The sequence below is a fragment of the Traorella massiliensis genome, assembly GCF_900104665.1.
Taxonomy (GTDB): Bacteria; Bacillota_I; Bacilli_A; order Erysipelotrichales; family Erysipelotrichaceae; genus Traorella; species Traorella massiliensis.
In genome coordinates, this window is record NZ_LT629966.1 from 1 (window position 1) to 57,671 (window position 57,671).

At 36.1% G+C, this 57,671-nt stretch carries 59 protein-coding genes and 1 other annotated feature (1 of these 60 running past the window's edge); of the genes, 14 read left to right on the forward strand and 45 right to left on the reverse strand.

Going from position 1 to position 57,671, the window contains the following annotated elements:
• The coding region (locus BQ5367_RS00215) for an IS1634 family transposase (protein ID WP_143052322.1) at positions 1-510 on the forward strand (510 nt) is incomplete at its 5' end.
• 295 nt (positions 511-805) lie between these two features.
• Here the strand turns inward: BQ5367_RS00215 and yihA are convergent.
• From yihA to BQ5367_RS00270, 12 genes are all read right to left on the reverse strand, one after another.
• The gene (yihA, locus tag BQ5367_RS00220) at positions 806-1,396 is read right to left on the reverse strand and encodes a ribosome biogenesis GTP-binding protein YihA/YsxC (RefSeq protein ID WP_071440591.1); all 591 of its coding nucleotides are present in this window, start codon (positions 1,394-1,396) and stop codon (positions 806-808) included.
• Positions 1,396-3,711: an endopeptidase La gene (lon, locus tag BQ5367_RS00225; RefSeq protein ID WP_071440592.1), complete on the reverse strand. Its 2,316-nt coding sequence runs from the start codon at positions 3,709-3,711 to the stop codon at positions 1,396-1,398. Before lon ends, yihA begins: the two co-directional genes overlap by 1 nt.
• A gap of 44 nt (positions 3,712-3,755) precedes the next feature.
• Positions 3,756-5,048, reverse strand: coding sequence for a trigger factor (tig, locus tag BQ5367_RS00230; protein ID WP_071440593.1), 1,293 nt, complete (start codon positions 5,046-5,048; stop codon positions 3,756-3,758).
• A 24-nt stretch (positions 5,049-5,072) separates the two neighbouring features.
• A complete protein-coding gene (locus BQ5367_RS00235) occupies positions 5,073-5,789 on the reverse strand; it encodes a hypothetical protein (RefSeq protein WP_071440594.1) in 717 nt (238 codons plus the stop codon).
• A gap of 60 nt (positions 5,790-5,849) precedes the next feature.
• Entirely contained in the window at positions 5,850-6,314 is a 465-nt protein-coding gene (locus tag BQ5367_RS00240; RefSeq protein ID WP_071440595.1) for a metallophosphoesterase family protein, read from the reverse strand.
• 33 nt (positions 6,315-6,347) lie between these two features.
• On the reverse strand, positions 6,348-7,271 hold the full coding sequence (locus BQ5367_RS00245; protein WP_071440596.1) for a GerMN domain-containing protein: 924 nt from the start codon (positions 7,269-7,271) through the stop codon (positions 6,348-6,350).
• A gap of 56 nt (positions 7,272-7,327) precedes the next feature.
• On the reverse strand, positions 7,328-8,074 hold the full coding sequence (locus tag BQ5367_RS00250) for a glutamate racemase (protein ID WP_071440597.1): 747 nt from the start codon (positions 8,072-8,074) through the stop codon (positions 7,328-7,330).
• Positions 8,071-9,042 (reverse strand): D-alanyl-D-alanine carboxypeptidase family protein, encoded by a 972-nt coding sequence (locus tag BQ5367_RS00255; RefSeq protein ID WP_071440598.1) that lies wholly within the window; start codon positions 9,040-9,042, stop codon positions 8,071-8,073. Before BQ5367_RS00255 ends, BQ5367_RS00250 begins: the two co-directional genes overlap by 4 nt.
• A 74-nt stretch (positions 9,043-9,116) precedes the next feature.
• Positions 9,117-9,317 carry a helix-turn-helix domain-containing protein gene (locus BQ5367_RS12935; protein ID WP_074021982.1) on the reverse strand — a complete coding sequence of 67 codons (201 nt, stop codon included), beginning with the start codon at positions 9,315-9,317 and terminating at the stop codon, positions 9,117-9,119.
• A 42-nt stretch (positions 9,318-9,359) separates the two neighbouring features.
• Positions 9,360-11,129: an excinuclease ABC subunit UvrC gene (gene uvrC / locus BQ5367_RS00260; RefSeq protein WP_071440599.1), complete on the reverse strand. Its 1,770-nt coding sequence runs from the start codon at positions 11,127-11,129 to the stop codon at positions 9,360-9,362.
• On the reverse strand, positions 11,119-13,419 hold the full coding sequence (locus BQ5367_RS00265; protein ID WP_071440600.1) for an endonuclease MutS2: 2,301 nt from the start codon (positions 13,417-13,419) through the stop codon (positions 11,119-11,121). The genes uvrC and BQ5367_RS00265 overlap by 11 nt, the downstream gene beginning before the upstream one ends.
• Positions 13,412-14,080 (reverse strand): CvpA family protein, encoded by a 669-nt coding sequence (locus BQ5367_RS00270; RefSeq protein WP_071440601.1) that lies wholly within the window; start codon positions 14,078-14,080, stop codon positions 13,412-13,414. Before BQ5367_RS00270 ends, BQ5367_RS00265 begins: the two co-directional genes overlap by 8 nt.
• Positions 14,081-14,146: 66 nt before the next feature.
• Here BQ5367_RS00270 and rnhC point away from each other — a divergent pair, with 66 nt between their 5' ends.
• Positions 14,147-14,980 carry a ribonuclease HIII gene (gene rnhC, locus BQ5367_RS00275; protein ID WP_071440602.1) on the forward strand — a complete coding sequence of 278 codons (834 nt, stop codon included), beginning with the start codon at positions 14,147-14,149 and terminating at the stop codon, positions 14,978-14,980.
• 39 nt (positions 14,981-15,019) lie between these two features.
• Here the strand turns inward: rnhC and BQ5367_RS00280 are convergent, their stop codons facing one another.
• The 15 genes from BQ5367_RS00280 to BQ5367_RS00350 all read right to left on the reverse strand — a co-directional run bounded on the left by BQ5367_RS00280 (position 15,020) and on the right by BQ5367_RS00350 (position 29,831).
• A complete protein-coding gene (locus BQ5367_RS00280; protein ID WP_071440603.1) occupies positions 15,020-15,496 on the reverse strand; it encodes a deoxycytidylate deaminase in 477 nt (158 codons plus the stop codon).
• Positions 15,493-16,788, reverse strand: a complete 1,296-nt coding sequence (locus BQ5367_RS00285; RefSeq protein WP_071440604.1) for a rhomboid family intramembrane serine protease — start codon at positions 16,786-16,788, stop codon at positions 15,493-15,495. The genes BQ5367_RS00280 and BQ5367_RS00285 overlap by 4 nt, the downstream gene beginning before the upstream one ends.
• A 1-nt stretch (position 16,789) precedes the next feature.
• Positions 16,790-17,704 (reverse strand): RluA family pseudouridine synthase, encoded by a 915-nt coding sequence (locus tag BQ5367_RS00290; protein WP_071440605.1) that lies wholly within the window; start codon positions 17,702-17,704, stop codon positions 16,790-16,792.
• Positions 17,694-18,161: a signal peptidase II gene (gene lspA, locus BQ5367_RS00295; RefSeq protein ID WP_071440753.1), complete on the reverse strand. Its 468-nt coding sequence runs from the start codon at positions 18,159-18,161 to the stop codon at positions 17,694-17,696. The genes BQ5367_RS00290 and lspA overlap by 11 nt, the downstream gene beginning before the upstream one ends.
• Before the next feature lie 288 nt (positions 18,162-18,449).
• The gene (locus tag BQ5367_RS00300) at positions 18,450-18,704 is read right to left on the reverse strand and encodes a TIGR03905 family TSCPD domain-containing protein (protein WP_071440606.1); all 255 of its coding nucleotides are present in this window, start codon (positions 18,702-18,704) and stop codon (positions 18,450-18,452) included.
• A gap of 8 nt (positions 18,705-18,712) precedes the next feature.
• Positions 18,713-19,204 carry a Gx transporter family protein gene (locus BQ5367_RS00305; protein WP_071440607.1) on the reverse strand — a complete coding sequence of 164 codons (492 nt, stop codon included), beginning with the start codon at positions 19,202-19,204 and terminating at the stop codon, positions 18,713-18,715.
• A gap of 66 nt (positions 19,205-19,270) precedes the next feature.
• Positions 19,271-19,696, reverse strand: coding sequence for a hypothetical protein (locus tag BQ5367_RS00310; RefSeq protein WP_071440608.1), 426 nt, complete (start codon positions 19,694-19,696; stop codon positions 19,271-19,273).
• An 89-nt stretch (positions 19,697-19,785) separates the two neighbouring features.
• Complete coding sequence (gene glpK, locus BQ5367_RS00315; RefSeq protein ID WP_071440754.1) at positions 19,786-21,279, reverse strand: glycerol kinase GlpK; 1,494 nt, start codon at positions 21,277-21,279, stop codon at positions 19,786-19,788.
• Between the two features lie 65 nt (positions 21,280-21,344).
• Positions 21,345-22,151 (reverse strand): GNAT family N-acetyltransferase, encoded by an 807-nt coding sequence (locus BQ5367_RS00320; RefSeq protein ID WP_071440609.1) that lies wholly within the window; start codon positions 22,149-22,151, stop codon positions 21,345-21,347.
• Position 22,152: 1 nt separating this feature from the next.
• Complete coding sequence (locus tag BQ5367_RS00325; protein ID WP_071440610.1) at positions 22,153-23,196, reverse strand: zinc-binding metallopeptidase family protein; 1,044 nt, start codon at positions 23,194-23,196, stop codon at positions 22,153-22,155.
• A 9-nt stretch (positions 23,197-23,205) separates the two neighbouring features.
• Positions 23,206-24,465 (reverse strand): L-cysteine desulfidase family protein, encoded by a 1,260-nt coding sequence (locus tag BQ5367_RS00330; RefSeq protein WP_071440611.1) that lies wholly within the window; start codon positions 24,463-24,465, stop codon positions 23,206-23,208.
• Positions 24,466-24,538: 73 nt separating this feature from the next.
• A complete protein-coding gene (locus BQ5367_RS00335; RefSeq protein ID WP_071440612.1) occupies positions 24,539-27,154 on the reverse strand; it encodes a valine--tRNA ligase in 2,616 nt (871 codons plus the stop codon).
• Entirely contained in the window at positions 27,132-27,659 is a 528-nt protein-coding gene (locus tag BQ5367_RS00340) for a GNAT family N-acetyltransferase (RefSeq protein ID WP_071440613.1), read from the reverse strand. Before BQ5367_RS00340 ends, BQ5367_RS00335 begins: the two co-directional genes overlap by 23 nt.
• Before the next feature lie 30 nt (positions 27,660-27,689).
• Positions 27,690-27,884: a binding site (T-box leader), on the reverse strand.
• 28 nt (positions 27,885-27,912) lie between these two features.
• Positions 27,913-28,458, reverse strand: coding sequence for a LysM peptidoglycan-binding domain-containing protein (locus BQ5367_RS00345; RefSeq protein WP_071440614.1), 546 nt, complete (start codon positions 28,456-28,458; stop codon positions 27,913-27,915).
• 74 nt (positions 28,459-28,532) lie between these two features.
• Complete coding sequence (locus BQ5367_RS00350; protein ID WP_071440615.1) at positions 28,533-29,831, reverse strand: polysaccharide deacetylase family protein; 1,299 nt, start codon at positions 29,829-29,831, stop codon at positions 28,533-28,535.
• 190 nt (positions 29,832-30,021) lie between these two features.
• Here BQ5367_RS00350 and BQ5367_RS00355 point away from each other — a divergent pair, with 190 nt between their 5' ends.
• From BQ5367_RS00355 to BQ5367_RS00375, 5 genes are all read left to right on the forward strand, one after another.
• Complete coding sequence (locus BQ5367_RS00355; RefSeq protein WP_071440616.1) at positions 30,022-31,305, forward strand: IS30 family transposase; 1,284 nt, start codon at positions 30,022-30,024, stop codon at positions 31,303-31,305.
• Between the two features lie 361 nt (positions 31,306-31,666).
• Complete coding sequence (gene typA / locus BQ5367_RS00360) at positions 31,667-33,502, forward strand: translational GTPase TypA (RefSeq protein ID WP_071440617.1); 1,836 nt, start codon at positions 31,667-31,669, stop codon at positions 33,500-33,502.
• Positions 33,503-33,685: 183 nt separating this feature from the next.
• Entirely contained in the window at positions 33,686-33,880 is a 195-nt protein-coding gene (locus BQ5367_RS00365) for a hypothetical protein (protein ID WP_071440618.1), read from the forward strand.
• 15 nt (positions 33,881-33,895) lie between these two features.
• The gene (locus tag BQ5367_RS00370; protein ID WP_071440619.1) at positions 33,896-35,299 is read left to right on the forward strand and encodes an IS4 family transposase; all 1,404 of its coding nucleotides are present in this window, start codon (positions 33,896-33,898) and stop codon (positions 35,297-35,299) included.
• A 248-nt stretch (positions 35,300-35,547) separates the two neighbouring features.
• Positions 35,548-36,273: a TrmH family RNA methyltransferase gene (locus BQ5367_RS00375; RefSeq protein ID WP_071440755.1), complete on the forward strand. Its 726-nt coding sequence runs from the start codon at positions 35,548-35,550 to the stop codon at positions 36,271-36,273.
• Positions 36,274-36,353: 80 nt separating this feature from the next.
• Here the strand turns inward: BQ5367_RS00375 and BQ5367_RS00380 are convergent, their stop codons facing one another.
• The 5 genes from BQ5367_RS00380 to BQ5367_RS00400 all read right to left on the reverse strand — a co-directional run bounded on the left by BQ5367_RS00380 (position 36,354) and on the right by BQ5367_RS00400 (position 40,076).
• Positions 36,354-37,355: a hypothetical protein gene (locus tag BQ5367_RS00380; RefSeq protein WP_071440620.1), complete on the reverse strand. Its 1,002-nt coding sequence runs from the start codon at positions 37,353-37,355 to the stop codon at positions 36,354-36,356.
• A 111-nt stretch (positions 37,356-37,466) separates the two neighbouring features.
• The gene (locus tag BQ5367_RS00385) at positions 37,467-38,810 is read right to left on the reverse strand and encodes a hemolysin family protein (protein WP_071440621.1); all 1,344 of its coding nucleotides are present in this window, start codon (positions 38,808-38,810) and stop codon (positions 37,467-37,469) included.
• Between the two features lie 112 nt (positions 38,811-38,922).
• Positions 38,923-39,291 carry a hypothetical protein gene (locus BQ5367_RS00390; RefSeq protein WP_071440622.1) on the reverse strand — a complete coding sequence of 123 codons (369 nt, stop codon included), beginning with the start codon at positions 39,289-39,291 and terminating at the stop codon, positions 38,923-38,925.
• A gap of 3 nt (positions 39,292-39,294) precedes the next feature.
• Positions 39,295-39,642, reverse strand: coding sequence for a hypothetical protein (locus tag BQ5367_RS00395; protein ID WP_071440623.1), 348 nt, complete (start codon positions 39,640-39,642; stop codon positions 39,295-39,297).
• A 2-nt stretch (positions 39,643-39,644) separates the two neighbouring features.
• Positions 39,645-40,076 carry a peptidylprolyl isomerase gene (locus tag BQ5367_RS00400; RefSeq protein WP_071440624.1) on the reverse strand — a complete coding sequence of 144 codons (432 nt, stop codon included), beginning with the start codon at positions 40,074-40,076 and terminating at the stop codon, positions 39,645-39,647.
• A gap of 104 nt (positions 40,077-40,180) precedes the next feature.
• Between BQ5367_RS00400 and BQ5367_RS00405 the strand changes: the two genes are divergently transcribed.
• The 3 genes from BQ5367_RS00405 (at position 40,181) to BQ5367_RS00415 (ending at position 42,618) form a co-directional block, all read left to right on the forward strand.
• Positions 40,181-40,978 carry a glycosyltransferase family 2 protein gene (locus tag BQ5367_RS00405; protein ID WP_071440625.1) on the forward strand — a complete coding sequence of 266 codons (798 nt, stop codon included), beginning with the start codon at positions 40,181-40,183 and terminating at the stop codon, positions 40,976-40,978.
• Positions 40,979-41,058: 80 nt separating this feature from the next.
• Positions 41,059-41,853, forward strand: a complete 795-nt coding sequence (locus BQ5367_RS00410; protein WP_071440626.1) for a glycosyltransferase family 2 protein — start codon at positions 41,059-41,061, stop codon at positions 41,851-41,853.
• A 6-nt stretch (positions 41,854-41,859) separates the two neighbouring features.
• Entirely contained in the window at positions 41,860-42,618 is a 759-nt protein-coding gene (locus BQ5367_RS00415) for a DeoR/GlpR family DNA-binding transcription regulator (RefSeq protein ID WP_083383109.1), read from the forward strand.
• A 10-nt stretch (positions 42,619-42,628) separates the two neighbouring features.
• Here BQ5367_RS00415 and BQ5367_RS00420 read toward each other — a convergent pair whose 3' ends face one another.
• The 5 genes from BQ5367_RS00420 to BQ5367_RS00440 all read right to left on the reverse strand — a co-directional run bounded on the left by BQ5367_RS00420 (position 42,629) and on the right by BQ5367_RS00440 (position 48,934).
• The gene (locus tag BQ5367_RS00420; protein ID WP_071440627.1) at positions 42,629-43,360 is read right to left on the reverse strand and encodes an N-acetylmuramoyl-L-alanine amidase; all 732 of its coding nucleotides are present in this window, start codon (positions 43,358-43,360) and stop codon (positions 42,629-42,631) included.
• 69 nt (positions 43,361-43,429) lie between these two features.
• On the reverse strand, positions 43,430-45,124 hold the full coding sequence (locus BQ5367_RS00425) for a phosphoenolpyruvate carboxykinase (ATP) (protein ID WP_071440628.1): 1,695 nt from the start codon (positions 45,122-45,124) through the stop codon (positions 43,430-43,432).
• Between the two features lie 9 nt (positions 45,125-45,133).
• A complete protein-coding gene (locus BQ5367_RS00430) occupies positions 45,134-46,819 on the reverse strand; it encodes a proline--tRNA ligase (RefSeq protein WP_071440629.1) in 1,686 nt (561 codons plus the stop codon).
• Positions 46,820-46,829: 10 nt separating this feature from the next.
• Positions 46,830-48,050, reverse strand: coding sequence for a peptidase U32 family protein (locus BQ5367_RS00435; protein WP_071440630.1), 1,221 nt, complete (start codon positions 48,048-48,050; stop codon positions 46,830-46,832).
• Positions 48,047-48,934 carry a peptidase U32 family protein gene (locus BQ5367_RS00440; protein ID WP_071440631.1) on the reverse strand — a complete coding sequence of 296 codons (888 nt, stop codon included), beginning with the start codon at positions 48,932-48,934 and terminating at the stop codon, positions 48,047-48,049. The genes BQ5367_RS00435 and BQ5367_RS00440 overlap by 4 nt, the downstream gene beginning before the upstream one ends.
• Positions 48,935-49,035: 101 nt before the next feature.
• Here BQ5367_RS00440 and BQ5367_RS00445 point away from each other — a divergent pair, with 101 nt between their 5' ends.
• The 3 genes from BQ5367_RS00445 (at position 49,036) to BQ5367_RS00455 (ending at position 50,730) form a co-directional block, all read left to right on the forward strand.
• Positions 49,036-49,239, forward strand: coding sequence for a hypothetical protein (locus BQ5367_RS00445; RefSeq protein ID WP_071440632.1), 204 nt, complete (start codon positions 49,036-49,038; stop codon positions 49,237-49,239).
• Positions 49,239-49,502, forward strand: coding sequence for a class I SAM-dependent methyltransferase (locus BQ5367_RS00450; RefSeq protein ID WP_071440633.1), 264 nt, complete (start codon positions 49,239-49,241; stop codon positions 49,500-49,502). The genes BQ5367_RS00445 and BQ5367_RS00450 overlap by 1 nt, the downstream gene beginning before the upstream one ends.
• A gap of 475 nt (positions 49,503-49,977) precedes the next feature.
• Complete coding sequence (locus BQ5367_RS00455; RefSeq protein WP_071440634.1) at positions 49,978-50,730, forward strand: class I SAM-dependent methyltransferase; 753 nt, start codon at positions 49,978-49,980, stop codon at positions 50,728-50,730.
• Between the two features lie 27 nt (positions 50,731-50,757).
• Here the strand turns inward: BQ5367_RS00455 and BQ5367_RS00460 are convergent, their stop codons facing one another.
• Genes BQ5367_RS00460 through BQ5367_RS00470 form a run of 3 tightly spaced genes read right to left on the reverse strand, consistent with a single transcriptional unit; the run spans position 50,758 to position 52,933 of the window.
• Positions 50,758-51,297 carry a peptidylprolyl isomerase gene (locus tag BQ5367_RS00460; protein WP_071440635.1) on the reverse strand — a complete coding sequence of 180 codons (540 nt, stop codon included), beginning with the start codon at positions 51,295-51,297 and terminating at the stop codon, positions 50,758-50,760.
• Complete coding sequence (locus tag BQ5367_RS00465) at positions 51,297-52,655, reverse strand: PFL family protein (protein WP_071440636.1); 1,359 nt, start codon at positions 52,653-52,655, stop codon at positions 51,297-51,299. Before BQ5367_RS00465 ends, BQ5367_RS00460 begins: the two co-directional genes overlap by 1 nt.
• Before the next feature lie 8 nt (positions 52,656-52,663).
• On the reverse strand, positions 52,664-52,933 hold the full coding sequence (locus tag BQ5367_RS00470) for an ACT domain-containing protein (RefSeq protein ID WP_071440637.1): 270 nt from the start codon (positions 52,931-52,933) through the stop codon (positions 52,664-52,666).
• Between the two features lie 89 nt (positions 52,934-53,022).
• Here BQ5367_RS00470 and BQ5367_RS00475 point away from each other — a divergent pair, with 89 nt between their 5' ends.
• Positions 53,023-53,667: an HAD family hydrolase gene (locus tag BQ5367_RS00475; protein WP_071440638.1), complete on the forward strand. Its 645-nt coding sequence runs from the start codon at positions 53,023-53,025 to the stop codon at positions 53,665-53,667.
• Positions 53,668-53,694: 27 nt separating this feature from the next.
• On the opposite strand, the gene hemW is transcribed toward BQ5367_RS00475, so the two are convergent.
• The 5 genes from hemW to lepA all read right to left on the reverse strand — a co-directional run.
• Positions 53,695-54,780 (reverse strand): radical SAM family heme chaperone HemW, encoded by a 1,086-nt coding sequence (gene hemW, locus BQ5367_RS00480; RefSeq protein WP_071440639.1) that lies wholly within the window; start codon positions 54,778-54,780, stop codon positions 53,695-53,697.
• Entirely contained in the window at positions 54,773-55,417 is a 645-nt protein-coding gene (locus BQ5367_RS00485; protein WP_071440640.1) for a sporulation initiation factor Spo0A C-terminal domain-containing protein, read from the reverse strand. The genes hemW and BQ5367_RS00485 overlap by 8 nt, the downstream gene beginning before the upstream one ends.
• Positions 55,414-56,037 (reverse strand): hypothetical protein, encoded by a 624-nt coding sequence (locus BQ5367_RS00490; RefSeq protein WP_071440641.1) that lies wholly within the window; start codon positions 56,035-56,037, stop codon positions 55,414-55,416. The genes BQ5367_RS00485 and BQ5367_RS00490 overlap by 4 nt, the downstream gene beginning before the upstream one ends.
• A complete protein-coding gene (locus tag BQ5367_RS13760; RefSeq protein ID WP_071440642.1) occupies positions 56,034-56,648 on the reverse strand; it encodes a hypothetical protein in 615 nt (204 codons plus the stop codon). The genes BQ5367_RS00490 and BQ5367_RS13760 overlap by 4 nt, the downstream gene beginning before the upstream one ends.
• Positions 56,649-56,950: 302 nt before the next feature.
• Positions 56,951-57,671, reverse strand: the 3' portion of a protein-coding gene (lepA, locus tag BQ5367_RS00500; protein WP_071440643.1) for a translation elongation factor 4. The gene runs 1,082 nt beyond the window's last position; the window shows 721 of its 1,803 coding nt (coding positions 1,083-1,803); its start codon lies off the right edge, out of view; it ends in the stop codon at positions 56,951-56,953.

Consider the following 57,671-nt stretch of genomic DNA (forward strand, 5'->3'; position numbering starts at 1 on the left):
AAGACATCAGTTACGGAATATGGCGAGGTAGCAGATAAAGAAATATATGAACTCGATAAAGACATGATAGACAAAGAAACTATGTATGATGGTTTCTATGCAGTGGTAACCGATATAGAAGGAGATGCAGCACAGATCATAAACATTAATAAGCGCAGATGGCAGATTGAAGAATGTTTCAGGATCATGAAAACAGAATTCGATGCAAGACCTGTATATTTGCGTAGAGAAGACAGAATCAAAGCACACTTTCTGATCTGTTTCATTGCACTGATGATCTTTCGATTACTGGAGATCAGGCTGGAAAAAGAATATACAGCCGAACAGATCATCAGCACACTGAAGAAGATGGAAGTATGTAGGCTAGAAGAATATGGATATATTCCGACATACACAAGAACAGAATTAACGGATAAATTACACGAAGTATTCGGATTCAGAACTGATACAGAGATCATCAAGAAATCAAAGATGAGAAGCATCATTAAAAAAAGTAAGGAAAAGCAATAAAATACTACATATCTTTACAAAACCAAAACCTCAGGAATAACCCTTAATCTCGGTGTTTTCTTGAGGTTTCTTACTTTTTAACTGTCAAAGATGGGATATTATATCGATAAAAGTGTCTATTTACATGATGAAAAAATATTTACTGTAATGATTATAGTGGTGATAACCCTTATTCAGAAATACTTTTCATAAAAAGGAATCATTATTTGCTTTTACATCCTGAAATTGAATGGAATGATGAAACTCCAAACAAATTCGTGCAAACAATTCACTGGCAATAAAAAAGGACAGGTTATTACCTGTCCTCTAACATTTCATCAATCATTTGCCATACTCGGTCAATACCTTGTTTCTTTTCACTTGAAAAAGCAATCAAAGGTTCTTCATCAGTTAACTCGAATGTCGTTTTGATTTTTTCAAGGCATTTTTTAATCTCATTTTTTTTAAGCTTATCTACCTTTGTCGCAATGATTGCAAGTTTCATATGATGATATCTTGCATATTCAATCATTGTCAAATCATCTTCACTTGGTTTATGACGAGCATCTACAATGATCAGCAAACCTTTTTTTTGCTTTCGCTCACCAAAGTATTCTTCCATCATCTCACCAAATTGAATCAACATTTTTTTTGATGCATTAGCATATCCATAACCTGGTACATCTACTAACATGAAACGATCATCAATATTAAAGAAATTCAAAAGTCTTGTCTTTCCAGGAGTATTTCCTACATAAGCTAGATTTTTTCTTCGTGTAATCGTATTGATCAATGAACTTTTCCCTACATTGCTTCTTCCTGCCATTACAATTTCAGGAAGCTCACTGTCCGGCCAGCTTTTAGAATCTGGCGCAGAGATAACTAAATAAGGATTTTTTACTTCCATTATTTGACCAAAGCATAATCAATGACCTGCGATACATGCTCAACAGGAATGATCTTCATGCTTTCCTTTACTGAATCTGGAATTTCATCGATATCTTTCATATTTGCTTTTGGCACGATGATCGTATGGATACCACAGCGATGAGCAGCTAATGACTTTTCTTTTAAGCCGCCTATTGGAAGGACATTTCCACGAAGAGTCACTTCTCCTGTCATCGCTAGATCTGATTTAACTGGAATATTTGTCAATGATGAAACAATAGCAGTTGTTAGTGTTACACCTGCACTTGGTCCATCCTTTGGTACGGCACCTTCAGGTACATGGATATGAATATCTTCCTGTTCAAACAATTTAGGTTCGATTTTGTACTTCTTCGCATTAGCTCTCACATAGTCATATGCAATCGAAGCACTTTCTTTCATGACATCTCCCAATTTTCCAGTCAGGACAAATTTACCTTTTCCTTCAAAATGAGTGACTTCGACCTGAAGCACGTCTCCGCCAAATGAAGTATAAGCAAGACCCGTAACGGTTCCTACCTGATCTTTCTTTTCTTTACGGCCATAATCAAAGATTTCATGACCTAACCATTCATTGACAAGCTTCTTTGTTACCGTAATAGATTTTTTCTTATCTTTCAAGATAGCTAATACAGCTTTTCTAGCACAAGTGCCAATAACTCTTTCAAGCTGACGTACACCTGCTTCACGAGTGTAATACTGAATGAGATAAAGCAATACTTCATCTTTGATCTTAAACTGATTTGATTTTAAGCCATTCATTTCTACCTGTTTTGGTACCAAATGTTTTTTCGCAATCTGAATTTTCTCAACCTCTGTATAGCTGCTGATCTGAATAATTTCTAAACGATCCTGCAGAGCGCTTGGAATATTTTCCAAATAATTGGCAGTTGCGATAAATAATACCTGACTTAAATCGTAAGGCTCTTCAATATAGTGATCACTGAAAAGGGCATTCTGCTCAGGATCCAGCACTTCTAGCATTGCACTTGAAGGATCTCCCTTGTAATCACTAGCCATCTTATCAATTTCATCTATCAAAAATACTGGATTGATCGTTCCGGCTTTTTTCATGCCTTGAATGATCCTTCCTGGCATACTGCCTAAATATGTTCTACGATGTCCACGAATCTCAGCTTCATCACGAACACCACCTAATGAAATTTTCACAAATTTGCGTCCCAGAGCACGAGCAACAGATTTTGCCAGCGATGTCTTACCAACACCTGGAGGACCTACCAAGCAAAGAATCGGAGATTTTAGAGAATTTGTCATCTGCTTAACAGCAAGATATTCCATGATTCTCTCTTTTACCTTTTCAAGTCCATAATGGTCTTCATCCAAGATCTGCTGTGCAAGCTGTAAATCTTCATTATCCTCACTTTGCTGCCAGTAAGGCAATTTCATCAGCCAGTCGATATAACTCTTGATGACACCGCTCTCCCCAGCACTTGCCGGAAGCATTTCATAACGAGAAAGTTCTTCTAAAACTTTCGCCTTGATATTTTCCGGATATGGATTTTTTTCTAACTGCTCACGAATCGAATCGGCATCGTCGCTTGTTTCTGGAACATCACCTAATTCTTCTTTGATCGCACGCAGTCTTTCTCTTAAAAAGTATTCTTTCTGACTTTCTTCAACACGTGTTCTTACTTTCTGATTAATTTCATTATCAATCACTAAAAGCTGTTTTTCTCTTTCAATTGCTTCTAGCAATCTTAACAAGCGAGTATTTACATCTAGGGTTTCTAAAAGCTGCTGACGCTGGTTTAATGTAAAAGGAAAAATCTGAGCAATATGATCAGCTAGACGATTGGCTGAAACTCCTTTGGCAAAACTTTTAGCCATTCCTGGAGAAATCAAACTTGCTAATGTATCAAAGCTTTCCATTTCTTTACTGATCTTTCTAACAAGGATCAATTCCTCATTAGCATCTCCCATGATATCTTCTAACACTTCAACACTTGCAAATTTCGTGTTACGCATTTCTTTGATATCTAAAATTCTGGCACGTGAAATACCCTTAAAAACAGTTCTGATAAAGGCGTCTTTTTTATGAGTGGCAACGATGCGGCAAATCGTACCTACCTGATATAAATCATTGGTATCTGGCTGATCTACCGATGGATCGATCTGGCTAACTACCAGAACTTCAGAATTAAAGCTTTCATTGGCTCTTCTCAAAGCATTTAAGCTTATTTCACGACCCACTTCAATAGCTACTTCTTCATTTGGAAATATGACAACATCTCTTGTGCAAATGACAGGAAATTGTCTTGTATTCATTTCTTCCATCAAATTACTCCTTCCTATTTAGTCAAAAAGACGCTTAGCGTCTTTTATTCTTTTTCAGTTTTTTTCGCAGGCTTATTTTTCTTAACGATTTCGATGGCTTCTCTCAACTTCAGATCATAAGAGATGCTATCAGGAGAAATCAGTTCTTTGACCTTATCGCTTTCCATACCATAAGCATCTGCAATACGCTTATATTCTGCTTCAATGCTCTCTTCGCTGATTTCAACATTTTCTTTTTTCGCAACTGCTTCAAGTACAAGACGAACCTTTACTTTATTTTCTGCATCGATCGCCATACCTGAACGAATATCACTTTCCTGCTGACCAGTCATCTGAGTAAACTGCTCCATATTGAATCCTTGCTGAGCAAGACGCTGTTTAAACTCATCAACCATACGATCCGTTTCCTCATCAATCATGATCTGAGGAAGTTCTACTTCAGCATTCTCAACTACCTTTGTTAGACAGTCGTTTGTATATTTGTTTTCAGCATCATTTTCTTTACGTTTTTTCAGATCATCTTTTAAATAATCTTCATATTCCTTTGTTGTAGTAACATTTTCAATGTTTGCCTGCTTTACTAACTCATCATCAAACTCAGGCAATACCTTTGTTTTGATTTCATGTAGCGTTACTTTGAAAACAACAGGCTGTCCTGCAAGGCTAGGCTCCTGATAATTTTCAGGGAAAGTAACATTGATATCTTTTGTTTCTTCTGGTTTCATACCCACTAACTGTTCTTCAAATCCTGGAATAAAAGATCCTGATCCAATTACTAATGGATAGTTTTCCCCTTTTCCGCCATCAAATGCAACACCATCTTTAAATCCTTCAAAATCAATCACAGCGGTGTCTCCATTTTCAACGCTTCCCTCTTCTTTTAATTCAAGTTCCGCATATCTTTCCTGAAGACGGCTGATCTGTTCTTCGATATCTTTCTTTAAAACACGTGTGCTGTCTTTTTTGATGCCTAAATCTGTATAGTCGCCTAGCTTCACTTCCGGCTTCACCTGAATATCATAAACAAGCGTTACAGACTTTTCATCAATGGCTTCAATATCAAGAGATGGACGAGCGATCATCTGAATATCGTGTTCGCTGATTCCCTGTACCAATGCATCTGTAGCTACTTCATCTACCGCATTGATTAAAATTTCTTGTACTGATACATGTTTTTTCGCAATTGCTGCCGGCACCTTTCCTGCACGGAATCCTGGCAGCGATAATTTTGAAACGATCTTTTTAAATGCTTTATCCTGTGCTTTTGACCACTGATCACCTTCGATTGTAGCTTTTAAAACACCTGTTGATTTTTCTTTTAATTCCCAAGTAGACATGTTTTTCCTCCTAAAATTCAATCATCAAATTGTATTGCTATATAATAATAATTCAAAACCGCCTTTTTGTGAAGCTTTTTTTTCAGAAAGCAATTTTTTCATCTCATTTTCGCATCCCATCATTGATGAAACATACATAACAATCTCATAAGCACATGCTTCACTTTCATCTTCATCGATTTCAAAAGGTAAATGAAGATAAGCTTCTTTATAAAGACACTGGATGCATAAATTTAGAAGTGAAGGATTTTCATTTTCCAGCCAGCTATGCATAAATTCAATACTTGTTTCAACACCTTCACTGTCGCTCGGATTGACACAAGCTGCCGGAATAAAAGTAATATCCATACCATCTTTTACGATATGAAATTCTTCATTCAGCTGCTGGCCGATACAAGCTTCGATCAAGGAAATGGTTACAAAAACACTTTTCGCATGATCAAATCCTTTTTGTATCAAGTCAGGATATTCTCGCATATTGCTTTCACGCAATGCCTTAACCGCAAATAACTGATGACTTTCATCCATTTCCAGATAAGTATCGATCTCATCATCACTCAGCTTTTTCTGGGCTTCAAACATCAATAATTGCTTTTCATATACCAAAAGTTTTTCTTCAAAATCTTTAGGAATATATGGCATGCTTAATTCTTCTTTAACTTTAATAGAAGCACTTTCATAATCACCAGTATTCATCATATTTTCAATTTCTTCAATACATTCTTTATAATAATTGCTCATAACTCACCTGACTTTTCATAATATATCATAAAACTATATTTCAGGCAAATAAAAGACACCTCATTCAAAAGGTGCGAATTTAAATTCAACATGCATATCAGTATCTACAATAATTATACAATATGAAATAGGCCGTCCATCACGTGAATAATACAAGCTGCCTGGATTAATAAGCCGAATGCCATTTACAACTTTATCACAAGCTACATGCGTATGTCCAAAAAATACGGTGTCACAGCCCTCTTCTTTGGCCATCTTGCTCAAATAAGTCAAACGATCTCTTGCATAGCATAAATGCGAATGAAGCATCAATACCCGAAAAGGACCCATCTTTAACTTCATCTTTTCTGGAAAATCAGCATAGTAATCATTGTTGCCACGGACAATGCGCATATTCGGATAGACATACTCGTCACATTCGATATCTCCGCAATGCAAAAAAGCATCCGCATCCTTATGTTTTTCCATGATCTCATCAATTAAATGATTTCGGCCATGAGAATCACTCATTAATATTATTTTCATATCATCACCAAAAATACTTTAACATAATCTTTCTCATTCTTCAAATATATTTAAATTTAAATCATCAAATGTCAAAACATTTTGAAAACTGCCTTCCATCCACACTTTTTCATCATTAATATAGAGTGAAAACTGATTGCCGATCTGATTCATCTTCAAGGTATATAAAAGTGGCAGAATAGTATCCGCATTTACAAGATTTTCTTCTTCAAGAAAAGCTTCATTCAGATATAGCATCACATGATCCCCATCATTTTCTATTTTTTGACACTCTAAGCTCAAAGAGGTTTGATCAAGCACCTCATTCACAAAATCTAAAGTGCTCTGTGAAGAAGGGTAACGACGTGTCATCACCATATAATAATGACTTGTTTCATTCTCATGTAATTCAATGACAGAACGTGAGATGCTTTGATGGAGCTGAGAACTATCAAGATTAAAATTATTTACACCTAGCGTATAATCAAAAGGCTGCATTGGAAGTGCACTTAAAGGCATTTTTTCAATTGGTTTTTGATTAACGAGAAATTCAACCTGATAATTTTCATTAAATTGAACTACACTGCTGACAATCGCTTCAATGACCCGTAATTCAATATGAGAGCTCATTGTAAAAAAAGCTTCATTAAAGCTTATTTGAACAAGCTCATTTTGAATATCAACATCCAGACATTGAATCGAAACAGGAATCAGAGCTTTTAAATCATATATCCCTATTTCATGTTTCATAAGTTGAAAAAGCTGTAAGATATTTTCTTCATCGGATTCACTTTTCTGATAATTCAACGTAACAGGCACCAATTGATGATCGTCATTGATCATATAAATAAGAATCTTGTCTTCCATATCACCCGTTGTACTCTTAAAAACCTCAATTTGTTGCTTTGGAAGAAAAAGTGTTGTCATAACACAGATAAAAGCAATTGCATAGGTGCATACAAGTTTGATCTTTTTCATACTTCACCTCAATGCATCTTATGATGAAACACTCAAAAAAAGAAGAAAAAAATCACTCATGAATCCAGAGTGATTGCTTTCACATCATAATCGCATCCCAAAAGAGTCCGAATGCTTTCTTTCATTCTAGCTGGATCTTTGGTCGTATAGATTTCCATTTTTCCTTCACCAGTGATCTGCTCATCTCTAAAAAGATCGACCACGGCCTGATTGGAATCAAATAATTCTCCCTTACCATCAAGAAAAGGACGTATGAGCGGGAAGTGAGTACAGCCTAATACCCATGCATCGGCTTTCTCAGATACATAACTCTCTACTGCTTTCCTCAATATATCAGAATCACAGCCGTTTTCGATGATAGGCACCAGCTTTGCAGCTGGAATTTCGTGAATCTCGGTTTCCGGGCAAAAAGCTTTTAATGTATTCAGATAAGCATGTTTTTCAACCGTCTTAGGTGTTGCAAGTACATTGATTTTTTGAAAATGATGTCCTGCTAACTGTCTGCAGGTAGGTTCAATAATGTTATAAATGTGGAGATCTTCATATTCTTCTTGAATATCGCCAATCACATTAGCACATAGGGTATTGCAGGCAACTACCACTTCATGAATGTCCATCATTCTAAATTTATCTAGAAAAGCATGGGCATACTTTCTTAATTCCTCCACACTTTTTTCACCATATGGAACATTGCTCTGATCGGCAATATATACAATATTTAAATTTGGATATGCCTCTTTCAGTGCTTTCACAACCTGCATACCGCCTAACCCCGAATCACAGCAGCCTATGGTTGTAATCATTGCGTTTCATCTCCTTCTTCATTATTCTGTTTTAGATCTTCATGATACTGGAGAATAAATTCCTCCAATGGCTGAGCAGGATCATTCACAAACTCAAAACCATACTCATGTGCATGCTCAATTAGCCATAATTGCTGTGGTGAAAGTTCCATTTCTTTCAGATTTGTCGTTTCCACTGAAGCAACAACTAATCGCACCACATTTCCTAATTGATAGATCGATTGTCCCGGATAAGCTACATGATTGAAGACATCATCAATTCCATAAGTCAATACCGCTTCTTCATATAACTGTTCCTGGGTATCAAACGATATATAACCAGTCGTAACTACCATATTGCCACAAGTTTTCTCATTAATCTCAAATGCAGCATTACACATATTGACTAATTCTTCAGCGGCTCCTTGTGAAAGCTGTATCGTCTCTTCTCCTTGGATCTGATTCACGATAGGAATGCCGCTAACCTCTACCAGATCTTTTGGCGTATAGGTAAACAATGTCGTATTCTCTTCTATTTTTCCTGTTACAGAAGACGGATCGCTGATCAGTGTCTGTTCATGGACAAAAGCATTTTCTTCTGTATAAAAACTCTTTAGCTGAGCTAATGAATAATTACTGCAATAAACTTTAAAAGTTGAAAAGCTCATCTGATCTTTCATGACATCTACAAGCTCTAAAATAGATGCAGCATCCATCTCACCAACATTTTTAGCGTAATTATACCAGTCAACATAGCGGATATTAAAATTAGACATTCCTAAATATTCCATAAACTCTTCAGGTTTATATTGCCGGTCGATCAAATAATTGATATCTTCTGTTGTCATATATTCCAGTATGATCTTTCGATTTTCATCATTTGCATACTGATATCGAGAAAGTTCATCATAATGTTGATTCATGATATGAAAACAACATAAAAATAATGCAAGAAGTGCACCGATAAAAAGTCCTCTTTTCATTTTCATGAAAGTCACCTCTTGTTAGATTATAACAAGTTCACCTTTAAAAGTAAATAAAAGAAAAGGGGAATGATGATCCCCTATTCATCTAACTCAATTTGATGACATCTCAAAAGCTCTAGAACAGCCTGTGTGCGTGAACTCACATTCAGCTTTAATATGACATTTGAAATATGATTACGTACTGTTTTATCGCTAATACTCATTTTATAAGCTATTTCTTTTGTAGAATAATTTTTCAAAAGATAACGAAAAACTTCACTTTCACGTGGAGTGCAAATTTTTTGCGTAAGATTCCTCCTTTAAACCATAGTATGCACGAATCAATGATTGTCTAAGGTTTTTTGCCCAACTAGCTCCAAGACATTTTCCGCAACATTGGCAGGAAGGAACTCTTTTAGCTCTTCTAAAGTAGCGTTACGAAGATTTTTGATCGTCTTGTATTTTTTCCAAATCTGTTTTTTACGTACTTCTCCAACACCTTCGATGTCATCTAAAATACTTTTGTTCATGGCTTTGCTGCGTAGCTTCCGATGGTATGTAATCGCATAGCGGTGTACTTCATCTTGCAGGGTTGTCAGGAAAAAGAAAAGCGGACTGTCTTTTTCAATTTCAATCACTTCCCCATTTTTATCTAATAAACGGCTAGTACGATGCTTATCATCCTTGACAAGACCTGCTATCAAAATGTCGATTCCTAAAGAATCCAATACTTCTTTTGCCGCTTCAATCTGCTGCCACCCGCCATCAACGATCAACAAATCACTCATTGGCTGTTTTTCCATCAGTTTTCGATAATAGCGACGGTATAGTACCTCCTTCATCGAATCCATATCACTGCGATATTCATCTAAGCGATACAATCGATAATCGGCCTTGGAAGGTTCACCGTCTTTAAAAACGACGACCCCGCTGCAATTAAAGGCTCCTGAAATATGCGAATTATCGATCATTTCAATCGTATGAATTTCTCTATTAAAAAAGCTAGAAAGATCTTTCATTGCCTGTGATTTACGATTTTCATCTCGCTGAAGCGTTTCAATCTGTTCATGAAGCGTCTTTTTCGCATTTTCTACCACCATATCAACCAGCTGTTTTTTATTTCCCTGCTTTGGCTGAATAATTTTCGCATCTAATACTTCTTCAATACCTTCAACATTGATATCAAAAGGTAATAAGATCTCATCAGGTAAAATATTTTTTTCGTAGTATTGAACAAGAAAACTCATAAAAGTTGTCTGTGGATCCTCCACAAGCGGCTGAACAGAAAAAGAACGATTTAAGATCTTCCCATCATGAAGAATAAAATTCTGGATCGAAATATACCCATATTCTTCATAATAAGCAAATACATCACGATTCTTACGATCTTTAAATTGTACCTTTTGCTGCTGGGTAACATGTTTGATCGCTTCGATCAATTCATGTTTTTCCTTTGCTTTTTCAAAATTAAGAGACTCACTCGCTTCATTCATTTCAGCTGTTAACTGATGAAGGATATCTGCAGTGTCTCCCTTAAGAAAACGTCTGACCTTTTTTATCATTTCTTCTTTTACATCATCTTCTATCTTTTTTTCACAATATCCCAGACATTCATGAATGTGATAATACAAACAGACTTTTTTAGGTAAATGCTGACACTTTCTCAAAGGAAATAAACGATTTAAAAGATCTTTTGTCTGATAAGCCGCTGAAGAATCCGGAAATGGTCCAAAATACTCCGCTTTTTTATCTTTGATATTGCGTACCACGCTCAATGCAGGAGCATGATCTTTTGTCAACTTTAAATAAGGATAGCTTTTATCATCCATGAACATGATGTTAAAGCGGGGACGATATTGCTTAATAAGGTTAAATTCAAGAAGCAGCGCTTCTTTTTCACTGGATGTAACGATTGTTTCAAAATCATCAATTTGTGAAACGAGCTTTGTTGTCTTATAGTTATGAGAACCTACAAAATAAGAATGAACACGATTTTTTAACTTAATCGCTTTCCCAACATAGATAATCTCGCCCTCTTTGTTCTTCATCAGATAACAGCCAGGTTTTAAGGGCAAGAGTTCTAATTTCTGTCTAATCTTTTCACTTGCCATGTCGACCACCCTTTAAAGTTACAACGGTTGCTCCTGTGCCGCCTTCACCTTCACCACCGATACGCCAGCTCTCAACATATTTATTTTTCTTCAGATAATCCCAGATAGCACTTCTCAATGCTCCACTGCCCACTCCATGAATGATCCTGACAGATGAAAGTGAATTGGCAAGAGCTGTATCCAGGAATTTATCAACGATTGAAATCGCATCAATGACCCTTTCACCGATCACATTACATTCCATAGAAGCACGAGTATGCGTTCTGGAAGAAACGGCAGCCTTCTTTTTAACACTTTTCTCTTTCTTTTTCTGGGTATGGGTACAATCCGATGGATCAAGCTTCATCTTCATACCATTTGCAAACACAAGAAGATACTTAGGTTTTACTTCCAAGACCTCACCATAATAATTATATCGTTTGATCATGACTGAATCACCGACATGGAATACCTCATCACTGGGACCTTTTTCTTCCTCTTCCACCAGATCATTTAATTGAGAGCGAATTTCCAGGAGTTCATGTACCTTTGCATCTGCTTTAGAACGCATTTCTGATAGAATCTCATCACTTCTTTCTTTCGCTTCTTCAACAATTTCCTGTGCCTCAAGCTGGGCAGATTCCATCATCTTTTCACGTTCTTCTTCAAATCTTTTTTCCTTTTCTAAAAGATTCTTCTCTTTTTCTTTTAAGCTTTCACTTTGAAGCTCAAGCTTTTCTTTCATCTGCAAATTTTCATTCATTAAATCATTGAGCCGAACGATCAGCTTTTCATCTTCAGTCTCATTTTCTTCTTTGATCTTACGAGCTTCTTCAATAATATGTGGATCAAGACCAAAATGAGCTGCAATAGAAAGAGCATTTGACTGTCCGCTCATCCCTTCGATATAACGATAAGTTGGCCGCATCTTTTCCATATCAAATTCAACGCTGCTACATAAGACCTCGGGCCATTTCCCAGAAACTGATTTTAACTTTGAATAATGAGTCGTAGCTAAAACCATACATCTTTTCTTTCTTAAATCATCTAAAACGGCAATTGCCAGCGCTTCGCCCTCTTTAGGATCCGTACCGCTTCCAAGCTCATCAAGGATAACAAGCGAATGTTCACTTACTTTATGAGTGATCATTGCTAATTTTGAAATATGGGCACTGAATGTTGACAAGGACTGTTCAATAGATTGTTCATCACCAATATCAATAAAAATATCATCAAATTTAGGTATCGTTATTTCATCGGCACTTACTGGAAAACCACAGTAACTCATCAATACAAAAAGGCCGATCGTCTTTAAAGTAACACTTTTTCCTCCCGTATTACTACCCGTAATCAAAAGAATCGTATGATCTTTCATTTCATACGTATTCGCAACTACTTTTTTTGGATTGATCAAAGGATGGCGAGCTTTTTTCATATAAATATGTCGCTCATCATTTAAAGTGGCAACACACCCCTGTATCTCATGAGCATAATGAGCTTTCGCAAAGATACAATCCAAAAGTGCCAGCGTTTCACAATTGGCAATCAAAGCATCTCCGTGCTTTTTAACCTCTTGTGACAACTCAAACAAGATTCGCTTCATTTCTTCTTCTTCACTGCTTTTCAAGGCTTGCAAACGATTATTGAGCTGTAAAAGAACCTCCGGCTCAATATAAGCTGTAGCACCAGATGCACTCTCACCGTGAATAAAACCACGAATACTATTCTTTTCAGAATTTTTCACCAAAACACAAACACGATCATTCCGTGTCGTGGTAATCGTATCCGTCAGCTTGGATGCATTAGCCTGAATAAATTTAGCTGTCTGAGCTGCAATATCACCTGTAACTGCCGCAATGGAACGACGAATACTTTTTAATTTCACTGATGCGTGATCATATAATTCATAACTGTTTGAAATACAAGATTCGATCTTTTCACTCAGTTTCAAATCGATCATCAATGACTCACCTAATTCATCCAGCACAGAAGCATTGCTTTCATGAAGATAACGTCGCATATTCTGACATCCTCTCATAAGTGCAGCACACTGCATCAATTCACGACAGTTGCATAACGCATCCTTCATTGCTACATCAACTGCCTCACGGACATCATAAACACCCCCAAAAGGAGGGTTTTCATTGACACGTAATATTTCAATAGCTTCCGCTGTTCTTGCAAGCTCAGTCTTGATTTTTAATCTCTCAAAACTTGGCTCTGTCTTCATTACCATGAAAGCCCCTAATGAAAATTGTGCATATTCAGCAATCTTCTTTTTAATTGTTTCTAATTCTAATACATCATTCATGTGAATACCCTAACTTTTCTATAAAATCCTGAATTTCCTCATCACTATAACCATGTTCACTTAACAAATCTTTCAATTCCTGTAAATTTACCTGATCTAAAAGTGAATCAGACATAATATCAAAGTCATTTAAGACCTCACTGCCATACGTAAATACTCTTTCCTGAAGCATTTCAATATGTTGAAAAAAAGTATTTTCAATCACTTCGCTGCCATTTTGAATGATAGGCGTATGAAGCACAAACAGCAATACAAAACAAAGCAAAAACATCTCCACGACACCAAACAATGCTCCCAGAAGAGAATTAGCAAAAGAAATAACTGGCAATTCTTTAAACAATAAAGCTATTGGCTTCAATAAAAAAATAACTAAAGAAGCTACGATAACGATCAATACAAAAATTAAAATTTGATTTGCATAATTATAAAAGAAATCAGCTAATGGTGTATCCTGATAAGGAGCATAGCTTTGAGGAAGAATATGAAATACTTTTGAAAAAGCAGGTGCCAGATTCCATCCTATGATAACGATGACCACAAAAGAAAAACAACTTAACAGCTTGGAAAGAAAACCTTTTCTATATCCTAAAAACACTAACAGTACAAATAAAATAAGCAGCAGTGGGTTAATCAATTGAATCATAAAATCTGAAATAACCATGAAATCACCTCGTTTCTATTTTAAAGCATCTATCCATCGAATGCAAATATGTGTTAAAATAACTTTATGGAAACTTATACAGAAAAACTTAACGATAACCAGATACAACTTTTAAAAAAGAAATACTATAACTATATTTCAGATAAAAAAATTCCTTACGCCCTTTTTCAAATCAAGCTTGAAGATTGTACCATCACTGTCTACACTTCAAAAAAAGCAGTATATCAAGGAGAAAAAGCTTCTTTATATCTCACCCAGCCTCTTGAAGAAGATGAAGCTGGAAGTGATGAAGTGGGCACAGGTGACTATTTTGGTCCGGTAACAGTCTGCGCTGTTTTAGTTAAAAAGGAAGATATCGCATTTCTAAAAGAACTCAAAGTAAATGACAGCAAGCAGATCAACGATGATCAAATTCGTCAAAAAGCTCCACTGCTTATAAAAAGACTGACTCATTCACTGCTTATTTTAGATAACATCAAGTATAACCAGATTCATACTACTAATAATATGAACCAGATAAAAGCTAAATTACACAATCAGGCCTATCTTCATCTTCAAAAGAAAGCTGGATCCTTACCTGAAAGATGTATCGTTGATCAATTTGCACCCAAAGATTTGTATTATCGTTATCTTCAAAATGAACCGCATATCATCAACAACCTTACCTTTGAAACCAAAGCTGAAAGCAAATATCTCAGCGTTGCCTGTGCAAGCATGATTGCCCGTTATGCATTTTTATGCGCCTGGGATAAGATGGAAGAACATTATCAATGTACCATCCCTAAAGGAGCTGGTGCAGAAGTCGATCGCTTTGCAGCTGCTTTTGTTAATAAGTATGGTTATGAAGAATTATCAAAAATTGCCAAGATGCATTTTAAAAATACAGCTAAATTAAAGTAAAACGCCAAAAGGTTCAAACACTCTTGGCGTTTTTATGATTTATTTTATTTTTACATTAATTTCAACGGAATGATCCAATTGAACAAGTTCAACTCCGGCAGCTGCCAGCATCTTCTTGCTTGCAATGACATTATCCGTATTTGCATACTTATCAGATTCATATACGATTTTAGTAATTCCACTCTGGATAATAGCCTTTGCACATTCATTACATGGAAAAAGTGATACATATAACGTACAGCCACGACAGCTTTGTGAGCAATTAAGAATCGCATTTAATTCTGCATGAACGACATAAGGATATTTCGTATCATTACTTTTTCCTTCTCTTGCCCATGGAAAAACATCATCATCACAGCCAAATGGAAAACCATTGTAACCAATACCGATCACTCGGTGCTGTGAATTTACGATTGCTGCCCCTACCTGTGTAGAAGGATCTTTTGAACGCATGGCCGATAAATGTGCCAGTCCCATAAAATAATCGTCCCATGATAATACATTGCTACGTTTCATTTTTTCTCCTGCCTTTCCTGAATGACAAGTTGAGTCAATAGTTCTTTATATCCATTTTCACCTTGAGAAGCCATCTGAGCATCATAACGGTCTAATAAATAATCGGCATAGAAATCAAGATGCAGCTGCTCTGCTGAATAAATGATTTTCGCATCTGTACCCCCATAAATAGGTGTAATACGAGATACAAACGGGATACATGCACAGCAACCAATTAATACAGCCCCAAAAGCGATATACACATGACGTTTAAATGATTTTAATTTAGCCTGATTAGAGAAGCAGATACCCAGTGCCAGGCCACTGATAAAACCTCCAAGATGTCCAAGCATTGAAATATTTGGCATCATAGAAATAAATAAGTTAATCACTAAAGTTGAAATATAACTGCTCAAAATACGTGGATTTTTATAACCGCCTTCACTAAAAAGAAGCACACTATAAACACCTAATAGTCCAAATAATCCTCCACTGATACCTACAGTTACGATATTCCCGTCACCAATCAAGACAAAAAGATTCCCTACGATTATCGATACCAGCATCGTAATGATATACTGGCTTCTTTTTAACCTTCTCTCAATAACAACCCCAAGATTCATCAAGGCAATCATATTCATCAGTAAATGCCACATATCAATATGAATAAATCCTGAAGTTAATAATCGCCAATATTCAAAAGCACTAATGACATTCATCTTGTAATAAGCACCCGCCATGATTGCCGCTGTAATTTCATCACCTGGAATAAAGACCAAGAACTTTACGATCAAAAACATGACAACACATATAACCATAAAAGTAAAAGTTACCTTTGGTAACATATTTCTTTCTCTTAAAGAAGAGTAATACTGACTCCGTGCTTTCTGCTGTAGAACTTTGGTTAAATGCCGTTTTTCCTGTGAAACATTTTTTACCTTCCTGACTACATGATCAATTCCTTCAAATGTTTCAAGCAAAAAACTATCTACCGGCATATCTTCAATAATCGGTATCTGAATCAGCTGTTGATATTCAAAACGGCTGCTTTGACGATTCGTATTCAAGATCAGGCACTTCACAGCCATTGTAAAAGTAGATAAGATTGCCCGATAAACCTGTCCAAATACGCTTTCATTGATATTTGCCTGTGTATAAAGCTCATTTGTAATACAGATGAGCGGATATTTCTGTTTTAGGTTTACCAGCCAATAATCCTGGGTTGGCAATCCCTTGATATTTACGATCTGATAATCATATTTGTTGACTAAAAATGTCAGCAGCTGAAGACCATAAACCTGTTTTTCTTCCATGCTAGTCCTCCTTACTTCTCAGTTCATCCAATATATTTGAAAACTGTTCAGGTAAAGGTGCTTCGACAACCACCTTTTCATGCGTAGAAGGATGAACAAAGGTCAGCTGATGCGCATGAAGCATCTGTCCGCCACAATCTCTTGTTTTCCGATAAGAATATTTCGGATCTCCCATAACTGGATGACCGATATATTGCATATGTACACGAATCTGATGAGTGCGTCCCGTTTCAAGTGAACACTCTACCAAAGTATACTCTTTAAAACGTTCAATGACCTTAAAATGAGTAATCGCTTGTTTTGAATTTTTAGCTGTTACACACATTTTCTGCCGGTCTTTTGGGTCACGCCCGATCGGAGCATCAATCGTTCCATAATCGTGTTCCATAACACCATGAACTAGCGCATAATAAAGTCTTGAAACACTCTTGTTCTTTAATTGTTCAGCTAAAGAAAGATGTGCTTTATCGTTTTTAGCAACTATCAGCAGACCTGTCGTATCTTTATCAATACGATGAACGATACCAGGACGTAAAACGCCATTGATACCAGAAAGATCCTTACAATGATACAAAAGAGCATTCACAAGCGTATCCCGCTGATTTGCAAGTGTCGGATGAACGATCATTCCCTTGGGCTTATTGATAACGATCACATCCTGATCTTCATAACAAATATCTAATTGAATATCCTGTGGCTTTGTTTCTAATTCAATTTCATCATCATAATTTAATTCAAGGTGATCATTTTCTTTAACTCTAGTATTTGCCCTGCATGGAACACCATTCAGTAAAACACATTCATCTAAAATAAGATTTTGAATATAGCTGCGGCTTACATCTTCTAACTTAGCAGCTACTTTATCTACTCTTTCATTTGCATCCTCTGCACTTACTACATATTCACTATGCTTCATTTTTCTTCACACCTTCTAAGATAAAAGACAATATTAAAATACCGACACCTAAACAGAGAAATATATCGGCAACATTAAAAATCGGAAAATCATAGCCAAAAATATCAAACGATAAAAAATCAACAACATACTGCAACCGCAAGCGATCAATAAAATTCCCTATCGTACCGCCCATCATCATCACAATGCCCCATTTTCCTAAAGCATCACATTCAGAACTGCGATAATAAGAAATCATAATAACTAAAGCAACAAGTGTAATGACATAAAAAACAGCCATGCTTCCGCCTTCCATAATACTCCATGCTGCTCCTGTATTCTGTACATAAGTGATCGAAAAGAAACCAGATATGATATCAATTGAATCAAAAAGCTGCATGTTTGAGGAAATTGCAAGTTTTGTTAACTGATCAATAATTAAAATTAATATAAAAGCTACTATATGTTTACGTTTCATGCTAGACATTATAACATACTCATTCCGATTAAACAACAAGTGAACTTTTGAATCATATTTTTAAAATCTTTCATGCTTCTAAACAACTATAATTTTTTTAAAAGAACATAAAAAAAGATATCACAACCAATTGTTTAGGAATAACAAGGAGGTACAAAACAATAGCGCTTTTGTTGTAATATCTTTTATTGATTATAATATATCATTAGTTGAAATAATTTGCAAGTACTTTTTACATTTTTTTCATTATATTTGAAAACATTTCAACAAAGAAATAAAAAAGACTCTTTATTCCTGAGTCTTATAGTTTTTCAGTGCCTGGGCAATCTGATCCGGGCATGATGTAGGACGATTTCCACATTGAATACCATCAAAAGCTTCTATGACTTCATCTACGCTCTTGCCTCTCAATATACTAGAAATTCCTCGTAAATTTCCGCTGCATCCTCCTGTCACCTTCAATGAACGAATCGTATCATCGTCAATTTCAAATTCCATTACCTTTGAACAAACGCCTTTTGGCTGATAAACATATTTTCCCATATAACCTCCTACTTAAGCCTCTTCAACACCATAACCGCAATGCTACCCGTCACGATTCCCGTTGGAATGCTCATAATTAACAAATACGGTAAAAAGGTGATCATCAGCGCCTGATTATATAAAACAAGCGCTACCAAAATCTGGCCAACACAGTGAGCAACAGAACTGGCTACTGAAATACCTACACAGCTTAACCCGCTTACTTTTTTTAGTAGAATGGCACAAATCGTCGATAAGCACACACCACATAATGACATCCAAAAAACATAATTAAAAATCATTCCATTTAATAAACTAGCAAATAACACACGCAATAGATTCACCATCATCATATTGGCATCATTAAACTTATATAATACAACAAGTCCGACAACATTTGCTAATCCAAAATGATAACCGGGAATCGGTGATGGAAATGGAATCTGACTTTCAATCATATGGAAGATCACTGCTAAAGCGATACACATAGCCAAAGTAGTCATTTTTTTTGTCTTATTCATAGCTCACTCCCAAAATTTATTATACATGAAATTAAAGAAAAAGGAAACTTCGTTTCCTTTTATTTACTATTTTGCAGCTGCAACAGCTTCTTCAACTGCTTTTTCAATATCTGTCAGACCAATTGTACATCCAGCCAGGATATCTTCATCAGTTGCATGGCCTTCTGCATCAACTTCAAAGCTTCCATCAGTACCAATCAGATTTTCTTCCAATGATTCAATCTGCTTGTACCATTCAACTTTACCCGTTTTGCTCATGCCATAGTCTTCTTTTATTTCCTTCTTCGTTGTTGCATTTCCATCGTTATCTTTATAAGTTTCATCGATCGAAATTTTTGAAATCAAACCTTCTCCATCCAATTCAACATCAACCAGTATCTTTTCGCCAGATTCCAATTCATGTTCGATAGAAGCAGTCTTTACTTCAGATTCTGTATTTGATGAACAACCTACTAAAGCAATTGCTAATAATAATGCTGATAGTTTTTTCATTAATCACACCTCCTCGCATGTTAGTCCATTATATATAAATTTTAGACAATTGTCAAGATTTTTGCGAGGTAACATGATTGCTTGAAATATCAGTTGCCAAAATAAATAACACCCTCTATAGCCTTTTTCCATCTTTCAAGTCTTTTTTTTCGCTCAGTTTCATTCATATGAGGTTCAAATTGATCTTTAATCATGTGATACAGTTTAATTTCTTCTTTATCATGCCAGTACCCCACTGCTAATCCTGCTAGATAAGCAGCTCCTAATGCAGTTGATTCTGATATCAGTGAACGTCGGATAACTGTATTAGAGATATCACTTTGAAACTGCATCAAAAAATCATTTTTACTAGCACCTCCATCAACTTGCATGGATAAAATATCCATCTGTGAATCTTCACACATTGCTATCAAGACATCATTCGTCTGATATGCAAGGGATTCTAAAGTAGCTCGAATAATATGTTCTTGATTTGTTCCACGGGTTAAGCCAAACATAGCTCCTTTAACCTGCGCTTTCCAATAAGGAGCTCCCAATCCTGTAAAGCTCGGTACAACAATGACTCCATCACTACTAGCTGCCTGACGAGCACGAGAATCTGTTTCTCCAGAAGTCCGAATGATCTGCAAGCCATCCCTCAGCCACTGGATAGCCGCTCCAGCTACAAATACACTGCCTTCTAAGACATAATTTACTTCATCATGGATCTTCCATCCCACACAGCTCAAAAGTCCTTGTTTCGAGTGAATGATCTTATTCCCTGTATTCATTAACAGAAAGCAGCCTGTACCATATGTATTTTTTACACTGCCTGATTCAAAACAGGTCTGTCCAAATAAGGCCGCCTGCTGATCACCCACAGCACTGGCAATCGGAATCTGAACATCTCCCAAAAGCCCTTTTGCGGTATACCCATAAATCTCACTATTTCCTTTAATTTGCGGAAGCATACATTTTGGAATATTCCACAACCGACAGCATTCATCATCCCAATTTAAAGTATCCAAATCCATCAAAAGCGTCCTTGAAGCATTAGAAACATCACTGATATGTACCTTGCCGCCTGTCAATTTCCAGATAAGAAAACTCTCTACCGTTCCAAATAAAAGTTCCCCATCTTCAGCCCTTTTTTGACCATTTTCAAGATGATCCAAAATATAACGGATCTTTGAAGCACTAAAATAGGGATCTAAAACAAGTCCGCATTTTTTATAAAAGAAATCTTCATATCCTTTTTCTCTCATTTCTACACAATAAGAATCACTTTGCCTTGACTGCCAGACGATTGCGAAAGAAACCGGCTGTCCGGTCTTTTTATCCCATACAATAGTTGTTTCACGCTGATTTGTAATGCCGATAGCTGCAATATCACTCATTTGAATATTACTTTTAGCCACCACTTCATTAATTACTGCAATGACACTGGCATAAATAAGATTCGCATTCTGTTCTACCCATCCTGGTTTTGGATAATAGTTTTCACATTCCTTTTGTGCAACTGCGATCATCTGGCTTTCTTTATCAAAAAGAATCGCTCTAGTACTTGTTGTGCCTTGATCAATGGCACATATATATTGAGTCATATATGTCACCTCAATATCATTATAATTGAAAACGTTTACAAATAAAAGAGGAAAGCAAAGCTTTCCTAACATTTTACAATTACTGTAGTTTTCCTTAATCCATCTTTAAAGCCAAGGCTTTTATACAAACCATAAGCAATCTCATTTTCACTGTCAACCTCAAGACTTAAACCATCCTGACTTTCCATCATGGCTTTCTGCATCAAGGCTCTGCCAATTCCTTTGTTTCGACGCCCTTCCTTTACAAGCAAATCAAAGACATGATGAACTTTTTCTTTAACATGAAGATCAAGATAGCCAACAATCTCATTTCCATCTTCAGCGATATAAACCTGAAACAGATCTTCCCTCTCTAATATACGTGAACCAGTCCACCATCCATCCTTGTTATGCATGGCAATATAAGGCTCTTTATCCTTTTCTTCAATGAGATGAACCAGTGTCTTTGTTTCCTTGAAACTGGGTTTATGAAGCTGCATTTCAATTTGTTCATTTTGAAAAAAACCGCTTTCTTCATTCAATACTTCTCTAAGAGTTTCATTGACGCTGGCACAGATCACATAAAGTTCATACTTTTGATAATATTCATGAAGATAGTTCATCAAATCTTTCCATACAGCCTTGTTCAAAGCAAAGCCTAATGTCAATTCAAGATAATGATCAGCAGGTTCATGACAAAAAGCAAAAACACCCTGACAAATATCTTTTTCAAAAAAACCAAGTACAAAATCATCTTCATTTTCAATGCCTTTTTGAATCAGCTGCCTGATTTTTGAAATAGAATCACATCCAGGATAAATCGATTTTTTAGAAATACTCATCTCACAGGCAAACTCAAACACTTCCAGCACATCTTCAACAACTCTGACCATCTTACCCCTTCAGCGGATCTAAATTTACAGTTTCATCAAATGTGCATAAAAATTGTGCTAAAAGATCAATGATCTCCTGTACATCTTGTAGTGACAATGTTTCTATAGATGAGTGCATATAACGCAGTGGTATAGAAACCAAAGCTACAGGTACACCGTCATTGGTGAAATGAATCTTGTCCGCATCTGTACCTGTACGGCCACTAGCGATTTCATACTGCAGATGAATACCTAATTTCTGCGCACATTCCTCTAGTAATTCATTCATCTTTTTATTCACGATAGAACTGTGGCATAATACAGGCCCTTTTCCTAAAGCTACCTCTCCTGTCACATTAGCATTCACACCTTCATAATCACTGGTATATGTCACATCGATTGCAATCGCACATGTTGGTTTTACCTTTTGACTTGCCCAATAAGCACCCCGCATCGTTGTTTCCTCGCCAACTGTCGTTGCACCATATGCACCAATCTGACATCCTTTTTCCTTAGCCTTGCGAATCGCTTCTAATACAATAAAAGCACCAATACGATCATCCATTGCTCTAGCTGCCATACGATCCTTAACAAGATATTTATAACTGGTAGATGCACAAACACAATCCCCTACGCTGACATATTGCATCGCTTCTTCTTTTGAAGAAGCACCAATATCAATCGTCAGATCTTCACAAGTGAGATCACTTTTCTTTGTCAATGCAGAATTTGTAATAACAACACCATTGACCATTCCTTTTTTTGTTTTGATTTGAACATGAGTTCCTAGATACAAAATTGCACGTACTCCTCCGGCATTGGTTATCTTCAAAGAACCATCATTTTGAATATTTGTCACAATAAAACCGATTTCATCAATATGACCGCATAAAAGCACCTTCGTTGAAGATTCAGGATTCACTGCCTGAATGACATTTCCTGTCACATCTGTAATAATTTCATCACTGACATCCTTCATATAATCTATTACTTTTTTTTGCAGTTCAACTTCATGTCCGCTCACTGAACAAGTTTCTAACATTTCTTCCAAAAAATTCTGATTCATCATTTTCTCCTAACATTTACACATCATATCTATGATTTCCTGATCCGTCTTTTTCATTCCTTTTGATGAAAGACGGGATATATTACGAATGGTATTTTCAACACCTTTTATAACGAGTCCCTCGCCATCTTTAAATTCCTGACCTTTTATAGCCATATAATAGCCAATAATACCCGCATCAACAGCAACTGCGATTTTACTTGCACAAGAAGGTTTGGCTCCGTCACAGACAATACCACTAGCAATCGCAATCGCATTTACAAGAGTATGGGCGATCAGTTCATAATTACCGCCATTCAGATAGGCTATTCCACAACCGGCACCACAGCCGGCACTCACTGCTCCACAATAAGCAGATAACCTTCCTATTCCTGATTTTAAATGAATTGTGATAAGATTGCTGACCACCAAAGAACGATAAAGCAATTCCTCGCTAGCTTTCATCTCTTTCGCATATATGATGACTGGCAAAGAAGCTGTCATTCCCTGATTACCGCTTCCTGAATTGATGATCACTGGCATTTCACAGCCGCTCATTCGAGCATCACTGCCTGCTGCTGCATAAGCACGAGCTTTGATTTTCACATCATCGCCATAAATATCTAATAATAGCTTTCCTACATTCGCACCATAAGAATTTTTTAATCCTTCTTCTGCAATTCTCATATTATAACGAATCTGACGCTCAAGCACTTCCTTTACGTCTTCGATCTTGACTTCATTTGCAAATTCAACGATTTTCTCTACGCTTAAAATGCTGTAATCACTCTTTTTTTTCTTTTCTTTGGTATGATCTTCAAAAAGAATGCTGCCATCTCTTTCAATCAATACAACATGAGTATGACTTTGTGAAATACGAACAGTTGAACAGTGATGCTCACCGATACATTCTATTTTAATGTCTAAAGCTTCACGGGTCTTAAACGGCGTTACTTCAATACAATCACGTTTTAAAAACTCTCGCATTCTTGTCCTGCCCTGCTCATCAACTTTAGAAATAACTTCCAATACAAGATCGCTGTCTCCTGCACAGATACCTGCGGCAATACTTGCTTCAATCCCTTTTAAACCGCCTGTATTAGGTACGATTACACTTTTTACATTTTTAATGATATTACCACTTACACAGGCTTTGACTTGAATGACCTCTTCATCCAGTACCTTTGCACATAAGCTGGCACAATAAGCTAAAGCGATAGGCTCCGTACATCCCATAGCCGGAACCAGCTCATCTTTTAAAATATTGATCAATGCATTATACTCTTCCATAAACACAACTCCTAACTGTATAATAGTTTATCACTTTTTTTCTTATAAGAAAAGGTTAGACAGATACTTCTGCCTAACCTTTTAATTTCATAAGAGTTGCCTGTGTCAGATCATACTGTTCACGATAATTTGTTAATTTGTCTTTTTCCGCATTAATTTTCGCTTGCGGAGCCTTACTGATAAAATTCTGATTATTCAGCATACCTTCACAGCGCTGGATTTCTTTTGTCAATCGTTCAAGTTCTTTTTCACATTTCGTAATCTCTTCTTCTACATTTACGACATCCGCCAAAAGAATCTCTAAAGTTCCTTTTAAGATCGTACGTGAAACTGTTTCCCCTTCGATACGCTCATTCAGCCAGTTTGCCTTACACATCCGCTCTAAGATTGCAGCAATCTCTTCATTTCTAGATATAAGCTCACCCCTGGTATCACAGATCATAACATCAACCGGCGTACTCGGTTTCAAATGATATTGTGTCTTAATTTCACGTACCGCCTGAATCATCGTGATCAATTGACCGATCTCATTTTCACTTTCACTCATATCTACATCAAATGGCTGAGGCCAGCTTTCCTCATTAATTGACTCATATTTTCCTGGCAGGATACCATAAATTTCTTCACTCACAAATGGCATGAATGGATGAATCATACGTACGATGCCGCTCAATACTGATACAAGCGTTGAAACTGCAGCCTTTTTAGCTTTTACATCATCCCCATTTAAAGCAGCCTTGCTTAATTCAATGTACCAGCTGCAGAAATCATCCCATATGAAACTGTAAAGTTCATTACCTACCAGTGCAAACTCATATTTATCCATATTAGAGGTTACAGACTGTAAAACAGTATTAAAACGTTTTAAGATCCATTTATCTACAATTGATGCATCTTTTAGATCAAGATCCTCTAAAGTCAGATCTTCATCCATATATAAGCTTACAAATCGGGAGGCATTCCAAATCTTATTGATAAAATTCCAGCTTGCTTCCACTTTTTCACTGATAAAGCGTAAATCCTGTCCAGGTGTTGAATTTGTTGTCAGGAAGAAACGCAGCGTATCGCAACCATACTGATCGATCACATCTAACGGATCTACACCATTTCCTAATGATTTTGACATTTTTCTGCCCTGGGCATCACGAATCAAGCCATGGATCAAAACATCCTTAAATGGTCTTGAATGGGTCGCATATCGTGCCTGAAAAGCCATTCTAGCTACCCAGAAGAAAATGATATCATATCCTGTGATCAACGTATCATTTGGATAATAACGTTTTAAATCCTCTGTTTCTTCAGGCCATCCAAGCGTAGAGAACGGCCATAAAGCACTAGAAAACCAGGTATCCAATACATCTTCATCCTGATGCCAGTTTTCTATATCTTTTGGTTCTTCAATACCAACATAGATTTCACCTGTTTCATTATGATACCATGCTGGAATTCGATGTCCCCACCAAAGTTGTCTGGAAATACACCAGTCTTCAATATTTTCAAGCCATGTCTGGAAAGTATGTTCAAAACGTTTTGGTGTAAAATGAATCTTCGTATCTTCATTTTCCTGATTTTTTAATACCGCATCTGCTAAAGGTTTCATCTTTACAAACCACTGCTTCGAAAGATATGGTTCAACGATCACACCTGTTCTTTCAGAGTGACCTACCTGATGCATATGCTTTTCAATATGATCGACAACACCTGCTTTTTCAAAATCAGCCACCAGTGCTTTACGACATTCAAAACGATCCATTCCTGCATACTTATGTGCAAGTTCATTCATCGTACCATCATCATTCATGCATACCGGCATCGCTAACTGATACTTCTTTGCCAATAAAAAGTCATTTGGATCATGTGCCGGCGTACATTTCATAACTGCTGTACCAAAGCTCATATCAATGTAATCATCCGCCATGATCGGCAAAATTTCACCATTAGCCGGATTAATTACATGCATGCCGATGATATCCTGATAACGTTCATCATCCGGATGAACAAAAACAGCCTGATCAGCAAACATCGTTTCAGGACGTGTTGTCGCAATAACCAGCTTTTGTTTGGTTTCCACTACTTCATACTTGAAGTAATACATTGCCCCTTCAATTTCCTTATGTATAACTTCAATATTGGATAAAGCAGTACGAGCCTGTGGATCCCAGTTAATAATACGTTCTCCCTGATAAATCAAACCATCATGATATAAATCAACAAAGATTTTTCTAACAGCCTTGCTTAATCCTTCATCCAAAGTAAATCTTTCTCTTGTATAATCCAAGGAAAGACCCAGTTTTGCCCACTGCTCACGAATATGAGAAGCATATTCTTCTTTCCATTCCCAGGCTCTCTCTAAAAACTTTTCACGACCGATGTCATAACGGCTGATTCCTTCATCTTTCAACCGTGCATCTACTTTAGCCTGAGTTGCGATACCCGCATGATCCATACCCGGTACCCATAAAACATCATAGCCCTGCAATCGTTTATAACGTGCTAAAATATCCTGCAACGTATTGTCCCACGCATGACCCAAATGAAGCTTCCCAGTAACATTTGGTGGTGGAATCACAATACAGAATGGGTCTTTCGACTTATCTCCTGCTGTAAAATAACCCTTCTTGCACCATGTTTCATATTTGTCTTTTTCTACTTTATGATGATCATATTTAGCCGACAATTCTTTCTTCATCATATTCCCTCCTTAGCCTGCTGAATAAATCAATATCGATCAATCTTCCCTGATATCTCAGATAGGAACGCATCGTTCCCTCATAGCTAAAACCAACACTTTTAAGTGTTCTGGCACTTTTTTCATTATCATGAAAAACAAGTGCTTCAATGCGATGATATCCTAATTTCTCAAAGCCCTCACGCATAAACATCTCTAAAGCTTCTTTCATATAACCATGATGTTCATACAAGCGATTAAGAATAAAACCTATTCTTCCGATACCATCGAATTCTTCATTAAAATTAATGACACCAATGACACGTTTATCTAAAACAATCACTTTTGGTGGTGATAATCCCCGCTTAAGATAAGAAAAATATTCCACTTTCAACATTCTCTTTAGCTCATCCATCGTATCACAGCGTCCTAGCCAATATTTCGTTGATTGGGGATCAGAAAAAACTTCAAAAAGATCCTGTGTATCTTCTTTTCTCATATTTCTTAAAAGAATCCTTTTTTCCATTCCACCCCTCCAATACAAGAAAAAGCGCCCTCAAAGGACGCTTAACGTGGTACCACCTTTATTTACACAAAATTGTGCCTTGATCTTTTAACGCAAGTAACGTTCTCTCCTACTCAGCTCAGAAAGACAGCTCCAAGACTACAATTTATTTTTCATTGGCTTCGTTTCACCACCCCAAAGCTCTCTACACAACTCCAAATAAATCCTTCTCTTCATCGCATTTATCACATGATAACAAAATTTTCTTTAATTTTCAACCCTTAGGAATCAAAATGCATTGTTTCGGTTTGATATGAATATCATTATTCGCTCTTCTAAGTTCATCTACTGTAACATTAAAACGTTGAGCAATCGTATCATACGAATCATTTTCTTTCGCAATGATCAATGTACAATTCGTATATAAATTTTCATTTTCCTCAAAAAGATCTTCTAATCCCATCAGATCCAGCTCCTCATCCTCATAAGTCATCTGATCTTCTTCATTCAATCCTTCAATATCAAACGTCAGATTCACCAGAATTCCCTCATCAGCTACTCCATTAACATCAGCTAAAGATACCTTAAATTCATCACTTGTACACTTATAAATAGGTGCAAAAATATCACATTCAATTAATTCATGAAAATCAAAGATCATTCCCTCATGCATATACTGCCCTTTTAAATCAACATAACCTATACATCTTTTTCCATCATGCTCATCTTGAATCTTTAAATTTTCCTGTGCGTTCAAATTCAATAACTGGTCTATTTTTTCTTCCGTTAAAATTCTTTTTTCAACATTCATCGTTTTCATAACAGTCCTCCCCTATACTGTATGAAAAATCAAAAAAGAATATACAAAAAGGTTGTCAATGACAACCCTTCATTTTATTTTCCTTTCGCCTCATATAATTCACTGACTGTCACAAACTGATAACCTTGTGAATCATAATATTCAATCAGCTGTTCTACTGCCGGGATCGTTGTGGCATGGATATCATGGAATAAGACAATCGCACCATTATATGTGTATTTCTTACACATTTCAATAACTTTTTCTGTATTCTTGCTTTCCCAGTCTCTCGTATCGACATCCCAATAGACAATTTTCTCTGTGATCGTATCACTCAATGATTTAATGCTTGCGCCAAAAGGCGGACGGAATAAAGAAATATCCTGGCCCGTAAGTGAGAAAAAGATATCATCTACTTTATCTAAATCAGCCACAGCAGTTTCAAGAGACATTCCATTCATCCAGTCATAGGTATGATCATAAGAGTGGGAAGCCACTTCACTGCCACTTTCTACAATTGCTCGCACTGTATCCGGATAAGTCTCCATCAGATAACCTAATTCAAAGAAAGTGGCTCTACCACCGACTTTTTCTAGCGCCGCTAAGATTCGCTCGGTATTTCCAGGTGCTGGTCCATCATCAAAAGTAAATGCGATCATCGGTTTATTTGGATCAATTTCTCTTTTCTCAACTTCAATCTTATCATACTTTAGGATACTTGGAATATTTTGATTATCCATTACAAAACTCGTATTATTCTCATCATAGCCAAAATCTACATCTTCACCATTTACATTCAGCACAAGCCCTTCTTCTGTGATTTTCTTTAATAATACATTTGCTGTTTCGCACGAATGATCTTTCGCCTGCTGACGAATCGCTTTCATACGAATACAATCTTCAATATCGATCATTTTATCTTGATCAAAACTAATATATAACTGTTTGGTTGTCTGCGGATTAATAGGATTCAAGCCATCTAAATCCGCATACGTCGTTGCAGTGATGACATAGCTTTTATACTGTGAAAAAGCACTGTTGCTTTCATAATCAATATGAGTAACCCTCGCTTTTTCGTTTTTAATTTCTTCTACAAAGGCATCCAGTTTCTGCTGGGCATCACTATTTGAAAATGTTGGAAGATGCAATGCATAAATCAGCATTTCATCAGAATCAGGATCCTTTTCTTCATATACTTGATTATTGATAGAATCATCCTCTAATTTCAGTTCTGTTTTCGCATTCGCAAATTCAGCTGCTATAATATCTTTTTTAAACAGGTTTTTTATCGCAAAGACACCGCCAATCAAAAGCAAGGCACATAAAAGGATCCCTACGATCAAAAGCATCAAACGTCCGATCCTTATTCTTCTTTTTCTTTTTACTTTTTCCATTTTTATCACCAACATATATTTTACAAGATATATGTAGTAAAAGCAATTTATTTTATAAATCTATTTTAATTATTTTTAAACCATTATTTTGGAAGTTCCGTTTAAGTACCTATTTTCATAACAGTTTCCGTTTTGGTAAAATATAAGTGTAAGAACTGGCTCGTCTCAATTAAAGAAAGGATGTGTCATTATGTGTAAAGGCAGCCAGCTATCTCTTAAACAGCGTCAGATTCTTGAATCCCTTCTTAATGAAGGTACAAAACTCTGTGATATCGCTTCCGAACTTCATCGTGATCCTCGTGGCATCGCTTATGAAATCAAATCTCATCGTCAGCTCTTTGTCCGTAAGAATCAGAGAAACAAATGCGGTATTCAGGACAAATGTAAGAAAGTCCGTCTCTGCAGCGACTGTGATTCAGGACTGTGCAAATACTGTTCCCATGTGCACTGCGACTCTATCTGTCCTGATTTCTGTGAACTCCCTGACTGCAAATCTATCCGCCGCTTCCCTCTGGTATGCAACGGATGCGATTCTATCAGATCCTGCCATCTCCCGAAGCTTTATTATAAGGCTCAAGTTGCCCATAACGAATACAGGGATAATATTTCTCTTCATAAGAAAGGTCCTAAGGCTGATGAAATCAAACTAAAAGAACTCGATGAGATCATTTCCGAGGGTGTCAGAAAAGGTCATTCCATTGAAGTTATTCTTCACGTTCACGGGCTTTCCATTGCGCCAAGCACCGTCTACCGCTATATCGATCAGAATCTATTAAGCGTTAAGAACATCGATCTGAAACGGAAGGTACGCTACAAGCCAAGAACCACCGACAAGCCTAAGGCTAATCCGATGGAATATGACTATCTCAAGGGAAGAACTTTTGAGGACTTTGCGAGATTTATTCTTGAGAATCCATCCGCAAATCTCTGGCAGATGGATACGCTTGAAGGAAAGAAAGGAGGCTCTGCCGTCCTCTCGCTTCTGTTCACCAAGACAAATCTTCAGCTTTATTTCAAGATCTCTGCGATCTGCATAGAGGAAGTCTCCCGAATCTTTGACGGAATCAGAAAGCATCTTGGGAATGATCTGTTTAAGGAAACCTTTGGATGTATCCTCACTGACAGAGGCAAGGAGAATAGAGATCCCATAAGCATAGAAACAGATCCCGACAGCGGCGAAGTTCTGACAAGAGTCTTCTACTGCGATGCACGGAGAAGCGAACAGAAAGGCAAATGCGAGAAGAACCATGAGCATTTCAGAGAAATGATACCGAAAGGCAGGGATATGGACCGTTTCGGACAGAAAACGATCGATCATGTATCCCTGCAGGTCAATAATTATCCAAGAGGAAGTCTGAACTATCAATCTCCTCTATCCTGTACCGTGAATCTACTCAATAAAAAAGTGTTTGAACTGAATAACCTTCGAATTCTTCCCACCAAGAAGATTACTCTCAAACACTTAGACAAATAACGAGATTTTGAGCCGGTTCTTATAGCCATAAAACGGAAATTTCAGAACAAATAAGAAAACTTTTGTTTTGAAACCGAGCTTTCATGCGCTCAAAATGACCTCATTTTTCATATAAATCATATCATTTTCTTTAGATTTTGAATAGATTTATCAGGAATTTTATTCAAATTTATCCTTTAAAACGGAAGTTTCATTAAAAACGGAAACTTCATTAAAAATTAACCATTATTTTTAAACTATCCTATGTTAAAATAAATCGTTAGACGATAAATAAAACAAATTTGTGCAATTCCTAAGGAAAATGATTGTATTTAAATTCACTTGGTAGTATAATTGCACAGTTAAAGTGTAGGTGAGAACAATGAGTAGAGAAAAAATTATTAACTTGGCGGTCATTGCTCATGTCGATGCAGGTAAATCAACTCTAGTAGATGCCTTTCTGAATCAAAGCCATGTTTTCAGAAGCAATGAAGAAGTTGTGGATTGCGTTATGGATAGCAATGATCTTGAGCGTGAACGTGGAATAACGATTTATTCCAAAAATTGTAGTATCAACTACAAAGACTATAAGATAAATATTGTAGATACGCCTGGACATGCTGACTTTTCTAGTGAAGTAGAACGTATCATTCAAACAGTAGATACCGTTATTTTATTAGTTGATAGTGCTGAAGGCCCTATGCCACAAACACGTTTTGTGCTTTCTAAAGCATTAGAAATGGGATTACGGCCGATTCTTCTCATTAATAAGATTGATAAAAAGGATCAGCGGGCTGAAGAAGTGGTTGATGAAGTCTATGAACTTTTCCTTGAATTAAACGCTACTGACGAGCAATTGGATTTTCCTATTCTTTATGGGATTGCGAAGCAAGGTATCGTTGTTAGAGATCCTCAGGATAAAGGTGAAAATCTTGAACCATTATTTGAGACGATTCTTGAACATACTGCACCTTATCCTGATAAATCACAAGAACCTTTACAGCTGCAAATATCAAATCTGGCATATGATGAATATATTGGACGTCTAGGAATTGGACGTATTTATTCTGGAACGCTTAAAGAAGGACAGAACATTGCCGTTTGTGATAGTGACGGACATTCAAGAAACCGTCAGATTTCCCAAATCTTTGTATACAAAGGACTTAAAAGAGTTCCTGTATCTGAAGCCAGTTGTGGCGATATTGCCGTAATCAGCGGTATTAGTGATATTTCTATTGGTGAAACGATCTGTGAAAGAGAGCATCTTTTACCATTGCCAATGATTAAAATTGAAGAACCGACATTATCTATGAACTTCATTGTAAATAAATCTCCTTTTGCTGGCAGAAGCGGTAAATTTGTGACATCTCGTAACTTAAAAGAACGTCTTGAAAAAGAGCTGGAAGTAAATGTAGGATTGCGTGTAGAACCTACTGAAAGCGGAGATTGCTTTAAGGTCAGCGGGCGTGGTGAATTGCATATTACGATTTTACTTGAAAATATGCGTCGTGAAGGATATGAAGTCGCTGTCAGCAAGCCTGAAGTAATCTTGAAAAGAGATGAAAATGGTAAGGTCGTTGAGCCCGTTGAAGAGGTAATCGCTATTGCACCTAGCGAATATCAAGGAACGATTATTAATAAATTAAATCTTAGAAAAGGTCAGATGGTTGACCTTTCAGAAGAAAATGGTTATTCTCGTATTGTTTATAAAGTACCGACTCGTGGACTTTTAGGATATCGCAGCGAATTTATTAATGATACACGTGGTGAAGGAACGATGGTACGCCGTATTGATGGCTATGAGCCATATAAAGGTGAGATCATGCAGCGTGCTAATGGTGCCATGATTTCTACAGAAACAGGTAAGGCCATGACTTATGCACTATGGAATCTTCAAGAAAGAGGAACCCTTTTTATCAGTCCACAGACTGAAGTCTATGAAGGTATGATCGTAGGTATGAGTTCTCGTGATAATGACCTTGAGGTCAATCCAATCAAGAATAAAAAATTAACAGCAATTCGTTCCAGCGGTGCTGATGAAGCAATGAAGCTAACACCGCCAAAACAGTTGACACTTGAATCAGCTATCGAGTTCATCAACGATGATGAATTGGTTGAGATTACTCCTGATACGATTCGTTTAAGAAAGAAAGGTTTGACACCATTTGAACGTAAACAGTTATATCGTCATCAGGTAAAAGAGGAAAATATTGATTAAGGATGGAAAAACCATCCAATGGCATGAACTTAAGATATAATTTTAAGTTCATGCTTTTTTATTATATATCCTTTTTTTTGGATAGAATTTCATATTTTTTCAGATTGTAGTATAGGATAAATTTAATATCACTTTATTATATAAATGTTTAATTGTATAATTGTAGTATAGGACGGTGATGTTATGTTTGTAAAAGTTGTAAAAAACAATAGAGGACGCCCACATACCTCTTTTATCTCAATTGTTCAATCTTATCGTGAAGATGGAAAGGTAAAGCATCGTACAGTCAGAAATCTTGGACTTTTTGATGATGATCAGGTTCCCTATATTAAAGCTGCCTTCGCAAAAAAGAAGCCTCGTCTTGTCTATGACGACTGATCTGTAGTAAAGACTATGCTGGCTCAACAGGCTATCTCTGTATTGTCGGGCATCATTCATGATAAGTCACTTGTTGGAAATGCGCAGATCCTTCATGGCTCCTTTACCAGAAAACGTAAAATTTCTCTTGATAATCTGCTGGGTTACCTTATCTTCAGAAATCATAATGTGCTTTCGGAAGATCTTGTTTCCTACTTTGGGGCATTGGGTAATTTCGATATTCCCACCAGACAGGCCATGATCAAGAGAATCTCAATCCTTAACTATGATGTATGGGACTCTATCATGGACAGATTCCGAAATGAAATATATAATGAGCTGCCGCTTCTCAATATCAAAGATTATATAATCGTTGCCGTTGACGGTTCATTTCTTGATCTTCCGCCACATATCGTTCTGAACCATTGCTTTGGCGGTCATCAGACTTCAAAAATGAAGATAGAGGATATCAAAAAGCCGCAGGCAAAAGTTTCAATGATCTATGATGTGCTTAACAGGGTCATTCTGGATTTTTCTATTTCTCATTACAGGACATCCGAGATTCCGCTTCTTTTTGAACACCTGAAAAAGCTGCAGGAATTTTTCAGGCATAAAAAAATAATTCTGCTGGCAGACAGATACTATGGTTCAGCAGAATTGTTCAGATACTGTGAAAAGCATCATATCAAATACATCGTTCGGGCAAAGAAAAATTTCTTCAAGCATTATATTGAAAAGCATAAAGAAGAAAAGGATTTCCATATTCATATTAAATTTGACAAAGCATGGATAAGAAGAATCAAAGATGATGAAATCAGAACATCCATTATTGAAAATCCGGAAATGGACATACGTGTTATAAAAGGAACATATTCATACATTGAAAAAAATAAAAAGAAGGAACGGGAAATCACTGTCGAAACTCAATATTTCACAAATCTTGATGATAAATTCGATCTGTCGAATATTGTTGATTTATATCATCATGAAAGATGGAATGTGGAAGGTGCATATGACGTTCTAAAAAACAATCTGGATATTGAACAGTACAACACGCATCATCCAATTGGCATCATTAATGAAACAATGGGGAAAGTCATCTTCTATAACATGGAACAGATAATTTTTACAGAATCAAGGAAAAGAATCAGGCAGAATGACAAATGCAAATATGAATATATTCCAAACAACAGGCATATTATCAATTTACTTCATCATAATAATTTCATGACAAGCTTTAAAAAACAGTCCGCAGATGAAATTTTAGATAAAATCATAGCAGCAGGATCAAAAGAAAAAATTCCTGTCAGGAAGGGGCGGCATTACAAGAGATGGAACAAATTTTTAAAAAGCATACCAAGGACAAAGCATAGAATAGACGGGCGCAGGAATCCGCCGGTAGCAAAAGGAAAAACCGGATTTGTGACCACCAATCATTAATCCGGCTTCCTGTAGTATAGGAAAATTTCTTTTCCATCATCAGTTTAATGATAAAACAACATGAGATAAAAAACAACTGAAAATTTTTAAAATTCATAAATTTCGATAGGGGTTTTTTTACGCTTTTTTTTCGTGTTTGTTTTTGATTAGATCATAATAATAAAAAAGCACAAACTTAAGAAACTAAATTATTCTTAAGTTCATGCCATTGGATGGAAAAACCATCCTTTTTTGTATATAATACTTTTATGGAAAAATATCTAGTAGAAGGAAATATATCAGTAAAAGCGGCCTTAATGGCAAATCGTCGTACAGTTTATGAAATCTATGTCGATAAGAAAAAAAAGGATAAAGATACTCATTTTATCCTCACACAAGCGAATATGCGAAATGTACCCATTCATAAAGTTTCAAGAGAACAAATCGAAGAATTAGCTCAAGGAAAAACACATGGCGGCTTGATTGGTTTTGCAGGTGAAAGACAATATCAAACCATTGAAGAAATGAATGATCCTTTTTATGCGATTGCAGAAGGTATTGAAGATCCTTTTAACTTTGGTTATATCTGCCGTTGTTTATATGCTGCCGGCTGTAATGGACTGATCGTTCCTCAGCGCAACTATTCCACCGCTGTCACTACCGTAACTAAAAGCAGTGCTGGAGCAAGCGAATATATCAATCTTATTGTGAGCGATGATATTCCAGCTCTTGTCAGCAAATTAAAAAAACAAGGACTACCGTTATATTGTGCTATGCGTAAAGATGCCATTTCTTATACTCAAGCTAATTATGCACAGGGTTTTGTTCTTGCTTTTGGCGGTGAAAAAAGAGGACTTTCCAAACAGCTTCTTGCCCTCTCTGATCAAAATATTTATATCCCCTATGCCAATGATTTTAAAAATGCACTCAATGGAGCCAGTGCTGCCGGCATTCTTGCCTTTGAAGCATTTAGACAAAGAAGTGATAAAAGATAAACGATCTTTTTTAATGAAGCATGAGCATTGCATCACTGATTCAAGTACCTGCATGGGATCAAAAAGATATTCCCTTTCTTTTATGAATCTAACAAATGTAAATCATTACTAACTCCGATTCTTTTTATGATCTCTATAACTTTGTTTTCTATTTTATCTGGTTCACTTGAATTCAATTCATACCAATGATTCGCAATATCAAGCGAATCTTTTTTTATTTCATTCTTTAATGATTTATTATATAAACTATTATCACCCATCAATAATCTAATCTTATCATTTTTCTTTCTCAAAATAATTGCGATCCTTTTTTCTGAATATCTGTTTTCAACAGAAGAATAAATAGTTGAAGCATGTCCTGTCAATGAATAAGTCTTATCATCAACAATACGAATCATTCCATCTTCTAAAGCATCATTTATAAACACTTCATGATAAACATGATTTTCTTTACAAGCATTCAAAATATCATTTACTCTTATCGGAGTTCCACCCCATTCAACACTTTTTCTAAACTCTTTAAAAAGCGTCATATATACATCATAGTACTGACTAAAAGTATCAGATGCATAACAGCCCCGAAAATTAATCCAGGCAGTCCAGTCATGAAACCTCTTTCTTTTATGACCTATCTTCTTTATGATCTCATCAAGTGATAAAGCCGTTTCTTTCGCACCCGTCAAAAATCTATATAAAGAGTCCATAAGGATTTCAATTTCATGATAGGAATATACTTTTTTTAAATATCTTTGTTTCGACTTATTTCTTGACCATTTTTCATTCAGCAAAAACTCATTTACCCTGTCATCAAAAGAATCTACAAGATTTATCTTAATTTCTATATGATTTGCCATTACATCAAATGTAATGGCAAATTCAGAAAACTTATAACATGCTTCATCATCATATAGAAAAAGACTCCTGGAGACACCGCATCTATCTTGAATTTCTAATAAATGACTTTCGCTGATTTCTTTACCACATGAAAATTCATTCCATAATTCACGATAAATGATAAGCCTGCTCGTATTTAAATTTAATAATACATTATGTGTGATATAATACGTATTTTTACCTTTCATTAAAAATCATTGTAGCACTTCCTCTATCATATTTCAAATGACCTCTAATTTCATCATTACATATAAAAAGCGATATCCAGCTGATATCGCTATATAATATAAGAATCCTAACTATTCTTCACTTTCTTCTTTTTCTTTTTGTTCTTTTAAGATAATGACACATGATTCCACATGTTTATCAATAATCTGGTCTACATGAATAGAATATTTTTCAAAATCAAGATCTAAGATACTGCCATCGCTTGGGATTTCCTGCAGCTGTGCAAAAATAAAACCACCCAGCGTATCATAATCTTCATCCTCAGGTATTTCAATCCCCGTCTGATCCAAGATATCTTCAATCAATACATTTCCGGCAATACGGTATGTATGATCATCTATCTGTTTGATTTCTTCTTCTTCCATTGGGTCATATTCATCATAAATATTACCAACAATTTCTTCCAAAAGATCTTCTAAAGTTACGATACCGCTTGTTTCACCATATTCATCAACAACAATCGCAATATGAACTTTTTTATTCTGAAGCTGATTAAAAAGATCATCTGTACGAATACTTTCAGGAACAAAATAAGCCTCTTTCATCATATCCTCTAATGACTTATTTTCACCCAGTGCTTCATTAAGAAGAAAATCACGGGAATAAAGAATTCCTCGGACATCATTGACATCTTCATCAATTAATGGAAAACGAGACAATCCTGTTTCTCTTATCGTTTCAAGAACCTCTTCCTTTGAATCATGAACAGAAATAAAGACAACATCTAAAACATGTGTCATGACATCCTTTGCACTCGTATCATTGAATTCAAAAACATTTTCAAGCCATTCCTTCTCTTCGTTTTCAATGGTTCCCTTTTTACCACCCAAATCAATCATCAAACGAATTTCTTCCTCAGAAACATTTTCCTCTTCTGCCTGAGTATTCAAATGAAGCAGACGCAAGATAACATTTACAGAGAAATTTAAGAAAACAACTACTGGTCTCATAATCTTACTGATTGTCGCAATGACGAAACTTGTCATTTTCGCAAATTCATAACTTTTCTGCATTGCGATACGTTTTGGCACCAATTCTCCAAAAACAAGCGTAAAATAAGAAAGTATGATCGTTACGACTACTGTCGCAATCGAATCCAGAGTACCTACAGAAAGAGCAGTAAAACCTAATCCATAATAAATCCAGTCTACAATATAAACAGAAAAATTAGTACCTGCAAAAGCAGCTCCTAAAAATCCAGATAAAGTAATTGCAATCTGAATCGTCGATAAAAAGTTATTCGGCTCTTCCACCAGCTTTAAAAGACGACTGGCATACTTATCGTTATCTTCCTCTTCAAGCTTTTTCAGCTTTGAAGTATTCAGTGACAATAAAGCAATTTCGCTTCCTGCGAAAAAAGCATTCAATAAAATCAATACAACCTGTAACAATATTTGATAGGGTATGGTATCCAAAGTAATAATCTCTCCTTTTTGACTTCTATTATATCGTATATTTTATAATTATCAATTATAAATTTATATTTCTTAAATATTTCACATCATTTAATGTGAAATATTTAAGATTTTATTTATGACGCCTTTTTTCTCTTTCAAGCACTGTTGGATCTTCCATATCAACGATATAGACTTTTTTTGGTGTTCTTAACTTACATACCAGCTTATAGGCTAAAGCTACATAAAGAAGACAGCCCACGATCCAATAAACTAAATTAAAAAGATCTCCAAAGCGGCTTAAACCCAATATCTGGCTTATCATTCCTAATAAGATAAAACCAAATATTGACAAAAAAACCATCATCGACATTTTCGTACGAACGATCAGATTGTATTCACAATGAGGACATTCGCATCGAGCTTTATATGAAATAATATTGTATTGAAATGTCTTGTGGCAGTAAGGACATTCCAAATCAACCTTAAAAAAATCTTTCATTTCCTAATCCACAAAAAGATATCCGCATAAAATATAAAGCATGCAGATAAAGAAACCACCTACACCAAAGAACGCTAAAACCGTGCTCAAATATGGCAAATAGAAGGCTCCTAATTCATACAGCAAAAGGAATATCGTAACTACGACTGCCACAACGATCTTCCAAACGCTCATATGACGACGCGTTGATTTATTCAGCGACATACCAAATAAAAACAATGCGATCACCCGAATCAAAATCAACAATGTATCTCGAATACTACCGGTAATATAAGTTGCTACTAACTGATACAAAAGAGCACTTATCAAAGTAATAAACAAAGGATAACCAATATATCTAAAATCTCTCATACCTATTCCTCAATTACAACCTTTTTCATCACATCACCACCACGCATTGCCAGCACTGCTTCAATATTGTCAGTAACCTGACCGAAAACCGTGTGTACACCATCAAGATGTGGCTGTGGTGCATGACAGATAAAAAACTGACAGCATCCTGTGTCTTTTCCACGATGAGCCATCGACATCGTTCCCTGAAGATGTTTATGAATATTCTTATCACACTCGCAAGGAATCGTATAGCCTAAATCACCTGTTCCATTTCCATAAGGGCAGCCACCCTGACTTACAAAACCGCTAATGACACGATGAAATGTCTTACCATCATAATAACCCTCTTTCACCAGCTTCACAAAATTTGCAACTGTAATTGGGGCCTCTTCATCATATAAAACAAATGGCAAAACTTCACCATTTTCCATCGTAATGCTTCCTTTAATCATTTTCATCACTCCAATCTTTTTTATTATAACATTAAAAGCTGACTATTTCAAAACAATATGAAGTAGTGTATAATATGAGCGATATTTTAATAGGAGGTTTTTAAATGAATCCGTTAGTAAGCATCATCGTACCTATTTATAATGTTGAAAAATATTTAAAAAATAGTCTGCTTTCTATAAAAAATCAAACATATACCCATTTTGAAGCTATCTGTATCAATGATGGATCAAAAGATCACAGTGAAAAAATATTTTATGAAACCGTTGGTAATGATCTCCGTTTTAAATTGTACACAAAGAAAAATGGCGGTATTTCAAAAGTAAGAAATCTAGGTCTTGCTTTAGCTCAGGGAGAGCTTATCAGCTTTGTGGATAGTGATGATACGATACATATGAACTACCTTGAAGAATTGGTCAAAGGAATCGTTGAATATGACTGTGATATTTCTATTTGTGGGCATAATATGAATTATACCCATTTCACAATGCCTGTACATTTTCCCAAAACAACGATCATAAAACAAAAAACAGCTCTTTCATTTCTAATGAGCGATATGATCATCATGAATTACAGCTGGGGAAAATGCTATAAAAAGGAAGTATGGAATAATATCAGATTCCCTGAAGACAAAATTTATGAGGATATCAAAACAATTTGCCGTACCTTTATGAATAGTTCTCGTTTTTATGTAACCAATAAATTATTATACAATTATAATATTCATCAAGGCAGCATTTCCCAACAGAAGTCTGCACAACAAAACTACAAACTAAAATGTGCTTATCGCTATCAGATGGCCATAGCCGCTAATAAATATCCTTCTTTAAAGATATTTGGCTATTGGAATTTAATCAAAGCCGATGTGATCCATTTATTTGATATCATTTCCTCAAAGCGATAAACTTATTTAATTGATCGTCATTTCAAAACAATATCAAGTAGTGTATAATAATAAAGAATATTGAAATGGGAGGTTTGAAAATGAATCCATTAGTAAGTATCATCATACCGATTTATAATGTTGAAAAGTATTTAAAAAACTGTTTACTTTCAGTAAAAAATCAAACATATGGTAATTTTGAAGCTATCTGTATCAATGATGGTACAAAAGATAACAGTGAAAAAGTATTTTATGAAACCGTTGGTAATGATCCTCGTTTTAAACTATTTACAAAGAAAAACGGCGGTCTTTCAAGCGTAAGAAATTTAGGACTAAGCCTTGCTCAGGGAGAGCTTATCAGCTTTGTGGATAGTGATGATACGATACATATGAACTACCTTGAAGAATTAGTCAAAGGAATCGTTGAATATGATTGTGATATATCTATTTGTGGACACAATATCAACTATCCTCGTTTTACGATACCTTCCTGTTTTCCAAAAACAACGATCATGAAGCAGAAAACAGCTCTCTCATTTCTAATGAGTGATATGATGATCAAAAATTACAGCTGGGGAAAATGTTATAAAAAGAAACTTTGGAAAGATATCCAGTTCCCGGAAAATAAAACCTATGAAGATGTAGAAACAATCTGTAAGACATTTATGAGAAGCCATCGCTTTTATGTCAGCAATAAGCTTTTATACAATTATGAAATTCGTCAAGGAAGTATCTCACAGCAGAAAGCAGCTGGACGAAATCGTGAATTAAAACGTGCCTATCGTCATCAGATGAATATCGTTACTAAAAAATATCCAACATTAAAACCTTTTGGTTATATAAATTTATTTAAAGCAGATATCATGCATCTTTATGATGTAATAACAACGAAATGAGGTTCTATGTCACTGACAAAACGAAGAATGGAAATTTTTAATTTGCTTCAAAAAAATAAAGCCGTTGAAGTCAATGAGCTTGCGAAACAATTTCAAGTCTCAGCGATGACCATTCGTCGAGACTTAAATATGCTTGAAAAACAAGGATTGGCTATTACCAGCTATGGTGGTGCCCGATTAAATATGGAGCACAATGTCGAACCAAGCTTTTCATTAAAAAGTGATTTATTAGTTGAATACAAAAATGAGATTGCGATGGAAGCCAGTCGTTTCATACAAGACGGTGATACTATTTTAATTGATACCGGTACAACTCCTTTGCAGCTTTGCCATTACCTTCAGAATAAACGTATCATCGTACTGACAAATTCCTTGCCCGCTATTAATATTCTTCAAGCTTTTACCAAAGTTCAGCTCATTGTCGCATGTGGCCAATATAACGAAATCAGCAATGGGTGGCATAGTGCCATGACCATTGATTTCTTTAAACAATTTAAAATTGATAAAGCTTTTTTAGGAACCCAGGGCATCGACCAGCATGGTTCTTATATTGCAAGCATGGAAGAAGCACAAGTAAAAAAAGCAATGATAGAAAGTGCCAGACAATCTTTTCTGCTCTGCGATCATACCAAATTCAATCAGACTTTTCTTGCGAAATATGCTACCCTTCGTGATTTTGATTGTATCATCACGGATACCAAAGCTGATAAAAATATTCGCAAAGAATACTCTGAAATCATTCCTGTCATCTCATCCGACAAATAAAAAAAACTGATCATGCATCAGTTTTTATTTGCGATAAAATTCCTTCAACAATCGCATTACATAATTGATCCTGAGTATCAGTTTCAGTTAAATAAGCAACATCATCTGCATTTGATAAAAATCCCATCTCGATAATCACACACGGTAATGTATTATAGGTCAAAAGATGAAATTGGCCCGTTTTAATACCACGACTGACTAATGCTGGGCTGAGCGTCTCTAATTGAGCATTCAGAGCTTCAGCAAGAGCTACAGAATCACTTTGTGATGTATTAACGTAAATTTCACTTCCCTTTACATTTTCCGGATCTTCTTCTGAAATGTTACAGTGAAGCGATACCAGCATCAATGCGTCAGCATTCGCAGCAATATCAAGCCTCGCCTGTAAGTCTTCAACATTATCATCAGACCAGCTCACTTCATCACTATCACGCGTCATGACAACATGAATATCATTTTCTTCTAATAAATCTCTTACTTTTAATGCAATCTCAAGATTTAATTCTTTTTCCACAACACCACTCTCAGAACTGCTTCCTTCATCATAACCTCCATGTCCCGGGTCGATCACTACTACTGGAAGATCTTCTTGAGGATCTGAAGCATTAACATCATTACTGATATTACCTTCTTTGAAAACAGGCTTTTCAGGCATCATAAAAGAAAATAAAACTAAAATCAAAACGCAAATCAAACCAATAGCTGCTAATAAAAATAAATTTTGTTGTGTACTCTTTTTCAATTTCTTCACCCTTAATATTCTACCACATTCTCTTAAGATTTAATTAAGAAAAATCCTGATTTTATTAAATCAGGACTTTTGAATAAATTCTAACAGCTGTTTTGCACCTTCCTGAATACCACTGCGGTCTTCTTTTGAAAATCCCAAATGCGTGAAAATCTCACCTACAAAAACATTATTTTTATATAGACATTCAAATACTTCATCAATCAGTGGCTGACAAACTTCCTGCTTCTGCATCGGACCAAAAGGATTCGCAAAATAGGTTCTAGATAAACCAACTTCCTGAGTAGTACCTAATGCCATACGCTGACCTTGAATACAGATTCGCTTTACTTCTTCTGGATCATCAATACGTCTTAATCCTAACTCTTTATCATAGTTATTTGCATAGGCAAATAAATCAATCTTATGATTATGAGCAACGACATCATAGCTTGCTGCCGGTGTAATGACACGGGCATTCGAACTATCCGGATTTAAGAATACGGAACGGTCCATGTCACGGTATGGTGTACCTTTATCAAGATCATCTAAACGTATAAAGGCACCAATTTCTGTTCCCTGACCATATGGAACACCATCTTCGATATGAATGGTTCCCATATCATCGAAAACAACTTCAATATTACTGATCACTTCATTACCTAAAGAACGTAGCGCCTCAATGGATTCACTCTTGCCAGCTCCTGAATCACCCATCAGCATAATTCCTTTTTTCTTTCCATCACGCAACGTAACATTAACAAAAGCTCCATGAATTGGCAACCAGCCACGTTGCATCATAGCTAAATTATGAAGCGTCAAGCTCATCTTTTTGATATAACCAAAATATTCGATCTTTTGTGAATAAGATACAGACCCTACCCAAATATCATTTTTCTGATCATGGTAGAAAGTCGTTTCATTCAGACCGTCCTGATTACCAAACAATACGATGCAATCAGGTTTATGCGTACATTCTTCCGCTGTAGCAATCTCAAATAGATTTGCAAGCGAAACACCACTACACATAAAATCACGATGGAAATATACAAAACACAAAAGACGTCCAATTTTAATTGGCATACAGAACCATTCTTTTGAAGTTCCAGTAAATACTTCAACCGGATTATCTTTCCTTTCAGTAAACATACCTTCACGCTTATTGCTTCGTGTCGTAAGCATCAACGGTGTTCTTAGCATGATACTGTCAATCATTGGAATTCGCTTTAAACAATCATATTCTTCTGGAAGGCGTGTTTGCGGAATCCTTAAGGCAGCGGCAGCATTTGTTCCTGACTGCAGCTGACGATAAATCTTATTTTTTCTACCTTGCACTTTTTCTTCAATACGACGATAAGTATCACGTATCAAACGATTAAAATTAGAATCATTGGTAATATAATTTACAGCTGTAGACGTTTGACCATTACCAATAAAAGTGACGGAAAAACGTTGATGATGTTTCCAGAAATTATAGAATTCTTCAATAAATTCAAGTAACTGATCTTTATCATTCAGATAATAGTTATCAATTTCATTACATTCAAAAACACTCATCAAACGAAAGCAGCGTGTAATTTCTACCTTTGCTTCACGAACCGTTTTGCCATTCAAGATCCAGTTATATAAATCTCTGTTCGTATCTTTTAAGCTTTCAATAAAGATTTCCGTAATATTACGAAATTCTGGTGAATTTAAAAGTTCAGCAGTCGTTCTTACATAAGAAGCGCTGAAATTCAGAATGGCAACCTGTTCATTCATATAAATTGATTCTTTCATGTAAACCTCCTATTTCCGGAATCGTTCCAATAATTTCTCAACACTCATTTCTTCTTTCAGAGAAGTTGCACGTGCTGTACACTCAACAACTCCCTCAGCCGCTTTACGACCAACAGTAATGCGATAAGGTAATCCAATTAATTCCATATCCTTAAATTTTACTCCAGGACGTTCATCACGATCATCCAATAAGACATCATAGCCCATCTTTTTCAGCTTATCATAAAGCTCAAGAGAAAGTTTTTTCTGAGCTTCATCTTTATGGCTGATAAGCACGATTCCTATTTCAAAAGGAGCAATGCTTTCAGGCCAGATAATGCCATTTTCATCATTATGCTGTTCAACAACAGCAGCCAGGCAGCGGCCAAGTCCGATACCGTAGCAGCCCATCTGTACTGGGTGCAGCTGATTGCTGGCATCAAGATAATTCAGACCCATCGCTTTGGAGTACTTATCACCCAGCTTAAAAGTATTGCCAATTTCAATACCTTTGGTAAATGAAAGCTTCTTGCCGCAGCAAGGACAAACATCATCTTCTGTGATCACACCAATATCACCCACTAGATCAGCTTTAAAATCCTTCAAGTTCACATTTTTTAAATGAGTATCTGTCTTATTGGCACCACATATAAAATTCTTCATCAGTGCCACTTCCTGATCCATAACGATCTTGACATTTTCTAAGCCTACAGGGCCGGCAAAACCAACTACAGCATGCGTCAGCATTTCCACATCCTCAGGTGAGGCCATTTCCATTTCTGCAGCATTCAACAGCTTTAAGGCTTTTGTCTCATTTAATTCACGGTTTCCCTTTAACAAAAAGGCTACAAATTCATCTGACACCTTATACAGCAGCGTCTTTACAAAACGGCTGGCATCAGTATTCATAAAAGCTGCTACCTCATCGATCGTCTTAGCATTTGGTGTAGCTACTTCTTCCATGACACCTTCCGCTTCATCAGATACATCACCTGTAACGATTACTGGAGCTACTTCTAGATTGCTTGAAAAGTCACAAGCGTCACACTGTACGATCACATCTTCACCGATATCACAAACCGCCTGGAATTCTTCACTTAATAGACCGCCCATGACACCTAGATCAGCATTTACGATTTTATACGTAATTCCTAATCGATCAAAGATACGCTTATAAGCTTCAAACATCTTCTGATAAGAAACTTCTAAGCCCTCTAAATCTGTATCAAAAGAATAAGCATCTTTCATGATGAATTCACGCACTCGAATAAGTCCATAACGTGGACGTGTCTCATCACGAAACTTTGTCTGAATCTGATACAGATTATATGGAAAATCCTTATAAGAAGAACCATCCATACTTGCCGCAACCGTAAAAAGTTCCTCATGAGTAGGACCTAAAACATAATTTTTCTGATAACGATCTTTCAGTGAAAACATATTGCTGCCGAAGTTCTCACGACGCCCGCTTTTCTCATAGACTTCTTCCATGATCAAAGTTGGCATCAATAACTCCTGGGCACCAGTCGCATTCATCTCTTCACGAACAATATTTTCAATCTTATTTAATACAAGCTTACCCATTGGCATGATCATATATATACCATTACTTGTTTTTTTGATCATTCCAGCTCTAACTAAAAGATTTCCACTGATACTTTCTTCATCTTTTGCATTTTCTCTTAATGTATAAAAGAAACTTTCACTTAATTTCATATCTTTCTCCTTAATATACATGACGATCCGATTTATCAACAATCTTACGGATCATATCATTTTCCTTTACTTCAAAATCAATTCTTGTTTTCAATATCTGCATTGGCTTATTTGCCACCTCTACTTCAGCCCCATTTTCATCATAACATGGGTTTAACGTCATAGCATGTGTATGATCAGGTCCAAATACCTCTACAGGAATACTCATTTCAAAATGATTCTTTACTTGAATCGTTGCCATATGACTCTTTTTATCATATTCAAGTATCGAAGCGATATATTCCTGTGTTACACCAGCCCCATTCACACCATATAACTGATCATATGCTTTAGGCAAGCCTTCATAGAAACCATTTGCTGTCGGGCGATTTTCACTTCTAGAAAGCTCATCTAAAATCATCTTCATTTTTTCATCATCTAAGCTTTTTTCATAGATCGCATCGATCAGCATCCGATAAGCACGAACGACCGTTGCCAGATAGTAAGGTGATTTCATACGCCCTTCTATTTTTAAAGAAGCAATATTCGCTTTGATCAGATCTTGAATATAAGAAGCTGCCATTAAATCTTTGCTGCTCATAGAAAATAAATGTTTATCATCATGAATAAACTCATCCTTTTCCAGCAAACGATATTTCCAGCGACAGCTTTGAGCACATCCGCCACGATTGGCATCACGTGTAGTCATATGATTAGAAAGCGTACAGCGTCCTGAATAAGAAATACACATACCACCATGGATAAAGACTTCTAATGGCAAGGAAGCATGCTGGGCAACGCTTTTAATCTGGTCAAGACTGCATTCTCTTGCTAAAACGACCCGATCTGCCTGTTCGCTCTTCCAAAAGTCTACTGCCTTAGAATTGGTCGTTGAATGCTGAGTACTGATATGTACTTCCAGATTCTTCGCAACCCTTTTAGCGCAGCGTACAACACTCAAAGAGGCACAAATGATGGCATGAACCCCAATCCTTTCCAATGCCTTTAAATATTCTTCCAATTCCTCTAAATCATCTTCATGAGGAATGATATTGACCGTTACATGAACACGGGCACCATGTGCCTTCGCAAACTTAACACCCTCTTCAATGGCTTCCAAATCAAAATTAGAAGCACGAGAGCGTAAAGAAAACTGTTTTCCACCAATATAAACAGCATCTGCACCATATAAAACGGCAATCTTCAATCTCTCCAAATCTCCTGCCGGTGCAAGCAATTCTATCCTATTCATTGCCCCGCCTCCTTCACAAGAGTTGTCTTTTTATACATGAATCCTTCACTAAATGCATATTGCGGATAAGCCTTTGAATAACTCTCATAAACCTTATCACCACTTATTTCACCTAAAAGAATGCGTTGTATATCCTTGGCCGCTTGAAAGATCAATTCTTCATCCAAGTGAATCCCTTCAATTCTAAAATCACAATTCTCTAATTCCATAAGCTTTGAAAACATACAGAAAATAGTTCCACTTAAAACAAAAGTTCCTGTTTCATCTTGAATAATCGGCATTTTCTCATCACGTGTCTCTTCCATCAAATAAAGTTCTTTAGAAGCACTGCGATCCTCTAACCCACAAAATTCAAAATAACTGGATAATAGCTTCCGTCTGGAATGCATCATCACATTATACCCAAACACACTCACTTCACAGCCATGACAATGACTCAAGATATGTTTCATATCGTCAAAAGTAATTTCTCTTGCCAATACGACACGATCAATACCTAAACGAAGATATTCATTTGCATCCTGGCTGCTGGCAATCAGTGTCGTTGGCTGATAGATCAAAAGATGTTCCATCTTCATTTCTTTAGCCATCCAATAGACACCCATATCCGCAAAATAAATGCGATCTATCTTATTATCTTTACAAAAAAGCAAAGCATCCTGAAATTTATCAAGATCATCCTCCATGACAAAATTCAACATATTGACACCCACTTCTAATCCTAATTCATGGGCAAACTTTACTATTTCTTTCAACTCTTCCATCGTGTACACCCTTGCGGGTCTTGCCGATACATGGGGCAATGAAACGATGATCCGATCAATACTGCACTTGGCATATTGATCTAGATGTTTGATTTCAAGGCAGTCACTGATCAGTTTCATTCGCACTCGCTCCTTCCGATTTTATTATTATACTGTTTTTAGGCGAAATTGTATAGAAGGTTTGCCAAATTTTTGTGTATAATATTGTTAGAGGTGGTGTCATGAAATTTAAATATGAAGACGAATATTTAGCGGAATGTAAACAAATTGAAGAAAATGAATGTTGCCCATATTGCGGACGTAAAGCACTGGTCCATTGTTCAGATGAAGATTATTTTTTTGCCTGTACTGCCTGTGGGCATCGTTTTGAATTTGATGGCGAATATGCAGAGGAACTGGCTTATTATTTAGCCAGTAAACAATAATGAGTACGATTCAGCAATGGGTTCAGGCAGCTAATCGCTACCTTGACAGTCAGGAAGCAAGCAATCACGCTAAAAAAAACCGAGAAATCGTCATGAAGCGGTTCAGTGATCTAACAAATAAAAAAGTTTTAGAACTTGGCTGTGGCTATGGATGGTATACCTACTACTTCAACAGCATTCATGCCGATGCAATTGGTGTGGATGGTTTTTCATCGATGATCAAGCTTGCGAAGGAAAAATATTTCACTTCAATTTATATATAGCTTCTGTCATACAAGAAGTTCAACGTATCACAAAAGACAAGGGGCTTTTCTATGTTTCTATCACACATCCGGCCTTTTATGATGGTGAATGGCTCTGTGATGAAAATGGATATAAATCAGCAAAGGTAATGGAAAACTATTTATCAGAAATGAACTATGATAATGAGTTTTGGGGCAAAACCAAACATTACCACCGTCCGCTTTCCACATACCTCAATCTGTTTTGCGACCATCATTTCCGACTTGTTCATATGGAAGAACCTCGTATTTATGACAATACGAAACAATCTTCTGAAATACCTTTATTTATTATGATGGAATTTGAGAAATTAAAGTAAAAATCCTTGATCAAAAGGATTTTTTCATATTTATGCTTAAATCAAAGACCCAATATCAATTTCAATCATTAGATGTAAGTCTTCTTATAGTAAAACAGAACAAATGATATTATAATGATTTTATAAAGGAGTTTTATATGGGAAAATATACTGAAATCAATTCAAAAACGATCGATCAATGGTGTGAAGATGGCTGGGAATGGGGCAAGCCTATCAGCCATGAAACCTATCAAAAAGCTTTACATGGCGAATGGAATGTGTTATTAACACCTACAAGACTTGTACCTCATGAATGGTTTGGAAATCTAAAAGGAAAAAAAGTATTAGGACTCGCCAGTGGTGGTGGTCAGCAGATGCCGATCTTTCAGGCACTTGGTGCTTCTTGTACTGTTTTAGATTATTCTAAGAAGCAATGTGAAAGTGAAAGATTGGTTGCTGAAAGAGAAGGTTATACGATTGATATCTTATGTAAAGATATGACTGAGAAATTTCCTTTTGAAGATGAAACTTTTGATCTTATCTTTCATCCCGTTTCTAACTGTTATGTCGAGGATGTACGATCCATTTTTAAGGAATGCTATCGAGTCTTAAAAAAGGGCGGCAGTTTTCTTGGCGGATACGATATTGGCATCAACTATATTTTTGATGATGATGAAAAAACGATTGCCTATGCCCTGCCATTCAATTCTTTAAAAGATAAGAAGATCTATGAGGATAGCCTAAAAAATGATTGGGGCCTTCAATTTTCACATACGCTTGAAGAACAAATTGGCGGACAGCTTCAAGCAGGTTTTCAATTATGTGATCTATATGAAGATACGAATGGTGAAGGCAATCTGCACGATCATCATATTCCTACCTTTATCGCAACACGCTGTATTAAAAAGTGAACCCTCATCAAAGAAGGTTCACTTTTATTATGCTAGATATTTTTCAACAGGCTGAGGCTGACAATCATGATATTCAATTCTGATCGTCTCAATGATTTCATCATCTTTAGGACGCTTGATGATCACATTTTCTTCCTCACAAGGTACATCGATCAGCTGTGAATGTTCAATACGACGAATTTCTTCAAAGCCACTGATCACTTTACCAATCATCGCAAACTTTTGATTCAAATGCGTGACATGATCAGAAAGAGTGATAAAGAAACAGCTAGGAACTGAGATCTTCTCACCATCTCCTGCAAGTCCTACACAATAAGCACCAAATGTATGTTTCTCATTATGAAACTCCCCATCGCAAACATACTGATAGAACTCACTTTTCGTATTTTCATCACACCATGGCTGAAGTACAAAATCAGGTACTACACGCTCAATTGGCATCATGTCAAAAGCATGATTTTCAATAGCTTCCATCAGCCCACTGATAGAATTAGGAGCATTTTCATAAAACAATTCAATTTTAATTTCCTGATGATTTCTCATCACGATGGTCATTACTGGATTCATTAGTTTTTCAAGCTCTGCATCGGTGCAGGAATCTTGCCTCCACGATCTATCATGACCTGGCAACTGCCTTCATTAACCTTCATGATCGGTCCGCTTCCTAAAAGCCCGCCAAATTCAAGCTCTTCTCCGGCAGCTTTACCAATGGCTGGAATCAGACGTACCGCTGTTGTCTTGGAGTTCACCATACCAATCGCTGCCTCATCGGCAATAATACCACTGATCGTAGAAGCAGGTGTATCCCCTGGAACAACGATCATATCCAAACCGACACTGCATACCGCTGTCATAGCTTCTAGCTTTTCAAGCGTCAATGCACCACTGCGAGCTGCTTTAATCATGCCTGCATCCTCACTCACCGGAATGAAAGCACCTGACAAACCGCCTACACTGCTGCTTGCCATGACACCACCTTTTTTTACCGCATCATTCAGCATGGCTAAACAAGCGGTCGTTCCATGCACACCACAACTAGAAAGACCCATTTCTTCCAAAATATAAGCCACTGAATCACCAACAGCCGGTGTTGGTGCCAACGATAAGTCAACGATCCCAAATGGAACATTCAAACGACGACTTGCTTCACTGCCCACTAACTGGCCCATACGTGTAATCTTGAAAGCCGTCTTCTTTACGATATCCGCAATCTCATTCATTGGCAGATCCTTTGGTGCTTTCGCTAATGCACTGCGTACAACTCCAGGTCCGCTAACACCTACATTGATGACACAGTCACCTTCACCTACACCATGAAAAGCACCAGCCATAAATGGATTATCTTCAGGAGCATTACAGAAAACAACAAGTTTAGCTGCTCCGATACAATCTCTTTCTTTTGTCATTTCAGCAGCTTCCACAACCTTTTTCCCCATGAGCTTTACCGCATCCATATTGATCCCTGATTTCGTACTTCCTACATTCACCGAAGAACATACATGATCCGTTACAGCTAAAGCTCTAGGAATCGAATCAATCAATTCTAAATCACCAGCACTAAAGCCTTTATGAACTAAAGCACTATAGCCGCCAATGAAGTTCACACCTAGCTCATTGGCACACTTTTCAAGCGTTAAGGCATACTTTACAGGATCGCCTCCGCTTACTCCAGCAAGGATCGCAATTGGCGTTACAGAGATACGTTTATTGATGATAGGAATACCATATTCCTTTTCAATATCACAGCCCACTGCCACCAGATTTTTCGCTAATCGTGTAATTTTCTGATAAATCTTTTCACATGAACGATCAATATCACTATCAGCACAATCAATCAAAGAAATACCCATCGTAATCGTACGAACATCTAAATCTTCTTCATCGATCATCTTGATCGTTTCTAATATCTCATTTGCATTTAACATACTCTCACCTATATTTTATGCATCGAATTAAAGATATCCTCATGCATCACATGAATCTTCAACTGATTATCCTCTCCAAATTGACCCATATGGTCAACAAAATCCTTAAAGTCAACATTGATTTCATGAATATCGATCATCATGATCATGACAAACATATCCTGCATGATATTCTGACTTACTTCAAGAATATTGGCATTCACCTTAGCACATTCTCCCGATACTTTCGCTAAGATACCACGGTTATCTTTACCTAAAACACTAATTACAGCTCTCATTTTTTCACCTCGGTATATATCATACACATTTTTTATTTATTTTTCTATCCTTTCTGTTTGATTTCATGTAAAATAGAAATGGTGATTTTATGATAAAAGCAGTATTATTTGATTTTGATGGTGTCATTTGTGATACCGAACCTCAGTTTTTTGAATATAAACTGAAAAAAATGAATGAAATGGGATTCCCAGTAACCCGTGAATTTCTTTTAGAAAGAATTGGTGAAAGCTTTCGGGTCATGTTCCCTCGTGAATTTAAGGTCGATGATCCTGAAAAATATATCAATGAATATTATTCAGGTGTTGAACATTCCATAACCAATTATAATAAACTGATGTTTCCAGAAGTGATCGATCTTCTAGATTATTGTGTTAGCCATCATCTTATTTGTGCTATTACCTCAAATTCCAAACATGAACGTCTAGAAGCAGCCGTCAAAGAGATGAATATAGACAAATATTTCTCTAACATCTATTCCAATGAAAGCTTAGGAGTAGCAAAACCTAACCCATTATTTTATACAAAAGTACTTGAAGATCTTCATTTGCTTCCTGAAGAGGCAATCGTTATCGAAGATTCTGTTCATGGTATTGCAGCCGCTAAAGATGCCAATATCTATACGATTGCGAAAAAAGAGAATTATTTTCATATCGATCAGTCTTACGCAGATACTCAAATCGATAAACTAACAGAAGTCATCGATATCATTGAAAAAAAGAATGAATATAAATAAAGCATCAAAGTTAACCCTTTGATGCTTTTATTCCATAAAATCAATCAGAATGCTATTAAGTATTCCCCATCCATTTGATGTACATCTAAGATGCTGATCAATGATTTCTAAATGATTGTTTTTGATATGTTTTTCGATAGGATCATGAAATACCTCTCTTAAGTCTTCATGAAAATAATCATTAAATTTCTCTATAGAAATGCCTTTTTTCATTCTTAAACCCATCATGATCGTTTCAAACATCTCATCTTCTTTAGTAAGCTTCGTTTCTTCTTTTTCCAATTCACCCTTTATATAGTCATTCAATTGAAAAGGCCAATGATAATAAATATGATTTTCTTTACCATAAGCACCTACACCAATACCGATAAAATCCTCATATTCCCAATAAGCACAATTATGACAACTATATTTTCCCTGACGAGCAAAATTAGAAATCTCATATTGTTCAAATCCATAAGCTTCTAAAACACGGATTCCTTCAAAATACATTTGTTCATCCAGCTCATCACTTACTTTTTCAATTTTTCTTCTACCAAAAGCACTGTTTTCTTCGATCGTCAATGAATAAATCGATACATGAGATATTTTCTCATTCAAAGCAATCTGTTTCAAGTCAGCTAACCAGACATCAAGACTTTGAGTTGGCAGTCCATAGATCATATCTACACTGATATTCACGATACCACATTCATAAATTTCATCAATTTTAGAAAATATCTCTGCTACACTATGATGACGTTCGATCAGTTTGATCAAAGATTGATTGAGTGATTGAACCCCCAATGAAATACGATTAACACCATGTTGTCTTAGAAGCATGATCTTATCTTTCGTAAGGTTTTCAATATTCGCTTCGACCGTATATTCAAAAGGATCAAAAATATCACAAGCACTTAAAAGCTGATTCAATTCATCATATGTCAAAGAAGTGGGGGTTCCCCCACCAATATATAATGTCTGAATCGGTTCATCTTTTCTGTTTTGAATCTCTTTTATGATTACATTCAGCCACTTTGATGTCAAAAGAGGATGCCTTTTACATCTTTCAAAATCACAATAGGCACAAATCGAATCACAGAAAGGAACATGGATATACATGGCATTACTCATACTGACACTCCCTAAAACATTCATCAACAAATTTCGCATTACTCAGCTCTGACCCGCTAGCATTGATTGCCAGACGCATATTTTTTTCAACTCGACTGCTTGTCGTATGATGTTTCTTTGCTATTGTATCATAGACATCTTTCATACGAAAGCAATCATGATCATTTTCCATATAAAAAAGAATCGCACTTTGCAAATAGTCAAAACCTTTGAGATGGGTTGAAACACCTTTCTTTAAACATAGATTTTCGATCCGTTCATAAACAGATATTTTCATTTTCTTATGGTCATTTATCATTCTTAACAACAATACATATAATCCCACATCCGTGATCTGACTCTCACATAAATATTCAATATGAAGATTTAAGATCATATCAATCAGCTCATCCGCATATCCATTTACGACACAAATTCCTTTTATATTCAAACATATTCGCATTTCTTCAAATGTTTCTAATCGTTTTATATCATCATGATCAACATCATAAATCATGATATCGATCTTTAGATCTTTCATTTCATTTAAATGATCATCAGACAACTCATAGATCAAGAACTCATGATCATATTCATATAGATTCCAGATCTTTTGAATCAATGCCTTATTTTTCACATCATACCCTATCTTTATCATAAAACTCCTTTATAGACATGCTTTTTGCCAATCTTATGACAGTCAAGAATTTTCAAATCACACATTCTAGACAAATGAAGACGTGCTGTCTCATAACTGACTTGCAGCTTTTGCTGATAAGTTTCAATATCAAAATAGGTCTGTGCATAATGATCATAAAAAGTACGTTGTTTTATTGTCAGAAAACTTATCTTATACTCATAGTTTATCACTTTCATCAAAGAATGATGACTTAAATGCTCAAGCCATTCTAAGAAAGATTTGGTGATATCCTCTTCAAAACTATAGATATAATCAAAGGTTTGAAGGTATTTTTCAGACAAATGATACCGTTTTAAACATTCCAGACATTGTTCAGGTTCATTTCTTAACATAAAAATCTGTATCATAGGGTGTAAAAAATCACCTTGGATCATCATATGCTGATTCATCAATTCGCTGATTCTAGCAGTTAAGACAATTGATTTTTTTTGACCATGAAACATAAAATATATGCGAAACTGATTGCGATATTTTTCTATTTCATCAATGATCAGATGACTTCCTGCCACATCAAAATCATTTCTGATTTCTTGGATAGACGCATAATATTCATCCGTATATTTCTGAATGAGCTTCATATAAAGATTTTATCATATTTAAAAAACATTTGAAGATTTTCGACATATACTAACAAGAAAATGATTTTGTAACCAAAATCATATGCAAATAAGCGACTCCCTATCTGCATACCCACCTGCCTTAGTGCTAGTACATACCTTTCATATTCCCTCTGGTTCCTTGTTCCTCTTTCTTTCAATGGAATCCTCCATGCCTTTACCAGATTCCCTTTTCTGTCGGTTTCTGCCAGCGCTATATGATCCCTGTGCTGATGAAAAACAACCGGCATCCTTATTTCCTGTCTGATTCCCCGGTAGACAAGAATCCCTTCATCGATATGATATTTGAAAAGATTATTGCCGTACTTTCCCTGCCTTCTTCCGCAGATCAGCATCCTTTTTCTGCGGTTATAGCGGTAGGTATCCATATCATGCTTCAGATTCTTCCTTCCTCCGAAGCATACGCTTTTCGGCTTTTCCATGAATCTTTCCTTTTTCTGCTTTTCTCCTGTTAACCGATACTTTAATAGTTTGATCTGATTCTTCAGATTCTTTATTTTAGGATCGATCACAGTTGCTTCATACAGATAGTCCTTTTCTGTAGTTCCATGCAGTTTCGTTTTCCGGATCATCTTTTCCTTTTCACAGATGACCTTTTCCAGTTCCGTAGAACGGTGTTCTTCAGATCAGGGAATTCGCGGTAATAGAAACGGTTGGAAAGAGAAAAGACTTTCATGATGCCTCCTTGACAGAAATGAGATAACTTATACAGATATTATATCATATTAATAACTATAATGATACTATAATTTCAAATTAATTATATATACTATCATAAACATAAATAACATTTAACTTTTTTATTTTCTTTCATCATCTTTCTATCAATCAAAAATGAAATTTCCTAATATAAAAAAAAGGGAAAAAATCCCTTTTAATCATCATCAACCGAAAGGATCGCCATGAAAGCTTCCTGTGGAACTTCTACTGATCCTACCTGCTTCATACGTTTCTTTCCTTCTTTTTGTTTCTCTAATAACTTTTTCTTACGAGTAATATCGCCACCGTAACATTTCGCCAAGACATTTTTACGTAAAGCCGAAATATTGGTACGAGCAATGATCTTACCATTTAAAGCAGCTTGTATTGGAATTTCAAATTGCTGACGCGGTATCAATTTACGAAGCTTTTCACATAAAGCTTTACCACGATTATAAGCAAAGTCTTTATGAACGATACTGCTTAATGCATCGACAATTTCACCATTTAACAGAATATCCATCTTAGCCAGCTTACTAACACGATAGCCGCTCAGTTCATAATCAAAAGAAGCATATCCTCTTGATACTGATTTTAAACGGTCAAAGAAATCATAAACAATTTCTCCTAAAGGAAGCTGATAAACAAGTGATACACGGCTGTCATCCAGATAAATCATATCTTCATAAATGCCACGTTTGTTCTGGGCTACTTCCATAATGGCTCCAATATATTCTTTTGGACACATGATCGTTGCCTTCACAAATGGTTCCTCAATACTTTCAATACGCTGTACTTCAGGAAGCTGGGAAGGATTATCAATATTTATCTGACTACCATCAGTCAGATTGACATGATATACAACACTTGGTGCTGTTGCGATGATATCAATATTA

Excerpts from the sequence above, each read along its gene's own strand:
- yihA (WP_071440591.1), bottom strand. The coding sequence starts at position 1,396 with ATGGAAGTAAAAAATCCTTATTTAGTTATCTCTGCGCCAGATTCTAAA.
- lon (WP_071440592.1), bottom strand. The coding sequence starts at position 3,711 with ATGGAAGAAATGAATACAAGACAATTTCCTGTCATTTGCACAAGAGAT.
- tig (WP_071440593.1), bottom strand. The coding sequence starts at position 5,048 with ATGTCTACTTGGGAATTAAAAGAAAAATCAACAGGTGTTTTAAAAGCT.
- BQ5367_RS00235 (WP_071440594.1), bottom strand. The coding sequence starts at position 5,789 with ATGAGCAATTATTATAAAGAATGTATTGAAGAAATTGAAAATATGATG.
- BQ5367_RS00240 (WP_071440595.1), bottom strand. The coding sequence starts at position 6,314 with ATGAAAATAATATTAATGAGTGATTCTCATGGCCGAAATCATTTAATT.
- BQ5367_RS00245 (WP_071440596.1), bottom strand. The coding sequence starts at position 7,271 with ATGAAAAAGATCAAACTTGTATGCACCTATGCAATTGCTTTTATCTGT.
- BQ5367_RS00250 (WP_071440597.1), bottom strand. The coding sequence starts at position 8,074 with ATGATTACAACCATAGGCTGCTGTGATTCGGGGTTAGGCGGTATGCAG.
- BQ5367_RS00255 (WP_071440598.1), bottom strand. The coding sequence starts at position 9,042 with ATGAAAATGAAAAGAGGACTTTTTATCGGTGCACTTCTTGCATTATTT.
- uvrC (WP_071440599.1), bottom strand. The coding sequence starts at position 11,129 with ATGGCAAGTGAAAAGATTAGACAGAAATTAGAACTCTTGCCCTTAAAA.
- BQ5367_RS00265 (WP_071440600.1), bottom strand. The coding sequence starts at position 13,419 with ATGAATGATGTATTAGAATTAGAAACAATTAAAAAGAAGATTGCTGAA.
- BQ5367_RS00270 (WP_071440601.1), bottom strand. The coding sequence starts at position 14,080 with ATGGTTATTTCAGATTTTATGATTCAATTGATTAACCCACTGCTGCTT.
- rnhC (WP_071440602.1), top strand. The coding sequence starts at position 14,147 with ATGGAAACTTATACAGAAAAACTTAACGATAACCAGATACAACTTTTA.
- BQ5367_RS00280 (WP_071440603.1), bottom strand. The coding sequence starts at position 15,496 with ATGAAACGTAGCAATGTATTATCATGGGACGATTATTTTATGGGACTG.
- BQ5367_RS00285 (WP_071440604.1), bottom strand. The coding sequence starts at position 16,788 with ATGGAAGAAAAACAGGTTTATGGTCTTCAGCTGCTGACATTTTTAGTC.
- BQ5367_RS00290 (WP_071440605.1), bottom strand. The coding sequence starts at position 17,704 with ATGAAGCATAGTGAATATGTAGTAAGTGCAGAGGATGCAAATGAAAGA.
- lspA (WP_071440753.1), bottom strand. The coding sequence starts at position 18,161 with ATGAAACGTAAACATATAGTAGCTTTTATATTAATTTTAATTATTGAT.
- BQ5367_RS00300 (WP_071440606.1), bottom strand. The coding sequence starts at position 18,704 with ATGGGAAAATATGTTTATCAGCCAAAAGGCGTTTGTTCAAAGGTAATG.
- BQ5367_RS00305 (WP_071440607.1), bottom strand. The coding sequence starts at position 19,204 with ATGAATAAGACAAAAAAAATGACTACTTTGGCTATGTGTATCGCTTTA.
- BQ5367_RS00310 (WP_071440608.1), bottom strand. The coding sequence starts at position 19,696 with ATGAAAAAACTATCAGCATTATTATTAGCAATTGCTTTAGTAGGTTGT.
- glpK (WP_071440754.1), bottom strand. The coding sequence starts at position 21,279 with ATGACTCAATATATATGTGCCATTGATCAAGGCACAACAAGTACTAGA.
- BQ5367_RS00320 (WP_071440609.1), bottom strand. The coding sequence starts at position 22,151 with ATGGTCAGAGTTGTTGAAGATGTGCTGGAAGTGTTTGAGTTTGCCTGT.
- BQ5367_RS00325 (WP_071440610.1), bottom strand. The coding sequence starts at position 23,196 with ATGAATCAGAATTTTTTGGAAGAAATGTTAGAAACTTGTTCAGTGAGC.
- BQ5367_RS00330 (WP_071440611.1), bottom strand. The coding sequence starts at position 24,465 with ATGGAAGAGTATAATGCATTGATCAATATTTTAAAAGATGAGCTGGTT.
- BQ5367_RS00335 (WP_071440612.1), bottom strand. The coding sequence starts at position 27,154 with ATGAAGAAAGAATTGTCGGCTAAATATGATCATCATAAAGTAGAAAAA.
- BQ5367_RS00340 (WP_071440613.1), bottom strand. The coding sequence starts at position 27,659 with ATGGAAAAAAGGATTCTTTTAAGAAATATGAGAAAAGAAGATACACAG.
- BQ5367_RS00345 (WP_071440614.1), bottom strand. The coding sequence starts at position 28,458 with ATGAAAACGATGAATGTTGAAAAAAGAATTTTAACGGAAGAAAAAATA.
- BQ5367_RS00350 (WP_071440615.1), bottom strand. The coding sequence starts at position 29,831 with ATGGAAAAAGTAAAAAGAAAAAGAAGAATAAGGATCGGACGTTTGATG.
- BQ5367_RS00355 (WP_071440616.1), top strand. The coding sequence starts at position 30,022 with ATGTGTAAAGGCAGCCAGCTATCTCTTAAACAGCGTCAGATTCTTGAA.
- typA (WP_071440617.1), top strand. The coding sequence starts at position 31,667 with ATGAGTAGAGAAAAAATTATTAACTTGGCGGTCATTGCTCATGTCGAT.
- BQ5367_RS00365 (WP_071440618.1), top strand. The coding sequence starts at position 33,686 with ATGTTTGTAAAAGTTGTAAAAAACAATAGAGGACGCCCACATACCTCT.
- BQ5367_RS00370 (WP_071440619.1), top strand. The coding sequence starts at position 33,896 with ATGCTGGCTCAACAGGCTATCTCTGTATTGTCGGGCATCATTCATGAT.
- BQ5367_RS00375 (WP_071440755.1), top strand. The coding sequence starts at position 35,548 with ATGGAAAAATATCTAGTAGAAGGAAATATATCAGTAAAAGCGGCCTTA.
- BQ5367_RS00380 (WP_071440620.1), bottom strand. The coding sequence starts at position 37,355 with ATGAAAGGTAAAAATACGTATTATATCACACATAATGTATTATTAAAT.
- BQ5367_RS00390 (WP_071440622.1), bottom strand. The coding sequence starts at position 39,291 with ATGAAAGATTTTTTTAAGGTTGATTTGGAATGTCCTTACTGCCACAAG.
- BQ5367_RS00395 (WP_071440623.1), bottom strand. The coding sequence starts at position 39,642 with ATGAGAGATTTTAGATATATTGGTTATCCTTTGTTTATTACTTTGATA.
- BQ5367_RS00400 (WP_071440624.1), bottom strand. The coding sequence starts at position 40,076 with ATGATTAAAGGAAGCATTACGATGGAAAATGGTGAAGTTTTGCCATTT.
- BQ5367_RS00405 (WP_071440625.1), top strand. The coding sequence starts at position 40,181 with ATGAATCCGTTAGTAAGCATCATCGTACCTATTTATAATGTTGAAAAA.
- BQ5367_RS00410 (WP_071440626.1), top strand. The coding sequence starts at position 41,059 with ATGAATCCATTAGTAAGTATCATCATACCGATTTATAATGTTGAAAAG.
- BQ5367_RS00415 (WP_083383109.1), top strand. The coding sequence starts at position 41,860 with ATGTCACTGACAAAACGAAGAATGGAAATTTTTAATTTGCTTCAAAAA.
- BQ5367_RS00425 (WP_071440628.1), bottom strand. The coding sequence starts at position 45,124 with ATGAAAGAATCAATTTATATGAATGAACAGGTTGCCATTCTGAATTTC.
- BQ5367_RS00430 (WP_071440629.1), bottom strand. The coding sequence starts at position 46,819 with ATGAAATTAAGTGAAAGTTTCTTTTATACATTAAGAGAAAATGCAAAA.
- BQ5367_RS00435 (WP_071440630.1), bottom strand. The coding sequence starts at position 48,050 with ATGAATAGGATAGAATTGCTTGCACCGGCAGGAGATTTGGAGAGATTG.
- BQ5367_RS00440 (WP_071440631.1), bottom strand. The coding sequence starts at position 48,934 with ATGAAACTGATCAGTGACTGCCTTGAAATCAAACATCTAGATCAATAT.
- BQ5367_RS00445 (WP_071440632.1), top strand. The coding sequence starts at position 49,036 with ATGAAATTTAAATATGAAGACGAATATTTAGCGGAATGTAAACAAATT.
- BQ5367_RS00450 (WP_071440633.1), top strand. The coding sequence starts at position 49,239 with ATGAGTACGATTCAGCAATGGGTTCAGGCAGCTAATCGCTACCTTGAC.
- BQ5367_RS00455 (WP_071440634.1), top strand. The coding sequence starts at position 49,978 with ATGGGAAAATATACTGAAATCAATTCAAAAACGATCGATCAATGGTGT.
- BQ5367_RS00460 (WP_071440635.1), bottom strand. The coding sequence starts at position 51,297 with ATGAATCCAGTAATGACCATCGTGATGAGAAATCATCAGGAAATTAAA.
- BQ5367_RS00465 (WP_071440636.1), bottom strand. The coding sequence starts at position 52,655 with ATGTTAAATGCAAATGAGATATTAGAAACGATCAAGATGATCGATGAA.
- BQ5367_RS00470 (WP_071440637.1), bottom strand. The coding sequence starts at position 52,933 with ATGAGAGCTGTAATTAGTGTTTTAGGTAAAGATAACCGTGGTATCTTA.
- BQ5367_RS00475 (WP_071440638.1), top strand. The coding sequence starts at position 53,023 with ATGATAAAAGCAGTATTATTTGATTTTGATGGTGTCATTTGTGATACC.
- hemW (WP_071440639.1), bottom strand. The coding sequence starts at position 54,780 with ATGAGTAATGCCATGTATATCCATGTTCCTTTCTGTGATTCGATTTGT.
- BQ5367_RS00485 (WP_071440640.1), bottom strand. The coding sequence starts at position 55,417 with ATGATAAAGATAGGGTATGATGTGAAAAATAAGGCATTGATTCAAAAG.
- BQ5367_RS00490 (WP_071440641.1), bottom strand. The coding sequence starts at position 56,037 with ATGAAGCTCATTCAGAAATATACGGATGAATATTATGCGTCTATCCAA.
- BQ5367_RS13760 (WP_071440642.1), bottom strand. The coding sequence starts at position 56,648 with ATGATCCGGAAAACGAAACTGCATGGAACTACAGAAAAGGACTATCTG.